Raw genomic sequence first — 57,671 nt, 5'->3', positions numbered from 1 at the left:
GCAAGTACCGATGGAATCGCTGCCAGTCGGTAAGCGACCGCTGCTGATCATGCTCGATGGTAGTTGGCGTGAGGCCATTAAGATGTTCCGTAAGAGTCCATATTTGCAGGATATTCCGATGTTATCCTTCGATCCCGACACACTGGCAACCTATGCACTGCGAAAGGGCAGCCATGATTTTCAACTAGGGACTGCGGAAGTTGCATCTCTGGCACTGGCGGCGATTGGAGAAGAGGCCAACGGTAAAGTGTTAAGTGCATGGTTCGATTTGTTCGTTGAATCGTCATTACTTGGCCGAAACCGCCGTTGTAGCGAAGATATCTTGCCGATTGATACCTTTACCGATGCCTTAGAAGCGGCGTACAGTGAGGCACTGTTAAGTTAACAAACGTGCGGTATGAATGATTAAAAAGGCGAGTATTAGCCATAATACTCGCCTTTTATATGGAATAAAGGCTGCACATTTAGGAGTGCTAATACAAAATAATGACTTTGGGTTTTCAGATATGCTCAGTTTAACATGGGTTCATTTTTCCCCCCAACCGTGCTGCATTTGACTTCTACCGTGTAAATCTTAATCGAGAGTCAGTTTAATTCTTCCGTTAAATTCTATACAAAACGCATATCACAAGCTCAGTGTTATACGAAGGTGAAACAGGCTCTATAGCGTTTTTAATGCGGCCTTTGGAATCTAACTCAGTGAGTTATTTTACTTTGTATACATCACAAATCATTGAGACGATGGATTTTTAGGTTTCAATTTTCTGATACTTTGCCTTACACTGAATTTGCATTGGTTCACAGGATGTTACCTCGAGCCGACTAAAATCCGTTAAAAACCGTTTAACCCCACACGTGTGTTGAGCTGGTTCCATCGTCTTTAGAATGCAGGATATGCATATGCCTCAATCTTGTGTAAGTAGTGATGTTTTTGTTTCACGACGCCTATCCTTCCCACTTTACCTTAGCGGTATTGTGCTCTTATGTCTGTCAATCAGCTCCTGTGGTAAAACCGAGGTTAAAATATCCCCGAAAATGGTGGTGGTCGAAAAGGTTACCACTGCCACGGTTCCACTTTATGGTAACTATATTGGGGTAACGCAGGCCTCCTTAGATGTTGAAGTTCGCGCCCGAGTCGATGGTTTTGTCGAAGAAAAACGTTTCGTCGAGGGGAGTGCCGTTAAGGCAGGTGAGTTACTCTATCAAATCGATAATAAACCCTATGTGGCTGTGGTGAATCGTCTTAAGGCAAAATTGTCGTCCCAGCAGGCGATTGTCGAAAAGGCTGAGCGTGACGTTAAACGACTAAAACCCCTCTATGAACAGGATGCGGCGAGCCAATTAGACTATGACAATGCGTTATCGGCCCTTGCACAGGCCCGCTCTAATTTGACCGCAAGCCGCGCTGAAGTTGAAGAAGCCGAACTCGAATTAAGTTATACCGAAATTAAGGCACCGATTGCAGGTCTAGTCAGCCGTTCTGAGGTGGATATCGGTGCCTTAGTCGGCAGTAAGGGGCAATCCCTATTGACTCGGGTGAAGCAGGTTGACCCGATTTATGTCAGTTTCAATATGTCGGCGCTCGATTACCTTAACGCCCAGCGCCGCCTCACCAGTTATTCGGCCAAAAAGGAAGCGGAAGTCGAAGGTAAGGCCTTAGCAGGGTTTGTGCGGATCACTCTGCCCGATAACAGTGAATATCGCTATTTAGGGGATGTGAGTTTTACTGATCCCCAAGTGAACCCGAATACAGGCACTTTCGAGGTGAGGGCGATTCTGCCTAACCCAGAGAAAGAACTTCTGCCTGGTCAATACACGAATGTGCGGATCAAATTATCCGAAGTCCCCAATGCCATTGTTATCCCACAAAAGGCGACTCAGGTCGATCAGGGCGGGGTCTACGTCATGGTTGTGCTTCCCGATAACACGGTAGAGCGGCGGTTTATTGTGATTGACCATCAAGGGATAGAAGGTGTAGTGGTGAAAAGTGGCTTAAAAGCGGGTGAGATGGTGATAACCGAAGGCATGCACCGTGTTCGCCATGGGCAAATTGCAGAGCCGCTAAGTGCCAAGGAATATGCAGAGAAGCAAGATGAGCTCACCAAAGCCGATGCGCTGAAGAGCCAAGCCTTGGAGCAGAAGAAGCAGGAGCAAAAATAATGGCGCAGTTCTTTATCAGTCGTCCCATTTTTGCCAGCGTGATCTCCATTGTGATTGTTCTACTTGGGGTGATCGCGATGTTTAAATTGCCAGTCGATCAGTACCCCTATATTACACCGCCGCAGGTGACAATCTCAGCTTCCTATCCTGGTGCTAGCTCAACAACGGCGGCCGAATCCGTAGCAACACCGTTAGAACAGGAGGTCAACGGTGTGCCAAATATGATTTATATGAGCTCTAAAAGTACCAACTCGGGTGGCACTAGCGTGACCATCACCTTCGATGTGGGAACGAATGCGGATCTGGCTGCGGTGGATGTACAAAACTCGGCGCAGCAGGCCTCGGGTGGATTACCCATCGATGTGCAAACCGAAGGGGTGACCGTCTCTAAGGATTCATCGGTCGAGCTTCTCAAACTTGCGCTCACCTCGGACGATGAAAGGTTCGATGAAATCTACTTAAGTAACTACGCCACCATCAATATTGAATCGGCATTAAGGCGTATCCCTGGTGTGGGGCGCACCCGTAATACGGGATCGCGTAGCTATGCTATGCGAATTTGGCTAAAACCCGATGCCATGGCGGGCTACAGCCTAACCACATCCGATGTGATAAGTGCCATTAAAGCTCAGAATAAGGAATCCCCCGCGGGCACCATTGGCACTCAGCCCAATAGCGATGACATCAGTTTAACTTTGCCCATCAGCGTGGCTGGGCGTTTAAGTTCGGTGCAGGCATTTAATGAAATTATCGTCAGGGCCAATCCCGACGGTTCGATTATTCGCTTAAGGGATATTGCGGGGGTCGAATTAGGCTCGTCAGCCTACACACTGCAATCCCAACTTAATGGTCAAAATGCCACGATTTTACAGGTCTATTTGTTGCCTGGAGCCAATGCACTAGAGGTGACCCGTAAAGTCAAAGAGACCATGACTGAGCTGTCACAAAAGTTCCCTCAGGGCATAAAGTGGGAGGTATTTTATGATGCGTCGATTTTTATTCAAGAATCCATTGATGAAGTAATCCACACGCTGATAGAAGCACTGGTGCTTGTGGTCTTTGTGGTGTACCTGTTTTTACAGAATGTGCGCGCCACTTTAATCCCCGCCATAGCGGTGCCCGTCTCATTAATTGGCACCTTAGCAGCGATGCTTGCCTTTGGCTTTACCATTAATACCGTTAGTTTACTCGCCTTAGTGTTAGCCATTGGTATTGTGGTCGATGATGCGATTGTGGTGGTCGAGAATGTGGAGCGGCTTATCCATGAAAAGGCAATGTCTGCGATGGAAGCTACACGCCATGCGATGAAGGAACTCTCTGGTGCTTTGGTTGCTACCAGCTTAGTGCTCTGCGCGGTATTTGTGCCTGTATCATTTTTAGCGGGGATCACGGGCATTATGTACCGCGAATTTGCGGTGGCGATTACGGTGGCGGTACTGATTTCAACCCTAGTCGCGCTCACGTTAAGCCCCGCGCTGTGTGCGTTATTACTTAAACCGGGTAAAGCGCCTGAGAAAGGCATCTTCCATTGGCTTAACACTAAACTCGATATAGGCACCAATCAGTATGTCGGCTTGGTTGCTTTGACCAATAAATACGCCAAACGCAGTTATTTAGCGTTTATCATCATGTTTGGTGGCACTTATTTTATTATGTCCCATCTGCCGAGCAGTTTTATGCCGGATGAAGATCAGGGGCGTTTCTTTATCGACATGACCTTGCCTGATGGTTCTACGGTTAATCGGACTGAAGCGATTTTGAAAAAGGCGGAGTACTATGTGCGGGCAAATCCTGCCGTAGCTTACTCCTTTACGCTCGCAGGGGAAAACCGTCGCTCCGGCGCTAACCAAGCAAATGGTCAATTTGAAGTGGTGTTAAAGCCATGGGCCGAGCGCGAAGAGAGCAATGCCACAGTGCAATCGGTGATGAAGGAAATTGACCGCGATCTAAAAAATGTACTCGAGGCGGAATTTAATTTGTATTTACCTTCGGCCGTACCGGGTCTCGGTAATGGTTCTGGGGTGGAAATGCAACTGCAAGACACCTCGGGAACCCATTTTGAAGGATTAATCGAGACGGCCAACGAGTTAGTTGAACAACTAAAACTTCAACCCGAAGTAGCCAATGCAAACGTGTCACTGCAAAGTGCGATTCCACAACTGCATTTATCCGTCGATGAAGCTAAGGCGATGGCGATTGGCGTCAACGTGGGTGATATCTACAGTACGATTAAAACCTTAACGGATTCTTCTACTGTCAATGATTTCAACCTCTTTGGCCGTGTTTATCGGGTAAAAATTCAAGCGGAAGAAAGCTACCGTCAGTTCCCGCATCAAATTAAAGATTATTATGTACGTTCTTCGAGCGGTGCCATGGTGCCCATTGGGGTATTGGCAAAATACGATTATACCGTTGGGCCCTCATCGGTCACCCATTACAATCTGTTTTCCAGTGCTTCTATCAATGTCACTCCGGCCACAGGCTATGCCACGGGTGAGGTGATCGAGGCCATTGAGCGAGTATCGCGTCCTATATTACCCGATGAATTTAAGTATGAGTGGACGGGCATTACCTATCAGGAAGTGCAATCGGCTAATCAAACGGGCATTGCCATCGGGCTTGCGCTGTTATTTGTATTTTTATTCTTAGCCGCGCTTTACGAGAGCTGGAGCATTCCCGTTGCGGTATTGCTTATTGCCCCCATTGCGCTGTTAGGGGCATCGGTCATTACTTTTGTGAGTGGCATGCAGACAAATCTCTTCTTCCAAGTGGCCTTTATAGCCTTGATTGGTATGGCGGCGAAAAATGCGATCTTAATAGTCGAATTTGCCAATCAATTACATCAGCAGGGTAAGACCCGCATCGCTGCAGCCCTTGAGGCCGCGACCATGCGTTTTCGTCCTATCTTAATGACCTCGATGGCATTTATTCTTGGGGTATTACCCTTAGTGTTATCTTCAGGCCCTGGTGCGGTGAGTCGTCAGTCAATTTCACTGCCCATTTTAGGGGGAATGCTACTGGCTACGACCATAGGGATTGTTTTTGTGCCCTTATTTTTTGTGACAATGTCGGGATTCAGTAAGAAGAAACATCTCAGTGAGCAAGCCTCGCAGGTATCACCTTCGATAGAGGAGGTTAGCCGTGGATAAATCTTGGTGCTCATTAATGTGGAATCGTGCCGATTACCATCGCAGCAATAACATTCTATTATCACCTTTGTTTATCGTAATGGTATCTGCCCTTGGCCTCACGTCCTGCGCGATGGGCCCCGACTACGAACGGCCCGAGCTGAATTTGCCAAAGCAGTATCAGCAGCCCATGGCAGGCAATGGCGAAGATCTGGTTGAAAGGGTTGATGCAACTGAAGTGGCGGCATTATCTTGGCGAAAGTTTTATCAAGATCCTGAGCTGATAAAATTAATAGAACATGCACTTAGCCGTAATTTAGACCTCAAAGTCGCTCAATCTCGATTGCTGGCGGCAAGATCGAAAATGACGGTTGTCGACAGTAATCTCTGGCCTGAAATTTCACTTAATTTAGGGTATGAACGCACGTTCGACAGTGCCGCGACCAATACGGATCCGGTGCCAGAAACTACCCTTGATCTTACCGGTGCGTTATCGTGGGAGATTGATCTTTGGGGAGAAAATCGCCGCGCCAGTGAGGCCGCGCAAGCGGACTATCTCTCTGAGGTGGAAAAACTCAGACTGATCTATGTCAGTCTTATTAGTGATATCGCGAGCCGATATTATGAGTGGCTCGATATCGAGCAGCGTTTTAGTATTTCGAGTAATACGGTCGCACTGCGTCAGAAGGAGCTTGAAATCGCGAAGTTAAGACATACCAATGGCGTGATTTCGGGCTTAGATGTGCGCCAAGCAGAAGTAGAATTACAAAGTACCAAAGTAACGCTGCCTAAGTTGGATTATGAAAGACAAAATAAAATCAACCAGTTGTATATTCTTCTTGGCGAATATGATTATCCCTTACCCCTTGCTCAAGGACTACCAGAAAATGTGGGACTGCCCTATGAGCTTAATGCAGGAGTACCGTCTGAACTGCTGAACTTGCGCCCCGATGTGAAAATATCCGAGCAGCAGATGATTGCTGCCAATGCTGAAGTTGGCGTTGCTAAGACGGCATTTTTCCCTAAATTTACAATTTCTGGGGTATATGGCCGCGAGAATAACCATTTGAAGGATATCTTTGACAGTGAAGGAGTGACATGGTCATTACTGGGTGGCGTCACAACTCCGATATTCAATCGTGGTAGGGTTGCAGCCAATTACGATATTGCCAACGAAGCTTCCAAGCAAGCGGTGTTAAATTATCGCAGCACGGTCCTTAATGCCTATTTTGATGTGAATGATTCCATCAATAATCTTAGGCGGGCAGAATTAGCAATCACATCGTTAAAGGAATTACTCATATCCACTCAAGAATATGCTCGATTGGCACGATTAAGGTATCAAAATGGAGTTGCGACTTCACTCGATTTGATGGATTCACAACGGCAGTTATTTAGTGCACAGCTTGCCTATAGTCAGATCTTACGGGATAAACAGTTAGCCAAAATTGCGCTATACCGAGCTTTAGGTGGAGGGCAAATAGAATAGTATCAAAGGAAATTCTAAAAAAGATAACGCATAGGAGAGCTAATCTTCCCTTGGCTTGAGATAATGGCGAAGGGATCTGGGATCGCTATGACCAGTACGCGCCATGATATACAAATGATCTCTATTATTTTCATGTAGTTGGGTAACACAACCACTTCGAAGACTATGGGCACCGTAGAAATGTGCGGGAAGTCCTGCAAGGGTGCAGTACTTTTTGATAATGCGGTAAATATCATCACCGTTCAAAAAACCACTGTTCGTTTGTAGAGTCATTTTGTGGTGCAGTTCCCACTGAGCAACCTTATAGGGTCTCAGGGATTTCCCATCCCGTGAGAGTGAGCGAAACAAATGTCCTTGGTTAATCTGACTTTCACTTAGCCATTCCTTAACCGCTTCATAGGCTGCATAGGGTTCAGTATCCGGTAGACTCTTCCATTCCTTCGCTCCTTGCTGGTTACTTTTTGAGAAGGGTAGTCGCACTTTGAGTTTGTCACGCATAAAACTTAAGTGTTGTACCTTAAGGTTTGCCAGTTCTGAACGTCGAAATCCCCCCTGCATTCCCAATTGAATAATGGCTTTATCCCGTGCTCGTGTTAGCGGATGAGGTTGTCTTTCTATTGCCTCAAGCAACATGGCCATTTCATCATACATGATGGGCTGTTGATCGTAATCCTGCACTAAACGTTGCTGATTTCGGCTGAGCCCCTTCATAACTCGCAGTACCAAAGGATGCTCAGTCGGGGAGGGGAATCCAGCTTGAATGTGATGATATCGAATTGCTGCCAGGCGTGAGGTTAGGGTTTGTTTTGAGAGTTGCACGCCGTTTTTTACTTGGATCAACTCTTTCTGGTAGCCAATAAACGAAATAATACTGCGGGGATCGGCAGGCAGGGCTTGTAGACCATGCGCTGAGCAGTACTGACAAAACTGATTAAAACTACTCTTATAGACACGTCGCGTATTGGCTGAAATTTCATATTGGGTTTCAGCGGCGGCGGTTAAAAAATCCCCCTGAATTGATAAGGGGAGTTTGGCTTCCTCGAAGTAAACATTTTCACCGTGTTGTTTGCTTTGAGTATGGGGATAAAGTGACATTGACTCTGGGTAATCTCGATCTTCTGCTGCAATGAATGCTTGCTGAGGTACTACTGAATTCGGATGTCGATTATGGGATGTCATAGCAGATGTTATTTAATGTACAGAGTAACAGGTAATACCTAAGGCTATCTTTAATCGTCTATATTTTTAAAACGATTATTCCTTGAACTAACCAAACAAAACCCAAGCTTTGGCTAAGTGTTAATTATATGGAAATCATCTACCCTCTACCAGTGATAATCGTTATTATCACTGGTAGATAAGTCATTAGTTTAAATTAAACCCAATAAGGTTGATATTTAATCAATATGTTCAGTGGGAATAGGGATAATAGTTAACGATAAATCACTTTACAGTCGATTTAGCAGTAAATGGATATGCATACTGTTATTGAAATAGTTGAAATAAACTTAAGGGCAAGCAGAGTCTAAAAAATTTATCTTTGGATATTCATTCTTTTTCTGGTTAATCATTCATCGCTGGCACTCGCGATGAATAAATTAGGCTAATTATTGGCTATATTCTGTTCTGCAATTATTTGGATAATTCAAGGAGAAGTATCGATAGAAGGAGGCTGGCAATTCTATGGTTAAACCATTTTATCAGGGTGCGCTCAGTTCTTGTTGTCATGTAGTACAAGTTTATGGTTGTTGAAAGTGACATCGGGCTAAAACTACATCGGATAGACTCTTTGAATTTGAACATATCATGGGTCAATCTACTCAGTTCTGCGTCAGTACATTACTTGCGCCGTGACCCACCATCCAAAAATCCATCGTCCGAATATTAACAAATCTCAGCAAGGAATTAATTGCCGTAGCCATACCGAATCAATCTCAGATGCTATTGCCAAGTTTAAGTTAATTAAATGGTTAAACCATACTATTGTTTTAGGGTTTGTTTAGGTATCATAGGCTAGATAATTAAAATGGATGCAGTGCATTTTATGAGCATAATTTCAGCTTTAAAATATCCCTGAATAGCCAGACTAGAATCGGCGGAAAAATGTTCGTGCATGATTCTGCTTAGCATCTTAAAGATGACTTTTTAAGTACATTAATTCCGACAACAAAAATCCATAACATTATGACCGAAAAAGCTAACGCTGAAAAAACTGCCTCTGTAACACAATGCTGGGTATATCATGGAAGGGCACCATCTTCTGGCAGGCGATTATTATTACTCGATAAATCGGAGTTAATTTTTGCGCTGCCTCTAGTTTACCGATTAATTCACCCCGTCAATACAACATCACGTATCGATTGGTTTAATCAGGATGAGAAATCAAAAACTGACTACAGTTTATTAATTGAACAGCTTAATTTATTAGTGAAGCAGCGTAAGTTAAATACCAATATTGACTCAATACTGCATAAAGTGAATCAATTATTAAATGGTTACTTTAGTGATTTGGGTTGGCGAATACTGCGTAAAGAGCTTTCACAGATTAAAAAAAGGCAGAAGAAATCCCATATCGAACTGAGTAAAGATATTATCCTAAAACTTAAACACTATATGGAGGCAGAACTGCTCGATAGTTTTGATCAAGCAATCGATACGCTGTTATCTGAACATGCATCGCAACGAAATGGATAAAGTTAGAACACTGTCCATATAGTTAGCATATTGATACAAAGATTAAACGCGAGTTTTCATTAAATTGCCTTTTGTTAACTGTACCTCTTTAAGGTTTGCGTCAGCCGATGGTAATTTGATTTTTAGGAAGCCGAAGCCTACCGTCAAATATCTTGAATAACTGCTTAAGAATTAGGTACTAGTGTTACAAAATAACGCTTTTCATGGACAATCGAGCTGCGTGCAAGTAGGCTTCAACACGTGTAGGTGCTTTTGGTAAATGGGGTAGGTATACGCTTCCGTTAAGTACTTATCTTTACAACCTAAGCTCGTTATTTGCATTCCCCCGAATAGGATGCCACCGAATGAAAAATAAATTTACTCCCCTATATACTGCTATTTGCGCATTGGGACTTTTCAGTGCGCCGACCATGGCAAAAAATATACTCGATAAATTGACTGTAGCCGAGGGCTTTGAAGTCAGTTTATTTGCTGATGATGTGGAAAATGCCCGTCAGTTAGCGGTTTCCGACTCAGGTATCGTGTTTGCGGGTTCCATTAAGGCCGGAAATGTGTATGCCTTAATCGATAGTAATAAAGATGGCGTTGCCGATAAAAAGATTGTCATTGCATCGAATTTGCAGTTGCCATCGGGTGTGGCATTTAAGGATGGCGATCTTTATGTCTCTGAAGTCTCGAGAATTATCCGTTTTAAAGACATTGAAAAGCATCTGAATGATGCCAAGTTTGAAGTAGTTTACGACAAATTCCCGAGCGATACTCATCACGGCTGGAAGGTATTAGCTTTCTCACCGACCGGCGAACTGATCATCCCAGTTGGCGTGCCCTGTAACGTCTGCGCTGAGAATGATAACTACGGTCGTATTTTTTCGTTGAATCTTGAGACTAAAAAACTTACAACAATCGCCAAGGGCGTGCGTAATTCGGTGGGCTTTGATTACCAACCGGGTACAAACACTCTGTGGTTTAGCGATAACGGCCGCGACATGATGGGGGATGATATTCCGCCCTGTGAAATCAACAAGGTCAGTTACACTGGCGAGCACTTTGGCTTTCCCTTTGTCCATGCAGGAACAATTGTTGACCCTGAATTTGGTCAAGGTAAAAATCCTGCCAATTACACCGCGCCAGCCTTAGCCCTAGGTGCCCACGTTGCCCCCCTCGGGATCCATTTTTACCGTGGAAATCTGTTCCCCGAAGCTTATCAACAACAGCTGTTTGTGGCCGAGCATGGCTCTTGGAACCGCACTAAAAAAGCGGGCTATAAAGTGGCTGTAGCCACGATTGAAGAGGGCAAGATTGTCAAATATACCCCGTTCTTAACTGGCTTTATGCAAAATGAAGAAACCCTAGGTCGACCCGTTGCCTTTGCCGAATTAAGGGATGGCAGTTTATTGGTATCGGATGACTACGCGGGCTCTATCTATCGGGTAACGGCCAAGCAAGCCAAATAGGCACATTCGGTAGCATAAAAGGGCGCTTGCATACGTAAGTTTGATGCATTGTCTTTAAGGTTTGGGTACTTTTATCACAGGATAAAGCCCAAACCTTTTTTATTGTTCAATATATTGTTTCGTTTTTTTGTTTAATCCCGCGCTAACACTAGAAGCGCTGACACTAGAAGCGCTGACACTAGAAGCGCTGACACTAGAAGCGCTGACACTAGAAGCGCTAACGATAGGGATTAACGAGGATTTTTAGGGATTTAAAGATGTCAGAAAAAGCAAAAATGCTCGCGGGTGAGCCATATAATCCGAGCGATGCTGAGTTGGTCCAAATGCGGCTCACAGCCCGGTTACTGACCGAAGAGCTGAATCTCACCAGCGTTAGCCAAGCCCAAAAGCGCGTAACGTTAATAAAACGTCTTCTTGGTTCCACAGGTCAACAAGTGCATATCGAATCGAGTTTTCAATGTGATTACGGGGTTAATATCCATGTAGGTGAGAACTTCTATGCAAACTTTGGCTGCGTGATCTTAGATGTAGCAGAGGTGCGCATTGGTGATAATTGCATGATAGCGCCGCAGGTCGGCATCTATACCGCGACTCATCCCATAGACCCAATTGAGCGTTGTAGTGGTATTGAATACGCCAAACCCATCACCATAGGCAATAATTGCTGGATTGGCGGACATGCCACCATCAATCCAGGTGTGTCGCTGGGGGATAATGTCGTTGTGGCCTCTGGCGCTGTCGTGACCAAAAGTTTTGGCAGTAACTTGGTGATTGGTGGTAATCCTGCGAAGGTGATAAAGACGATCGAATTGAAAACCAGTGAAAATGAGATGTAATTATTGGCGAGATTGATGGCATTTTTTTTTAGCTTGAACATATGATTCCTTTGAGAACAATTCAATGCATGCATGGAATAATGCGGTTAAGTTAGCGTTTGAACCTTTGGCCAATGCTGACAAAGCACTCCAGATGCAAGCGTATATGCGTAACCGGTTTCAATTCTATGGCATTCAATCAACACCCAGGCGAGCGGTGCTTAAGCCGCTTTTTACCAAAGAGCGACTCCCAGAAGTCGATGATTTACCGATGATTGTCAGAGAATTGTGGTCACTCCCCCAGAGAGAATTTCAAATGGTCGCAGTGGATTTACTGATTCATCGAAAAAAGCAGCTGCCAGACACATTTTTCGATGAGGTGGAGTGGTTAATTACCACTAAATCATGGTGGGATACCGTCGATTTGCTTGCTTCACATATTGTCGGCACCCTTTATCTTCAACACAACGACAGAAGTTTATATTACATAGGGCATTGGCGCAGTTCAGATAATATGTGGCTAAGAAGATGCGCATTACTCTACCAACTTAAATTTAAACAACAAACAGATACAGGCTTATTATTCGAGATTATCAAAGAAAATCAGTCTGATAATGCATTTTTTATTCAAAAAGCAATAGGTTGGTCATTGCGTGAATTATCTAAGACCAACGCCAAAGCCGTCATTTCTTTTATCCACCAACAAAACATGCAAGGGCTCGCAAAGCGCGAAGGGCTAAAGTGGTTGAGTCAGCATGAAATAGGCTAGTGCACTGGCAATTTTGCTTCCTAAATGTGACAAATGACTTTAGCTACTCCTATGGAGTTGAACTGGGTATTCGTAAATTGTCACCTCTTTTCACTCTGAAATAAACACAGTAATTAGGTTTTAATGCCTAAATATTCGTTGCTATTAACTTTGCTTTAGTCTGTGTAATTTTAGTCAAGAACAAGCATTATGAGCTTGGTTGTAGAAGATAACTTATTGAAATCATTTGACTTAAACTGAAATGTCAAATTATCATCAAATTTAATAGAAGTGATTTATTTTTGACATAAATTATTTTATTTGGCTTATTAAATGTAGTTTCTTTAATTTTTTGCATAAAAACTTGATAAATAAAATGCTGTACACTATTCCTATAGGTACCCAATTAATCATTAATATTATTAATGAGTGCCCATAGAGTATTCGATAAATGATGATTTTTACTTAGTAAATAAATATAGCCAATGAATTCATGTAGATTCGTTTGTTTGATATTCATCAATATTAGAGTGGTGAATATTGGCCAGATGGCTTCGAGCTTTAATTTTTTATCATGAGTAAGCGAATTCAATGTCGGTTAAACAGTTAGATTATATCTAATTAATTCTTGGCAATAAATTCAAGGATAGTTTTCGGCTACGGTTTTTTTATAAAAACCGATGCTTTTTATATTGAATTTTTGCATTAAATAGAAATACCTTGATTTAAATAGCAACATGGAGAGTAGCATGAATAACGTTATTTCTAAGGCTTTGATTTTAACACTAATGAGCTTGCTTTTTTCCTGTGGTAGTGATGAAAGCAAAGAGGTTGAACCTGTAGTTGAACCTATCGCAGAAGAATCTACAAATGAAACGACAGCAAAAGACAACAAAATAACCTCTATATCCCCATTAAGTCAGCACTTTATCGAAATTAACTTCGACAATCCCGTTAATGATAAATCGTTTTCACTCGATAATATTTCGATAATATCAGGTGCAGGACAATTACTTGAACCAATAAATTTATCCTTTTATCAAAATGGTGAAGGGGTCATTATTGAAACAGCGCCTCAAGATCCTGTTTTATATACATTAACCATAAGCGACAATGTAACATCACCCGCATCTAAAAAGTCATTAGTCACTTCAAGTTTAAAAGCTGAATTTACAGATGCCGACAATTTTATGGGTAGTACGGGTCCAGAACCTTTTGTGTTGTATGTTACGGCACTCTCAAACACCACAGTACTGGTGACAATGGATCAGGATATGGATCCTGATTTTGCGAACTTAATTTCGGCTTACAGAATTACTGCACCGAATAATGGCACCCCAAATATTGAGGAAGGTAGAATTGAGGTGATTAGCGCAGTAGTTGACATGAAAGATAAACGGTATATCACGCTAACGACTACTCCAATGAGTAATATTGAGTACGTATTAGAAATCACCAATGTAGTAACAAATAATGGTCACCATCTCATTCATCCAGATAGAAATGGAGGCGCATTTTTTGGTATCGCAGCGCAAGATGCGACCGCTCCCTTGCTGTTAAATGCCCAATCAACCTCTAATACTTCAGTGGTGGCCACCTTTAGTGAACCCTTATGGGATACCGCAAGCGATCCTGTACACTATGACATCTGTGCAATTGCTTTTGATGCTCAAGGTAATTGTCCTGTTGACCAGAAATTAGGCATTATTTCAACGGAGCTAACAGGTAAAAACACCCAAATTTCCTTCGTAACTCAACCTCAGGCGAGTGGCATTAATTACTATTTATTGGTCAATGGTATTACTGACCGCGCAACGCCGGCTCCTGGAAACCTGATTGCTGAGAATACCGTGGCACAGTTCATCGGAAGCGGTTTAGATAATCCCTTTATTGCTAACAGCATCGCCATAGACAATACCCATGTGCTTGTGACTTTCTCTGAACGAATGAGTGATGATGCAATTGATTTTACAAAATATAAAATTGAAAACCCTGCATTGGATGTCATCAATGCAGTATTTGGTGATGATAAATGGCATGTTATTTTAACGACCACACCACAGGAGCGGATTGATTATTATCTTACAGTCAGTGATGTGCATAGTGCAGAAGGATTATTAATTAAAAGCCCCACAGAGTCGTCAATGTTTGTCGGGTACAGCAGTAAAGATACCGATAAACCGGCCTTAATTGCCTCCATTGCCGAAACCAGTAATAGAATTCGGTTATATTTCAGTGAACCCATGGCTGAAAATGCCGAGTCACCCAATTTATACCAAATTACTTTCTGCCCTGAGTTTCAAACTTGCAGTGCTAATACCTTAAGCCAACTACCTGTGCTTTCGGCAGAACTGACGGCATCGGATACGCAGGTGATTTTAACCGTTGAAAACATTGCCCCACGAGTACTCCACCAAGTTAAAGTCAGCGAGCAGGTAACAGATCAGGCGATGCCCATTCCGCACAATGGCATGGACCCTAATTTATCAACCGGGAGTTTTGGTTTGCTGCTGGCGGATAAACAATCCCCAAGTGTTGTCGCCTTTACCTATACCAGTACCAATAGCATTACCTTAACCTTTGATGAAGAGGTTAATGCGGGAGCCGCAAATCCGCTGTTTTATCGGATTTGTACTCAAGCCTTTGATGCAAACAACGCCTGCTCGGGGGATACACTTCAAGTATTAGGGGCTGAATTAAACGAGAGTCACACTCAAGTTAAACTCACCACAGAACCCTTTACGGACAATACAACTTACTATGTGTTGATAACAGAAGGGGTAACAGACACCAGTGGCAACATTATTCGCGCAGACGCTAACAGTATTTATAAATTTTATGAAGGCGCGACTAGCGTTGCCGATCCTTCTAAAGCCCCTAAAGTGATTGGTGCAATTTCAACTAGCAATACCACTGTGAGCGTGAGCTTTAGCTCGATCATGGGGGAATCGGCACTTAATCCAAGCAACTATTCCTTTGTACAAGAAAATGTAAACAGTGAGGTGGGCACCGTCTTCAGTATGGCGGTGGCATGGACCGATGCGACCCATACTTCGGTTTATGTCACCACTACCTCACAAAATGAGGTGACCTATCGCGTAATAGTGGTGAATGTGAAAGATCAGCAGGGTAATCCACTGGCTACCCAGGAGTCGACGTTAAATCCTAATTACGATCCTCGCACTGCCGTGTTCGCGGGCTCGCCCGCCGTTGCGCAGCAGTTACTCTTGACCCAAGGTAATTTTGAACTGATTGAGCTTGGGGACAATGATGTGATTGGTGCAGGTGATGCCATCGTTATTGATAGTCAGCAGTTTGTGCTGGTCGATTATGATTTAGACGGGGTTGTTGATAATTGGTCTGACGCTAACGACAATGGGGTCATCGATGCAGGTGATACTATTTCAGGGTTAATTGACAGTGATGCCGATGGCTTAAGTGATAACACTGAGCTGATGGGCACTGTGGTGGTGATTGAACTTGCGAATGGTCAAACGGTTACCCGTGAAGTGACTAGCGATCCCTCCCGCGCCGATACCGACCAGGATGGCATGACCGATCTGGAGGAGTGGGCTTTTGGCATGAATCCGCGATCACCTGATACAGATAACGATGGTTTGTCGGATTATCTTGAATGGAATGTGATTTATAGCGGCCCAATGGATCAAGATACCGACGATGATGACCTTGCTGACGGTGCTGAGCATAATTTCTTCCTAACCTCACCGCTACTTGCCGATACCGACGGCGATCAATTCTCCGACAGCGATGAACTGGTTGATTTAAATCGCGATCCAAAAGTGGCTGATATGCCTGAATTGGCGATAGAAGTGGACGGTATTAATCTTCAAATTGATGAACGTTATACCTACGTCAATAGTGAAGGCGAAACGGTAAGCCAAGAGTCCAGCACCAGTACATCTTTAGGCACATCCCAAAATACTTCATTTGCGAACAGCTATTCCAGTTTTGATGAAGACACCAGTTCTTTTAATTGGAATGTGGGCTTTGGTATTCGGGATGCGCAGGCCGATGGATCTTCCATTAAGACATTCGCAAACATTGGATGGTCGTTCCTTTCTCGATTTTTCTTAGAGGTGGGTCTTGGTGGCACAAGGGAAAATCATTGGGGCAATAGCAGTCAAGTGGATTCTGCGAGCGTTAAAGAATCCCAACAAGCCCTTGAAAAATCTATGGTAAAATTTAATGAGCAGGCTAAGGAGCAGGAAGTGACAAGGGAGCTTGTAGCAGCCAGCATCAGCGCCAATATAAACGTTAAAAACCAAGGTGATATTGCCTTTACCGTGAAAAACTTAGAGGTGTCGGTACAACAAATCGACCCACAAAACACATCAAAACTCATTCCGATTGCGACCCTAGTTGCAGAATCGACCCTGATCACGGGTAATGATTTGGTCATTAACGTAGGGCCATTCGATACCAGTAAGGGGCCCTTTGTCTTCACCAACAAGGACGTGTACCCACAAGTGATTGAAACGTTAATGCGAAACCCTCAAAGCTTAATCTTTAAGGTGGTTAACTATGATATTGAGGATGAGTATGAGCGCAATTTTGCCTACGGTAGTCAAAGCATCCATGACCGAACGGCAGGGATCAGTTTCGATTTTGGTGAGCTTGGCAGCGAAAACCATCAGGTTGCAACCAATGGAGTGCTCGAAAATGGCCGTTATTTAGGTGGCTTTGATGATACAGGTAAACAAAAAGGCTTACCGCTGGGTTACTTATTAGAGAAGGGGCTTGGCATCGCGAAGCAGGATGTGAGTCAAAACTACATCGCGGCAGGCCCCGATGCGGTACTGAGCTCAGTGGCGGAGGGTGATGATGAGCTCGATGCTGTAAACAACATTATTACCGCGGGAGCCGATGGCGTATTAACGACTCCTGTCGCACTTGGCGATCTGTTACTCAATGATAATGTGAAAACAGGCATTATCGCTGGGGTGAATAAACGCGTAGACTCTCGGGCGCAGGGCGATGATGTGCAGTTAGTGCCTTTCGGTGCAACGGGGGTGGCGGCAAGAACCCTAGTTATTGACCCAGGTGCTAACGGTATTTTGGATTCCATTCAAGCCAATGGCGATGAGCAAGAATTTGTCTCCGGTTATGAATTACAACGGACTTGCGCTGTAACAGCCCCTGCAGACAACGGCAATACTCAAGTTGGCCAATTCTGTAGCGTATCTACTGCCGACTGTAGTTGCACAGGACCTGCTGGGTTAGTCCGGGTGAATACCTTCCGTAACGGTGATTACGGGGCGAGCTGGTTTGTTCGCCTTGAAGGTGATTTAGCATCGCCTGTGGATTTTGACCAAATTACCTTAAAAGCAGGGCAATCGATTAATATCGGCTTTAAACAGGATTTGGATAAAGACGGCTTATTTGCCTACGAAGAGTATTTATTCGGCTCGGTCGATAGTGCTGTGGATCATTATGACAATAGTGAATTTACGCCAATCGTCATCAACAATCAGTACTTTAAAAAGACCACTGAGCAATTAAAATACCTTGCTAACGGTGATGGTTTTGCCGATTCGATGGATACCGATCGGGATGGCATCAGCGATTACGTTGAGGCCAAAGTCGGTTGGTTAATTAGCCGCAATGGTGAGTTAAAACGGGTTTATTCTAGCCCTGCAACCCCCGATTCAGATAATGATGGACTGTGGGATATTCAAGAGCAGGACTTAAGGGCGTTTTGTCAACCAAACGATCCCCGCTCAGATGCGCTGTGTACTGGACAAGTCGTCGCGCAGTCACAGGCCAGCGCTATTATCGTGGGGGTGAATGGCAAACTCGACACAACAACATCAGGTGATGATGTCTATGCTTTTGTGGCGCCAACTTCACCGCTAAACCAAGGACTGATGTTTTCACTGGTCGGGATCTTACCCGGTGATGATGGTGTCATCGACTCTGTTCTCGCGGGGGATGATGAATATTCCAACTCAAGTTTAGTGCTACCTGCCACCGATCCTCTCTTAAGTGACACTGATGGCGATAGGATGAGTGATGGCGATGAGCTCTTTGGTTACGCGGCGGGTATGGCGATTATCGAAGGCGCCGAGACCGAATGTTATGACTTTACCCTAACTTTAGGCGTTAAAATCTGTAATGCGGGCGCTAAAACTTGGGGCATTGTCGATACCACAGCCCAAGGCGATGACATTCAGGTTATCTATCCAGGTAGTCGTACTCAAGCTGGCGATATTATTATCACAGCGGGGGCCAACGGTATTTTAGATACCCAGCCACAGGGCAATGATAAAACCGTTGATAAGTGGTTTATTGCCATAGGGCCAGATCGCGAACTCAACACCCAAGCGGTGAGTGGTGATATCGCCATTGACCTTAACTACACCCAGATTAGTCCCTACGCGCCAGCGATTTGGAATGCCAGTGGCACCTTAGTGGGCAATTACCAAAGCTCAATTGTAGAACCCTGGGCTGATGTTGTGAGCGGCAAAGACATTAAAGTCTATGGTCAAGTAGTGACGACCGATCCATTAAGACGGGATACGGACAATGATGCGATTCCAGATGGCTTTGAAGTCGCTATCGGCGCCGACCCTACAGTGGATGACGGCGACCAATTCCGTGACACTGATTTTGATGGCCTATCGGATATGTTAGAGGCGAGGGGCTGGTTGGTTTCAGTGAATAACGCTGCGCCAATATTAGTCAAATCCAGCTCAGTCATTGCGGATTCTGACTTCGATGGCTTGCCCGATTTTGTCGAGCGGGATATCGGCACCAATCCAAATCTCAGTGACACGGATAATGACGGCATAGACGATTACGATGAGTTTAGAAGTCTCACCCGCACTGCTCTAACTGGAAAGCAGTATCAATTTAGCGTGTTTAACTACACCAAAATAGCCAATACCTTTACTGGCTTTAGCTTAACCATCAACCCCGATGCCTATAACACCGACCCAGCCCAAAGTGACAGCGATTTTGATGGTCTATCTGATTATGCGGAGCTGATTACCGGTTATAGGGTGACATTAACCGATGAGCTGTCTCCAAGTGAGCTGATATTTACCGATCCCAATCAAGCAGACTCTGACGGTGATGGGTTAACCGATTTTCAAGAAGCTACAGGGAAGTACGGGGAAGATAGTCATGGTTATATTACTAACGCGAATGAGGCAGATACCGATGGCGATGGAACAAGCGATTTGACTGAAATCCTCAATGACTTAATTAACCCATTACAACGGGATGCCTTAGTCACTGTCACCTATGCATCGCTCCACTTAGGTTCCAGAGATAATTGCAGCAGCGAAACAGGTGAAGCAGATTGCCCTGAGAAAACCAATTATCTTTGGTGGTTATACGGTAATGGTAATGATGGCGTTAACCGAGGCAATCGCATTTTGTCGAGCTCAGATGAGTTTGCCTACACCCCCGATGCCACGGTTAGACCCATAGGTACAGCACTAAAACGCGTCGTATCTGAGTCCATTGTTAAGGATGGTACAGAATCGTACTTGCCTGATTCCTCAACAATTGAAGAAGGATTGAAGATGGAAGTCAGTTACTGTCCAGGTAACCCTGAATTTGATTACCCTGATGGAAAGTGTCCTAATTTTATCACCTTAAAGCAGGGTGATAGAGGTTACAACAATATCGCCAACGTCGATTGGAGTAATAACGGAGGTGTACTCGCGGCGGAAGATCAATTTGTAGTGAAATGGAGCGGGGAAATCTATTTCCCTAAGGGTGGAAAAGTCGTTGATACCGGAGATAAATTACCGAACGGTGATCCTGAAATGGCATTCCGCCCAGCGATCTATAAGATTCACATTAATTCCGATGATGGCTTTAAAATGAAGCTAGGGGATGGAACTGAACTAGGACTTCCTGGAACGGGTAATGAATGGTCTTTAAATTCAAATCAACAAGTTGAGTTTACCGTTCAAATATCTGAGGAGGGTTGGGTACCCATCGAAATTGAATACTTTGAGAATAAAGGTTACGCACATTTATACTTAACATGGCAAAAACCTGATGATGTGAAATTTGACCCTGATGATATTAAATTCACAAGTAGTGCTTCTGTACCTGTAGGAAACTTAAGGCACAATTTAGGTAATGGCGCCTTATCCTGTATTGCCGTTGAGCGTGATACAGCGCAATCCAGCTTTATATCACTCAATCGCTCTGTCGATATAGATAACAGTATTGTTCCTACAACTAAATATGCTTCGGGCTTATCTTACTATGGCAGTATTATTGGCTCAGAAATGAAGATATTCAAAGAAATTGTTAAAAGTGCTGAAGAATGGGGCTATTCAAGATACTACCTTGATCTTCCTCCTGGAGAAGAGCTCTATGTTTATAACATTGAAACAAAACAAATGGATAAAGCACTAACGGGTAAAGACTTAACCTCTGTTGCATTTGATCTTGCAGCATCACGCAATATCATTGATGGTTTAGTTGAACCTATTACCTCTAATACGACCATTATCAACGAAGCTGAAATGAAAAAGGACGAAGACGGCAGGCATTACTTCGAACTTTCTGCCCAAGGAAAAATGTTATATCAACTCTTGTCGCAACCTGATGCTAATTTTGGGCAGCAGCAGTTTGTTGTTAAAGAGGGGGAAAACATCAATCTATCGGGTGTGGTGATGCGGATTGAGGACTTAGATAGCTTAACTTCTTGTCCGGTTGGCAGCGCCGGAGTAGTGAGTCAATTTGCCTCAGGTTGTTTGAAGCGATTCTCACGCGCATTGAGTTATGCCGAAATCACCTCACAGTCCTATATGTCGCTGAACCTAAACGACCTGCAGGCAACCACATCATCGACGGATAGTAATCCGGCGAGTTGTGATATTGATATTAGTCTGCTGATTTCACATTAAGCATTTAGATTCGCAAACTCAAATAAGCCTATTTTTAAAATAGGCTTATTTTTTAGCAAATAGAGTCAGTCAATTTTTAATCAACATATCACTCAACTTCTTAATTAACAAAATAGGGTACAAGAGCGTCCGTAATTATCAATTGAGTCATTAAATGAAAGAATGATTACGTAACTATTGTTATTAAAAGATTGTGTAAGCAAAGGTAATAATGGAACTGAGCAGTATCTGATTTTAAAGCATACCCATACACAATTAATATGATTTCACGGTTGAAGGCGTCGTCATTCGTTCACTCAGACAACACCAACACATCAAGGCCATCGTCGCGCCATCGTTTGAGTATTCACACCTTCGAGGTGGTCTTGATGACTTGCTCTTAGGGCATCCTTCTGCGACCTGGTTCGGCATTGCTCGCGGAGATTCAATGCAGGATGAAGGCATTTTCAATGGTGATGTCATAATTGTTGATAGGAAAACCCTTGCTCAGCAAGGTTCTGTTATCGTCGGGCAGTTTAACGGTGAGTTTGTCTGCAAAATATTTGATAAGAAACGCAGGCTGTTACTGTCATCAAATGAACGTTATCCCGCCATCCCAATTCGAGATTTTGATACCTTCAGTGTGGAAGGTGTGGTGACAAGTTCAGTACGGTTCCACTTCAAATCTTCTTTATTGAGTACATGGCCATGTACGCACTAGTCGATGCCAACTCGTTTTATTGCTCAGCAGAACAAGTCTTTCGTCCTGACTGGCGTGGAAAACCTGTCATCGTCCTCAGCAACAATGATGGATGCATTGTGGCAGCAAACCGTCAGGCAAAGGAGCTCGGTATCCCTAAGTTTGCTGCATATTTTCAAGTCAAGGAACCATGCGAAAAACTGGGCGTTATTGTATGCTCCAGTAATTACGAGCTTTATGCGGATTTGTCAGCCAAAATGATGGACATCATTGGCCAGTTTGCCCCTGAGCAACACATTTATTCCATCGATGAGTCCTTCCTGTCGTTTAAACATTGTCATACTGCCATTCCATGCCTTTTAACCCATGGCCAACTTATTCGTAAAACGGTGTGGAAGGAAGCACGTTTACCTGTGTGTGTTGGACTAGGACCCACATTGACCTTAGCCAAAGCCGCCAATCATGCCGCTAAGAAATTAGCGGGTTACCAAGGTGTTTGTTTGATTGATAATGAACCTGACCGCATTGCTATCCTAAAACAACTTTCAGTCACAGATGTCTGGGGAATAGGGCGCAAAATCACTAAAAAGCTTGAGCTTATGGATATACGTAGCGCCTATCAGTTAGCACAAATGCCGCCAGGACTGGCAAGAAAGCAATTCAGTGTCGACATCGAGCGAACCGTACGCGAACTTAACGGTGTGGCTTGTAAGGAATGGGACCAAACGAAGGCAGATAAACAACAGATATTTTCGACTCGCTCAGTCGGCGAACGCATCACGGATTTTGACTCATTACTGCAAGCACTCAGTAAACACGTCGGCATTGCAGCAGCAAAGGCGAGGGCACAAGGTTCTCGTTGTAAGACCATGCTGATTTTTGCCAATAATTCTCCCTACGATGAGCGTCCACTCGGCTTTAAAACACTTATTCATTTTCCTTGCGCCACGAACTGCACCATAGAAATGACCCAAGCAATGACAGTCGCCGCGCCGCAATTATTTCGACAAGGCATCAGATACTACAAGATTGGTGTCGGTCTAATAGAACTTGAAAGTGCATATTTTCAACAGTTTGATTTATTCAATCGTGCCAAAGCCAATCCCGCGCTGATGACCGCGTTTGATAGTATTAATCAACAATTTGGACGTGACACCGTGTTTTTGGCCGCACAAGGCATTGAACAGAAATGGGCAATGCGAAGGGAGTTTTTAACACCGCAATATTCGACAAGATGGGACTGCATACCGAGCATCAAATGCTGAACTCAAATACAGGTGACGCTACGTGAATTCTGGAACGTTTAGCAAGGCTATCTATCGAAAGATTCACGTAGCGTTACATTTATAAACCGTAAAACGTCATCAAAAACCAGTCAGCATTTCCATTTAGAACGTTTCATACCACAAAGTTAATCCTCAATTACCGATTTCAGACCTTAATTAATAATAGGCCTAGGCGCAACAGCGCAAAAACTGAGGATCAACCATCACGAAAAAGATAAAGCATGCACGTAGGAACGCGTTCATCAATACGAATTTCAGTATTTTGGTTGGGAATATAAGTCAGTATTTTTGGAAATTAAATCGGCTTTTTGGACGTGATAACAAAGGGGGAATTCACATGTTTGATTTAAATTTCAATAAGTAAGGCTATTCTCATCTGATCAAGGATTTTCATCGGGAAGATCAATTACCACAAATTTGGTAATTGACGTTCCCGATGAGATTCTCAGATCATAGCAAATTAAACAAATCATGAACTTAAAAATTTAAGCATTTAAAAAATTGATCTTCCCAATGAGAATAGTTTACAAAATTGATCTTCCCGATGAGAATAATTTCCAAAAGATTGTTGTTTGACTCAAATAACTGAGATGAAAAAGTGTAGATTATCCAAACTTATCTCAATTTAATTATGAGTTCAATGATAACTATGCTGAATAGATGGTGACAGGTGAGGATTACGAAGGTAATGACAGTGCAGTATCCCGAATCCAGGAGTGATTCGGGACTGAGGGTTAAGAAAGTGAGGGGGATTTAGTTAATAATTTTCTAATGCCAGACTCAGTTGTCCGACTCTGTTCATATCACGAATTTTGATAGCGTCACTACAATAACAAAATTCATCATCACTATATGGATTACGTCGAGGGCTTTGTATAACCCCTTGTTTCTTTATGCTTTTCAAGACGGAATTACTCAGGGAAGTAATTTTTACAGCTTCTCCCAAGTCTATGATTAAATTCATTTTATCTTTAAGTTGTTCTTGGCAAAACTCCCTAAATTCACTCATGTCTACATATAATGAAGAACTTATATCTGACGATGGCAAATATCTTGTGTTTAATCTTTTATTTTTGATCCCTATCAATATATCAGCAAGAGATGTTAAATTTTGATGCATTAATAAGCTTGCTGAATAAATACTAGTATCGAGATTACTATCAGTCTTTGAATGAACCGCTAACATTCTGAAAATTGGTGAAATATCTATGACGGAATTCAATGTTAGACGAGTATTTCCACGAATAAAAATTAATCCAAATTCTTTTAATAACATAATGTCCGGTCTGCTCATTTTTAAGATATTAGTCGCAGTGTTATAATTGAGCCAAAGTGATTTTTCTGACTTCGATTCTATTTGCTTAGTTATTTTAGGGGGATTTATTATTGAATGAATTGGCCAATTGCTACGAAGAATTTTTTTCACTAGCCATGAGGAAACAAAATTTAAATCTGATGGATATTCATCTGCAGAGCTGAAAGCTTGACGGCACTCCCATTCTACGAAAATATCCTTTTGAGTTAATACCTTATAACCATTTTCTAAGGCTAATGCATAATCATCAATTTCAACAAACTTTTTTTGAGTGATGTAAGTAGAGCAGGGAGCTGATATGAAATGCGACATCGTCAAGCAATCTAAGACTTGTTCACGTGTTAAATTTTCGGGAACAGTCGTGTCGATCTGAATTAATTTCTTGCCACATTCTTCATTTGTACAAAGTCCATTCGTTAACGCTATGTCCCAACGTAAACTTTTTCTACAATGAAAACATTGATTTACTAAGTTTAAGTCATGCTTTGTACAACGGTAAACTGTAGCATCGAGATGTGTTTGATGAATGAGTCCAGCAGACTTGATGCATGCTAAACAAATCCTCGGGTTGATTGAACAAGTAAACTTCCACAGCTCATGACTGCTGTATTCGTAGGCTTTGACATTCGCTAACTGTGAAAATGTTGAGAGAGATTTTGGATCAACGTTGGGCACATTTGCTCTGATGACAGACTGATTCACAAGATCTTGAATAGATAAATAGCCATTGCGCTGCGCGAGTCGTAGCAAGAAACCAATCGATGACTCTTTATCTAGCAGCTTGGGAGTCACAGTCAACTTCATTATTCTGTCTCCATTTTTCTACGTATTAAAGTCAGTAAATCAAGCACATCTTGCTCATCCACTTTTGATTCATCGAACGGATTTACTCCGAAATTATTGAGATTTTTGTCGTAACTCCTCTTTAGCTCCAAAAGGAGCTCATCAGAATTAGAGATGTTCATAAATTGATGTTCTTCGAAAAGCATCGCTAAATGACTAAACGTCTTATATTGCTGAGCGAGAAATAACCGATTGCGGATGCTTTCATTAGCATAATCAGTCGAAATATGATGTTTGTTTAAAAAATGCTGCATGCATTTTACCCATTGACTTGTCCTGGGTTTGAGCGGTTCCAGTTCGACAGGTGGAAACATTCGACGAGAGAGTTGTTCATCATCAATGGGTTTTAGATCATGTTGGCCGAAGGACTGGATTCGTTTTGCTTTGTGCGTGCCGAATAACACGAAGGGGATCTTAAATTGGTCTATCATTTCTGTGAAAAACTTCACCATGCGGAGGCCTTGTGCACCCTCCTTCTCTGGCAATAAATGCTGAGCTTCATCGAACAACATCAGTTCAACTCTATGTTCTTTTAACAAATGTAAACATTGATGACGTATTTTACTGCCACGAGTGTCTTTAACCGGAGTAGCTCCAATTGCTTCGATTATCTGTTCCATGAGTCCGATGGGTGTCAGAGTATGTTCTCGCACGTCGATTGAAAGCACGCGTTTAATTGTCGACTCAAAGCTTGGGATTTCTGGAAAACAACTGGCATAAGATTTTTTTAACTCACTTATACCCGAACCCGAATTTCCGAAAATCAGCAATCCGTACTGTTTATTTTTACTAAAAAAAAAGTTTTGTGAGTTCTGTGCATTTCACTCCAAGCTTTTAACACAGATGAGTAAGCGAAAATGTCACTCGGTAGTGCAGGTTCAATGAGTTGTTGCTGAGTTTGTGTACACGTCATCATATTAAATCGTTTTCTTCATCGTCAGTATTAATAGTAAAGTTATCTACAAGCACATCTTGGTTTGTTAATGATTTTTTGTCGTAAGTGCTCTTGTTATAAGGCGAAAATTTGCGGTGTGAATTTGCAATAACATCGTCAGCTGAGAGATTATTTTCTAAATTTGTTTCGAATGAATCAGATTGAACGCTACGTTTATTTTTTCGCTTTTTCGATGGCGTAGGTAGTCGTTCGATTTCGTAGACACATACACCACGTCGTGTAAATTTTGGTGTCTCAAGTTCTTCAAAAGAAATAGGATTTGGCATAGAACTAATATTGCGGTTTGGCACAAGAATTGTTGTAGCCACTTTTTCGCTAGGTTTTATCACACTGATGCTGACATGACGCGCATCATCAATACTGTATTTCACTTCAACATCGATGCTTTCTGTGAGTTTCTTCCCGACACAACATGCTAAATACAATTCAAGTGCTTCTTTACTATAGAATCTTTGCCCGCGCACTTGCACCCAACCGCGGGATTGCAATTTCTGAACTTTTTGCTGTTGATTTACGTGAAATGCTTGAATTTGTGTGTTGAGTGAACAGGGCAAAATAGGTTTATATTGCATTGATTCTTCCCATTTTTGCCGCGGAGTCATCTTCAATGACGGATGTATGTCTTCGTTATGATATTGATCAATCCATTGGGTTAATGCTTTCATAAAATGAGACACTTGCAAGCAAGCGATATCTTGAAGCTTAACTTTTATGTAATTTTCATCTTGTTGACGTTGCTTTTCGAGAAACCCTGGTATCCCGATTCGTGAATTCCCATCTACGTCTACAAAACGCACTTTTTTAAAGAATTCATCAACAATTAAATTATTGAATGATTCTATGAATGGCTTCCTCCAAGGCTGTTCTGGCGGTGCGTAATAGATATCAGTGATTTTTAAATTGCTCAAAACCTGTTGTAAATTAACACTTTTCATGCCGGGGCCGTTATCAAAAACGATTTTCTTCGGGACACCCGCAAAAGGTGATTTTTCTGAAAGTGGCACAAGCATTTGACGCATTAACGCGATGACGCCGTTCGATGTCTCGGGCGCGTCAAATTCAACAACGATTCCGAGCAAGACACGCGTGCAACAATCAATCGCAATATACATGCTAATCGGGCCAGTGTAAGAGCTGTCAGAATCATGTATTAATCCCAAATTCATTTGAACTCTGTCTACTTCGACTCTGTCAAGCGCAAAAGGCGGGGCGGTGTTATATCCTAGTCCACGTAATATTTTTGCTCTCGTATTTGAATTCGCTTTAGCAAGCTCTATGTCTGCATTATTGATTTTTTGACGCATTCTGTAGAAATGTCGCTCTTCAATAATGTCAGTGAGTTTTCCCATTTCGACTAAGCGAACTGATTCTTCTCGATAACTCGCATAAATTGCACTTATCGAGGGATTCGCATTCGAGCGAATAATCGCGTCAAATAAGTAGGCTTTTGCGTGTTCGATAACTGCAAAATCTTTTCTTTTAGCAGGGAGAATGAGGGACGGAGCGACAGCAGTGTCTACCTTGCCGCCTTCGATCCACATTTTTTTCCATCGCGCGAATGTTGACAATGAGGGAATGTCATCAGCAAATTTCGTGAAATTGTCTTTGATATGTTGTCTAAAAGCGGCATAGCATTTTTTTGACAATCCATTTCAGATATTTCACCAATTTCAAGCAACTTATTGTGAGTATTGATAAAAAATAATCGACGTTTCATCTCGCGAGTCTGAGATTCATTCAATATCACTGTAGTAGTATGCTGAAACTGAATGACTGTTTCACGCATGAGTGCATCATTAAATTCATGCAAAGTCATCGACAATGCAGTTGAATTTTCAGTATCTTCAAAGAAGATATTCGCAGCAGTCACTGCTTTTACTGTAAGCAGTTGACCACTGGTGTTGTGCAAAAATTGCATGTTTGATCGCAATGCATTAAACGGCAAATGCATAGTCAGTTCCTTTTTAGCAATGTCGAATGACTTAAAATTTCTTTCATATCAAAAGCATAAATGGCATCAGCAATCGTTGAAAGTGCTGCAGCATGTGCATTGTTGCGTGACATACTCGATTCTTCAAAATAATGAATAAGCATTGCTAGCGATAATTCTTCGGGTAAGTTTGAAAGCTCATAACTGAAGCCTAGGCTTTTGTATTCGTACAGAAAATCTAGGTTTTTTGAGGCCACTTTATTCATATCTTCATCAGTCACTAATAAAAACGTACGTCTTGATTTTGCGTAGATATAATCATTGAAATACTTCATTCGAGCTCTGTACTCGTCATCAACTCTGCTTGCTAAATGCACTTCAATGTATTCAAAGCGTTCGTTGCTGCGTTTGACTAAAAAATCGGGAGTGCGTTGCCCGCGGTCAGTGTGGCAAGTCTCGGGTTGGCAGCAGTAGCTGATGACATCATCATCAAATTCAAGTCGAAGTGCGTAGTCACGTTCCAAATAACTTTCTAAACGCAGTAAGACTTGATTCTTTTTGCTGAAGAATAGGTGCTTACCCTTACCGCGGTGTAACTTCACAAGCGCTCTAGTCATCGAGTCCTCCACTAATTCTGGGCAAAAAATATCCGCCCGCATTGTTGCAGTTTAGTAAATAAAGAGGTAAATTTAAAAGTTATGCCCGCTGTAAACTGGCTTTGTTTGAGACTTAATCTGAACGGTAGGTGGTCGGCATTTAAGTGCTTTTAGTGAGTATCGTTAGAAATTGAGCTCATGTTGAACAGTATTTTTGAAATGATCAACACCCTCATTTGCGCGAATTGTTCTGACGTAAGCATCTAAAAAGTAAAGTTATAGATTAAACGGTTGCCAACACTGTTTTAGCGAGCGTATTAAAAATAGATAGTTAGAATTTTTATAATTGCGATTTTTGACTATTCTCGTGAAAAATGTGCTCAACAAAATTAACACTATCCCCCGCATAGAATATTTTATTCTAACTTTTGGATTTTTTATAGCCAAATCTAAATTTTCATACGATTGTTTAAAATTAGGTGTTAGAAGTCAATAGGGTAGAACGCACGTCAGATTTGAAGCTTTATTTCGTAAGAAAAGGGTCTTTGTCAAAAGACCCTTGGGGGCAGTACGTTAATTAAACTAAATCTCTAAGCAATTTCATTCGTGCTAAAAATTCCTCAGGGTAGAGGTGCTTGCAGTTTCCGTTTCCAACAAGGATGTAGAAAGTATTCCCTGTTTCAAAGATGGCGTCATGGTGAATATTCATACACCATGATGTTCTTACCCAACCTCCTGGCGGGAAACGACCTTTTTCATCTTCGATAACGTTCGTCGCCAGTACGAGTTTATCAAGGGGGGTATCTTCTGTACCTGATTGCTCGACGTGTTTAACTAAAATGATCCAGTCTTTCACTACGCACAGCGCTTTTGAGGGATTGATTGAACGACAATGTAATTTCATCTGTTCAATGTCCTCCATTTGACAACCATACGGCGTCAAGCTGCCCGCAAGAGAGAACAGTTCTTTATGCATTATGTTTTGAAGGATTAATATTTCTGGCATGAGTTGCTCCTGAATTCACATGTTTGAATTGCATAAAAGCAGTTGTTTTACTCTTCATAATCAACTGTTTTTACGCGGTATATAGCAACCCAATTTTAGTTTAGTAGAGCTTATCCATTCTGCAAGTGTGTTTAATATAAATACCACGAAATAGCACTATCCACTTGTCTCTGGATGGCAACGATCATTCGGTTTGAAGTAATATCTAAATGATGCAGGGGGATTTATGGCAGATTTAAATAGCAAAACCCCCTCTGGGAATAAGGCAAGATTTACGCCCAACATGGAGAATTTTAAGGTAAGTCTTGGCTACGAAGGACTTTCACTAAAAAAGAGCAGCGAAAGCAAGTCAATTGCAGATTTAAAACGCAAATTAACAGTCCAGGCCTTCACCATATCCCATCCATTACGATGGGCGTTGGGCTACTATGCCATCTGCTGACTTCTGCTTAATCACATGCCAAGTTGCCCCGTCATGCGCTATCGGTTTTCATCTGATTCGCTCTTTCCAGTCGATGAAATTGAAAAGCCAAGGCATTTGTAGACCAGAGCCTTACTGGTTAATAACCGATCGCATGTTAAACAGATCTCCCCAGATAAGAACATGAACTTTCTTTGCACTGCTGCATCATTTAAGGTGGCCATTAGATCACGTGGTTTCGTCGTCTTGTGCCAACTCACCTCTAGCCTACGCCTCATATGATGTTCTTGTTCATCAGCTCGCAAATTTGCTAGCGGCTTCCTTCAGACCCATCTTCGCGGATAAGCCCTTGCCATTCGCTAGTAGTTAACGTTTAATAACAGCATGTTATCGAACGGTGACCTTCCTACAGAGGACTTTCACCTCATTAGTTCATGCCCATGCTGGGCGTACACAATCACAAGCAAGGTGCCAAACTACGCTCCGCCAATTTGCGGTTCGCTGCGCTCATTTTACCGAAAATTGGCTGCACTCCGTTTGGCCCCTGTTGTGGGCGTTAAATTGCCTGTTTAGAAAGTATGTGCCAACTGAAATATCCAAAAAAATCATGGAGTAAATTGAATGCCTCCAATGGCTGAAACAATTGCAATTATTTCTGCTTTAGTTGCAGGCTTATCTGCACTTTATGCTCGTTGGTCTGCCAGAGAAGCTCGCAAGGCAAACGATATTGGAAGGCTAAATTCTCTACTTGCTTTTCGTCAGCATTATCTTGAGCTTATGGCTCATCAAGAAAAGCTTGCTCAACTAATGCCGTCTTCCTCTAGCGGTATGGAGGCATGTCGTAATGCTTACGCAGACTTAGACTCTAAGCTGCGGGAAATAAATCAAGAAATTAGTGACTATCATATAAAAGTAGTTGAAAACAAAATTTAACAAGCCGCCGCTGCACTTAGCGTTGGTATGTAAGCGTGGAAGCAATGAACCAATGGAAATTCCAGGAAAAATTAAAGATTTAGTTTTTCAATTAGCCAATGACTCAAGCATTATGGAAATTTGGCTTATAGGCTCGCGTGCTTCTGGTAATACTCACGCAGCATCAGATTGGGATCTTCTTGTATTCTCAACAAGCGAACCACAAGCTACTACCTCAAGAGTTGAGGGAATTGATGTGCTATGGAAAGGCCCATCTGGAAACGTCTTACTTGAAGGGCAACCAACTTCTTTTCAATTCGAATTCTCAGATTTCAATTGGCTCGCTGTAGATGAAGGTCAGGCTACATATCGTGGTAGAAAATTAAATGAGGTTCCTGAAGGTATTCGCGACGCATCAATACTTTTACATTCATTTATTGAAGGCAAGGCGGTATGTCTTTGGCAGCGCCATTAAATTAAGTGCCCCAAAGTGAGTTAAGAAGTCTTTAGCACACATTTTTAAGCCAGCTGATTTGACCTAGTTTTTCTAATCAAATTATTATGCTATTAGTGATTTTCTCATGTTTAAAAAATTGAGATAGCCTTATGTTACTAAGGATAAAAAATGAATGATCTACATCAGGCTCGACAAGTCCTTTTTGAGCTGGCTGAGAAGTATGGAAAGGCAGATATTAAGAATGAAGCACAAACTCGATTTCATATAATAGATAGAGTTTTGGAAGATTGCTTTAACTGGCGAGACGATATTGAAGTTGAGAAGCATGAGTCAAAAAATGGCTTTACTGACTATGAATTAGGAAAACCAAGAATACTTGTTGTTGAAGCTAAACGAGAAGGTACCCCATTTGAGATACCTGCGGGGCTATCACTAAAGTTGACTATACCGATTCAATCTCTTTTCGAAGCTAATACAGCTCTTAAGGAAGCTATTGAACAAGTGCAGACTTATTGTGCTAGACGAGGTGTTCCCTTGGCGCTTGTTACCAATGGTCACCAATATGTAGCATTTTTGGCTTCGCGAACCGATGGTGTCGATGTTTTTGATGGAGATGCACTAGTTTTTACTTCACTTGAACATATGCATCATCACTTCACGCAAGCTTGGAACTATTTATCAAAAGCTGGTATTGAAGAGAATAGGCTTTTTAGATTACTGACTACTGGTGATAAAAGGCTTCCAAATAAGCTTTCGAGCCAATTGGTCGATTATCCAAAGATTAGGTATCCAAGTGAAGTACAAGCTTCACTTAAACAGCTTTCTGAGTTGTTCATACAAGATGTAATGGATAACCCTGAGCTAGAGAGTAATTTCTACAAAGACTGTTACTGCGAAAGTGGAGCGTTAAATAAATATGCTTTACTCAGCAAGAATGTACTTGAGGCAAGGTACGCTGCAATCTTTAGTGCATCAGAAGAGCAACCATCAGTTCAACCTGTAAAATCTCAAAAAGGCTCAAATTTCTCGCCTGATATCGTGGCGGAAGCATTATCTAGGCGTCCTATAGTTCTAATAGGGGATGTGGGAGTCGGAAAAACATCTTTCGTAAAGAATTTAAGGCATAACAGCGCACACGAAGAGTTTAATAAGGCTATTTATGTCTACATTGACTTAGGTGCAAATGCCTCTCTAAATACAGACATAAACTCATTTATTTTAGATCAGATTGAGCATCAATTACTTACACAATATGAAGTTGACACCTACGATAACAATTTTATTCATGGGGTATATGATAGTGAAATTCGAAGGTTTGCCAAAGGCTTATGGGGAGCGTACAAAGATTCAAACCCAGAAAAATACCAAGAAAAGCTTATAGAAGAACTAGCAAACCTTGTAGAAAACAAAAGCAACCATATGAAGCGCTCGGTAGAACATATTGCGAAGGGGCGGAAAAAACAAGTCATAATTTGTATTGATAATGCTGACCAACGAGACTTCGACATTCAACAGGAAGCTTTTATTATTTCCCAAGAGCTAGCCAAAGAATGGAAAGCTACTGTATTTCTGTCTGTGCGACCACAAACGTTTTATAAATCTAAACGTTCAGGTGCGTTAACAGCTTATCCACACAAAATCTTTACCATCTCTCCACCACGTGTAGACCAAGTTGTGGAAAAAAGGCTACGGTTCGCAGCTAAATTAGCTAGAGGAGAGCATGCGATCGATTTACCTTCTGTTCGATCTGAAAATTTAGCCTTATTCTTGGAAGCATTAGTTCGATCACTACAAAATAACAAAGAGCTAAACGAGTTTTTAACGAACATTACTGGTGGCAATATTCGTGCGGTAATAGAGTTCGTTACTGGTTTCATCGGATCTCCGAACGTAGAGGCACAAAAGATAATTGATATAATGGAGACGGAAGGAGACTATCGAATTCCTGTACATGAATTTTCTAAACAGGCCCTTTTAGGTGATTACTCTCACTACAGTCCAGATACATCAATTTCAATGAACGTGCTCGATATATGTAATGCAGATCCAAATGAACACTTCTTAGTCCCAGTTGTTATTTCGTATCTTGATACGAAAGGGGGGCATTTGGACAAAGATGGGTTTTGTAGGACAGAAACTTTGATAGAGGAATGTCAAAACGCTGGCTTTACAATAAATCAGATAGAATCCGCATTGAGGAGAGCCACGAACAAAAAGCTGATAGAAACCTCGCTAAGAGTTACGTTTGAAGAAGACGAAGATAGTAATCTTATTGGAGACATGCCAGATAGTTTTAGGATAACTACTATCGGTGCGTATCATATTAAGAGGTGGCTTGGTGAATTTGCATATCTTGATGCGATGCTGTTTGATACACCAATCATGGACGAACTTTCCAGAAGCGAACTAATAGTAGACATATCATGTCTAACTATTGCGAGCAGATATGCAAGAACAACCATTTTTAGAGAGTATTTGAGAAGTTGCTGGCGAGCTTATAGTAGTGCTCCCTCATACTTCGACCTTGAGGAGGCATTTTCATTGGGAGATGATAGTTTCCAAAGGGTTCATAAAGCAATCAAAAAAAACCAAATGGATGAGAATAAGTAATCTGTACTATTTTTGTACTAGAACTGAAGAAATAAGTTGGAGATGTTTTCCAACTTATTTCTGTCCCTGGCAGGGAAGGAGTAGATTCTAATTCTAATTCTAATTCGACGATGCCCCATTGCGAGTCAGCATCATAAATTTAGGCTAGGTGTGATACACACTTATTGACCTAATTTTAGTAATGTCGCAATGTGGTATGTTGTTAAATCAGCATCTTCATTAACCAATCAAAAGGTGATTTTAATATCTCAATGATAGTAATAAGATTTACAATTTTAATGTTTATATTCAACGTATTGAATGGATTCGTTTTTGGACTTAATGCGTTCGAAAATGAAGGTTCCCCCAGTACACTCAATGTGGTAGCGACGGACGGCATAGCAATCCTGATCGATATTGTCCTTTTTGCATTGCTGTACATAAAATCTGCGAATAATTATGTATTGAATTGTCTGTTGGTGTACCTGATTAGCGAAGTTTTTGGCTATTCCATTACTTATTTGATAGCGGGTGAATTATCTTTGTCTCCGACACTCCTGATTGACATAGTGGAGTTGTCGTTAGCGATATATGTAGCCTCATTGATAGGAGAAAAGATCATCAAATACCGCAGATATAAAACCATTTAGCTATCGATTGCCCCTTTCTTTGTTTACAGAGTGTTGCCATTAGCAATGCTTTCATGGTTTTTCCATAAAAATTTACGACTCGGTTGCACATATACAGAAAAGCCAGCGACATCAAGTTGCTGGCTTTATAACCCATCACAATATTCCGAGTCTTAGCAATGTTTAGACGTAAATTTAAGTATAAGTTGGTTAATTTCTTCAGGTTTATCGAGTTGTACCCAGTGAGTTACATCATTCACACGCGCGAATTCAAAGCTGGCATTTTCACCGATGAAATGGACAGAGTCTTTCATCTGCTTCTCACCTAAATAATGGTCATGTTCAGACCAGATACCTAAGCAAGGTGCTTGTACGACACCAAGATCTTCAGGTTTCATCGGGCGTTCTAAATTTAACGCATTGCGATACCAGTTAAGCCCTGGAACAATGTCTTTACCTTCTTTAAAGACTTCTTTCCAGTGCTCCTATTCAGAGTGATTACGAATCCATTCTTTAAACAGTTTCCAATCTTCAGCAGCTAGAAGATCTTGTGCCATTGGCAGTTGGAAGAAGAGAAATACCACGACATTTCACGTTGTTGGATATTCGGCATGCTCAGCTTGCCTATAGCCAAATGCTATGGGATAAACAATTAGCGAAAATTGCCCTCTACCGCGCCCTAGGTGGCGGCCAGATTAACCCGCCTTAGGATGGGAATAATTGGTGGCTGTATAAATATACAGTTATTGGTTTTTTTTGATACTCATTCGCTCGTTGCCAGAGTGAATTGAGTGGTGTACGAGCGTATATCTGCTTGAGTCTCAAAAGTTTAACCATAGTGACTGACGCAGGAACTGGGTTTATATGCTAAACCTGTAGTTTAATCTTTAACCGCTTGCCGTTGGCTCAACTACACCCTTTTAGGCTAATGCCTTATAGGGAATTCCTTATAGGGGATTAGCAGGCTAGCTGCTTATTATTTGATGATTAAACATAGGCCATCAAAACCTTATCTGAGTGCACTTTATTGCACGGGATATTCGTTAAGGTATTTGACAAACGTTTGTTATTAAAAGGGATTAAAGTGGAGGTTCAACATGTATTTGCATTGGAATAAACCGCGCAGTTTGTTAACAAAACCAAGTCTTATCAGTTCGTCCATTTCACTTTGCTGCGCCCTGATGGCGCTGAATGCATATGCCGAAGAAAGCGTCACTACAGACGCCGGCACCATCAATCCAAAACAAATTGCCCAATTTTTCAAACAACCCGGTTATTCACCCTACGCGGGTCGTAGTTACCCCACACGTCCCCTATGGGGCGAGTTGCATTTGCACACCTCTTGGTCGGCGGATGCGATTGCCGCGGGTACCCGTGTTGGGCCCGATGAAGCCTTAAAATATGCCGAGGGCCAAGAAATTACCTCGAGTACGGGGCAACAGGTGAAACTTTCTAGGCCCTACGATTGGATGATGGTCGCCGACCACTCCGATGCTATGGGGGTCATGAGTGCGGTGTTAGATGGTAAGAGTTCCTTAATGACGGATCCGACCCTTAAGCGCTGGCACGAGGGGATGGTGAAGGGCGGAGAGGAAGCCACTAAAGTCGTGATGGAAATGATCACGCTGCAGGGGCAAGGTAAAATCCCCAAACCTATGACAGATAAAAATGTGCAAATGGACATTTGGCATGAGATGACCGCCATCGTTGAAGGTCATAACAAGCCTGGCACTTTTACTGCGCTGATTGGTTATGAATGGACCTCAAACTACGGCGGCGGTAACAACCTTCACCGTAACGTGGTGTACCGTGACGGTAAAGCTTTAGCGGATCAAGTCCGCCCGTTAACGACCTTCGATACCGAAATCCCAAATAAATTATGGGATTGGATGCAGGCCTTCGAGGATAAAACCGGAGGTCAAGTGCTTGCCGTTCCCCATAACGGTAACCTATCAAACGGATTAATGTTCTCCACCGAAACGCCAGATGGTAAACCCATCGATGCCAAATGGGCCGAGACCCGCGCTCGCTGGGAACCTTTATACGAAATCACCCAAAGTAAAGGTACTTCGGAGCAGCATCCTACACTTGCCCCTAATGACGAGTTCGCCAATTTCGAAATTTGGGACAAAGGTAACCTAAACGTAGTGCCTAAAAAGCCTGGGATGATCGAGCGGGAATATGCAAGGGAAGCCCTAAAACAGGGGTTGAAGCTGGAGGGTAAATACGGCACTAACCCCTTCAAATTTGGACTTGTCGGTTCTTCCGATGATCACACGGGGATTTCATCCACCGAGGAAAATAACTACTTCGGTAAATTCCCCGCAAGTGAACCTAGCGCCGAGCGCTCCGTCGGTAACGCCTTCGACTTTGAAGGCCGCACCGTAAAAGATTGGCAACTCGGGGCGTCGGGTTTGACTGCGGTCTGGTCAGATGAAAACACCCGTGCATCGATTTGGGATGCGATGAAGCGTAAGGAAGTCTACGCCACAACGGGTACCCGAATATTCCTGCGTTTCTTTGGCGGTTGGACCTTTGAAGAAAAAGATGCCCTTGGTCGTAATCCAGGGGCGATTGGTTACAGTAAGGGCGTGCCTATGGGGGGCGATCTCACGACACCAACCAATGGCGCCAAAGCGCCAAGCTTCTTAGTTGCTGCGGCTAAGGATCCCTATTCGGGTAACTTAGATAGGATCCAAATCGTTAAGGGCTGGCTCGATAAGAAAGGTGTACCGCAGGAGCAAATCTATAACGTGGTCTGGGCAGGGGATCGTAAGCTCGATGACAAGGGTAAACTGCCCCCCGTGGGTAACACTGTGGATGTGGCCAATGTGACTTGGTCCAACACCATAGGCGCGCCCGAACTTATCACTGTGTGGAAGGATCCAGACTTTGATCCCTCACTCAAGGCGTTTTACTACGCCCGCGTCATTGAAATTCCAACCCCACGTTGGACGGCCTACGACAAAGCTTATTTTGCAGAAGCTAAGTTTACCGAAGACGTGCCAATGACTGTCAACGAGCGTGCCTATTCATCACCCATTTGGTATGCCCCTAAAAAATAGTGGATGAGTGCTTCACTTGTTACCTTAACTTACTGATATAGTAAGTTTAAGGTACAAGTGAAGCGTTTCACTGAATAACAATAATGGCGGTTTATGAGAACATTTTTGCGCGAACCTTTATTGCATTTCTTATTGATAGGAGCCTCGTTGTTTTTGGTGTTTGACTATCGAAACTCCACCCCAGAAGTCACCTCTCAAAAAAGCATCCACGTGACCCAAGCCGATATCGACAATATGCGTCACAACTTCGCCAATACCTGGCAGCGTTTACCCACAGAGCAAGAGTTATCCCGGTTGATTGAGGAAAAGGTGCGGGATGAAATTACCTACCAGGAGGCGCTGAATCTTGGGCTCGATAATGATGATCTCTATATCAAACGAAGGTTAAGGATGAAATTAGAATCCATCTATATCGACCTCGCCGCAAACGATGCCCCCAGCATTCAGGCGCAGCAGGATTACCTAAAACGCCATCAGAAAGCGTTCTATATCGAAGGGCAACTGAGTTTCTCCCAGGTGTTCTTTAGCCCTAGTCATAACATTGAGGCGCTAAATCAATTATCTTCTACCGTACTCACAACGCTCAATCAGGCTGGGTCGGAGCTCAATATTGACGAACTCGGGGATGCAACCCTGCTGGATAGACGCCAATCGATGATGTCGCTTGTCACCCTAAGGAACCAATTTGGTCAGGCCTTTGCCGATGAAGTTGATCGCCTTGAGCCCGGTAAATGGTTTGGCCCTGTACGCTCACTCTACGGTTACCACTTAGTCAGAGTGGAACAAAAAATTCCCGGTTATCTGCCAACGCTTGAGGAAGTTAAAGTCAGCGTCGAGCAGGGACTAATAAGTGAGCGCAGACAACAATTGTTAGATGCCGAGTACCAATTGCTGCGGGACCAATATTCCGTGGTGATTGATAGCCCCGCGCCGGCCCCATCGACTTCCCAGGGGGCGGCACGATGAAGCACTGCTGCCGTTTTGTTGTGCTGTTGAGTTTGCTGTTAACCATCCTTGGATTTCAGGCGCTGGCCCATGAGAGTCAGCCCGGGGTTGTTGAAATAAAACAGCTCGATAACCTGCGTTATCAAGTAGTGTGGAAGGCACCTATCTATTACGGTAAACCCCATCCAGCCTCATTAGTGCTGCCAGAAAGCTGGAAATTAGTGGCGCCAGTTACCCAGTTTGCGACTAAAGATGCCAATATCACCACCAAGATTGTAGCAATCGAAGCGGGGCAATTTAATGGAGCCACGCTTTCTTTCCCCAAGCTTGAGCAGACTATCACCGATGTGATGATTCGCACTGAGCTAAAGGATGGCAGTCAATTTACCTACCTTGCGAGCCCGACTAAAGCTTCAATCACGCTAAGGGGGGAGAGGAGTCATGCCCAAACCGCCCTTGAGTATACCGAGCTGGGTATTCACCATATTTTATTAGGTGTTGATCATCTGTTGTTTGTGCTTGGCTTAATGCTGATTGTCCAATCTAAACTGGCGTTATTTAAAACCATTACCTCCTTTACCCTTGCACATTCACTCACCCTAGGTTTAGCGACCTTGGGGCTTGCGATAATGCCACTGCCGCCACTCAACGCTGCCATTGCGCTTTCGATCCTCTTTCTTGGGCCAGAAATTGTCAGGGCAAGGCGAGGGCAGCGCAGCCTGACCATAGATTATCCGTGGTTGATTGCCTTTGGTTTCGGTCTTTTGCACGGCTTTGGGTTCGCCAGCGGCTTAAGCACTACGGGCATGCCGAAATCTGAACTCCCGCTGGCGTTGCTGTCCTTTAATATCGGGGTCGAGCTCGGACAAATTGGCTTTGTTATCTTAGCCCTCTGTCTTGTGGCTGCCTTTAGGGTATTACAGCTGCAATGGCCTCGCTGGGTGACTTGGCTACCGGGTTATACCGTGGGTGGACTTGGGGCCTACTGGACAATCCAAAGGACATTAATGCTGTAGTCGCAGGCGAGGGTAATAAGACCTGTGTTGTAATTGACCTTATATAAGTGAGTTAAAGGGAAAAGAATGCATTTAAAAATAAGTCACTATTCGTATCGACTGCTTCTTATTATCGCCCTGTTGCCATTTTGGGCAGAGGCCCATGTCGACAGTCACCAAGCCTTAGGCTTTACCACAGGGCTTGGTCATCCCTGGTCGGGGTTAGATCATATTCTGGCAATGGTGGCCATTGGGATCTGGGGCGCGCAGCTTGGTCGTCCCGCAGTGTGGCTGTTACCCGTCGTTTTTCCGATGATGATGGCCTTTGGTGGCATGTTAGGTTTGCTCGGGGTGCCATTCCCAAGTGTGGAGGCCGGCATTGCGATATCGGCTATCGTGCTCGGGCTTATGGTGCTGTTCGAAGTTAAAGGCAATATGCAGCTCATTGTCGCCCTAGTGGGCTTCTTTGCACTGTTTCACGGTTATGCCCATGGCACTGAACTTCCCGAGGGGCAGAGCGGTTTACTCTATTCGATGGGCTTTGTGGTCGGGACTGGGCTATTACATGGTATTGGGATTGGTTTAGGGCTACTGCATCGATTCCAGTACGGACGATTAGCCCTTCGCGCTGCAGGCTCCATCGTGATGCTGATGGGCGGAGTCTTTTTATGGCAGGCCATGGCATAGACTATTAGTTCTGAGGCCTAGACCATAGACCTAGTCAATAGCCCAATAGGCACAGGTTTAAGCCAATCTTTTATAGGATATTTTTAGGACACTCAATTGAGACAAACTAGCGCCCCTAGGTTGGCGAGTACGTTAACCAATCCATTTCATTTCACTAAGCTACTTTTGATTAAGTTACTTATTCTGCTTGGGTTAATGCTGCCAAGCACCGCCCATGCCCATCTGGTGAACACAGGTTTAGGGCCAGTCTACGATGGGATAAGCCATTTATTTATTACTCCAGAAGATTTGCTGACTACTATCACCCTCGCGCTTTACTGCGGCTTAATGGGCGCAAAAACGGGGAGATTGGGCATGTTTGTTTTTCCTATCGCTTGGGCTATCGGTGGGTTCATTGGACTGCAAGTGACGATTGATACGACTTGGCCGATTGCCGCCTTCTCCTTTGTTTTTTTAGGCCTGATTTTGGCGGCGGACTTGTTGCTACCTAAAGGGATACTCATTTTCGTGATGGCGTTAATTGGCGTATGTCATGGGGCGATTAATGGCGAAGCCCTGCAAAATGAAACAATTCAAAGTGGATTTATGCACACGGGGTCAGGACTCTTGGGGCTCATTGGCACTGTCATCACATTGTTTATCCTGATGACACTCTTTAGTGCCTTAGTTGTGACCTTAAAAGCGGCTTGGTCAAAGATTGCCGTGCGGGTATTTGGCAGTTGGGTATGTGCCAGTGGCATCTTGATGTTTGGCTGGTATCTTAAAGGACTAGGTTTATAAGTTTGCGGTTTTAGATACCTAATATGTGCTTAAATGTATGTGTAATTTAATTGACGGATGAAATTATTTATACGATTTAAGTGATTGTTATTTATTAGTAAATATCTTGATCTTCTGCTTTTGCTTATTCATTTATCCTTCCTATACTCGAATAGTTAGGTTCCTTGATCTGATCCAATTATTTTGGATGTCTCGCTAAATTAGTAAACTCGCTTATTGATACCCCCAAAACATTCACACTCCAGAATTTAAAACTGAAGCACTGAAGCTCGTTCAGGAAATTATTGTAGCTGCATCTGCCTGTGATTTAGGAAATTCCTTCCTCAGTTTCTTTAGCGCTAAATGCGGGTTGCAATACTTATGATAATCCGAGAAATCGAGATTAGAGCAAAAACGTTAACAAGGAATTGTCCCTGGCAGGGAAGGGGGAGATTCTAATACGACGAAGCCCCAAAACTTGTTTCAGATGACTGAACTAGCACTACTTGGTACTGGTTTATTGACCTAAATTTAGTAATGATAGAAAGTGTCTACGGCATCAGTAGTGATTCACTGGCCTGACGGGCTTAACGCTCAGCGTACGAATAACATTTTGAAATCATGGATAGGACGATGAGCAAAAATCAGAAAACTGCATTTTGGTCGATTTTTATAGCTTTCTGTGTTGTTGCAACTGCAACCATATATTCGCAGGGAGCATTTGAAAATCTACAGTTTGGTGGTGCTTTAATATTAACCATATTGTATTTGATCTGTGAGTTCTTTATTCATTTTTATATAAAGAAGAACCCCACCGAAGTAGAAAAATGGTTTCAAAAGTAATGTCATTACATCACGGTGCTATTTTTTGCCCCCAAAGAGAGTTATGGGCAGTTGTATTGAGTTCGAAGGTTTTTAGTCGATGACCAAATTTTAGTAATGTTACACATTGCATTTTGACCGAGAATCACTTTCAAATACCTAAATTGACATAAAATACATTATGTTACAAAATTGTATCCTCGACTTAAGGATGTAGTCGTCGTAGCAAAAATCTTGATTTTTTTACATTTATACAGAAAGGATTTTGAACAATGAAAAAGCATTTATTAATTGCCTTATTAGCAGGTTGCAGCTTGACAGCTTATGCTGAGACTTACGATATATCCGCAAAATATATGGTAGGAGCAGAATACGAAGGGAATTTGACTTTTAAAGCTGATGAAGGAAAGCTGGCATCATATTCTGATGACCAACTTAAAACATTTGGGGTCATTGTTCATAAAAAATCAGACGAACAAGTTATTATGAACTTAGATTTTGTAATGGGTGAATATTCAAGCAAAACAGATGTAGTTTTAGATCTCAATCGTGAAGCTGAACTAAATTTTGGTGATCAGAAATTCATTGTCACGGTAAAAAAACACTCAATATGAGTCTCAACATTCTATTCAAGGCATTCCCTATTTAGGGAGCGCCTTTTATCTTAAGTAATAAATTTATAAAACAGATAAATGACTAGACGACTAGAGGTCGAGTCTTTACCTTATCATTGTGGTTTTGCTGCCCCATTCGGAGTTACGGAAATCAATGCCTGTCCAATTTAAGTAATCAAGTTGAGCGAATTTTAGTAATGATTAAAAGTGTCTACTATTACTGGATCAGTTCACTTAGCGAGATGTCCAAATGTAGCGGTTCAGAGTGATATCATTCATTACTAATTCAGTTTTCAAGTTTCTGTCCTTTTAGCTTCAGCTTTAGCTTGGTACATCTGTGTATCTGCCTGTTGAAGCAGTTCGTTAATAGAGGTTTGGGTTCCATCATATACAGCAAACCCGATACTGAGAGAGGCCCTAAGGGGCTGTTGTTGCCAAATGAGTGGATGAGATTTAACCGCAGTTTGAATTTTGTCTACCATGGCTTGTATATGTTTAGGGGAATCAAGATTTCGCAAAATTACGATGAATTCATCACCACCAATACGAGCAACAGTGTCACTATTGCGTACATTGTCTACTAGCAGATTGGCAACATGTTTTAATAATTCGTCTCCTGCAGCATGTCCTAACTCATCATTTACACCTTTAAAGCCATTTAAATCAATGTTTAGCAGTGCGAACATGGGCTTATCTGCTCTTTGCAAGAGTTCTTGTAGCTGATTCATTAAACAACGACGATTTGAAAGTTGGGTTAATTCATCTCGTAGTGATGCTTTGTGAGCTAAATGATAGTTACGATAGAGTAATACGATTAAAAAATAGGTAAAAATCGCGGAAAACCCGCCAATACTGTAAATTATTACTTTGGCAAGGGTGATAAGTTGATCATCTTTTAAGTGATATTTGGCTGCAAGTGTCCATTGGCCATTTGGTACATTAATTGGTAATTCAATATCTGGCTCTTCAAAAACGGAATCTGAACCGTAGACGATTGAATCGCCAATGCCATCCTTATTGACCTTTCTGATACTGATGTTGGCATCTTGCACATGAGTGATACCTGAATTCATCAGCAACTTGTTGGAGTCTATAACAATACTCACACTGCCCCAATATACCTGATTTAAGGGGTAATCACTGTAGATGGGGTAGCGGGCGATGAGCCCAAGACCACCTTGTACGAGAGTTAATGGGCCAGCGATATAGACGCCTCCAAGTTGTTTAGCAAGTTCAATCGAACGCCTCTGCACTGGGTTAGTTTTGACATCAAATCCAACGGCTTTCTCGTTGCCTTGTAGTGGATATACATGACTGATGACATCATTGGGAGCAATACCTACATTACGGACATAGTGGGCTTTATCGACTAATTTTGTTGCGATCATTTCCCAATTTTCAATGGCAAAATCAGGATTAATGGTTACAACAGTCGCTAGACTATCTGCAAGGTAGGTATCGATGAAAATTGATGCTTCAATTTCTGATCTAATGAGTGCGATTTGATTACGCATAATATCAGTTGCTATAGCACGATGGCGCTCTGAATAGAGACTTGTCATTAGTCCAAGAATTAACATGCTAACGACAAGGTACACCATGGTTAAAAACCAAAAACCGATACGAGGGCGGAAAATTGAGCCGAGATGAGACGATTTCATTAATTCTCAGATTTTAAGGATTTATTTGTTTCAATAATCATAGCAAACAAGGAACAGCAGAATAATTGACAGAGTCAAAAAATCTGTTTTGAACTAAACGTCAGAATTTTATTGACCACTAAGAGAGGTTTGCCCCTGGCCCCCTCTGGCAGGGAGGGGGGAGTTTCTAATACGACGATGCCCCAAAGCTTGATGGGAACATCGAATATGACTTTGGTTCCCCTAAGCAGTAGACCTAATTTTTGTAATGTTACAAAGTGTTTTTACCTAATTACAATGTATGATTAAGGCCAAACAAATCCGACTGAAGATTCTGGTTAGATTCTAAAATTTTGGTCAAATTTAGTTGGTAAACACAGTATTTTTGATAGATATGCAACCACAATGTGAAAAATGTAAATTTGTGTTATTAGTTTGTTGACGCTAAAGTGGAATTAATCAATTATATATTTGGAGAAATTACCACCTTCATCAACACTGATAAATTAAAGGGATTTATTCATGAAAAAATCAATCGTTTCACTATTCTTGTTTATGACTTCTTTTTACGTTTTGGCTGGCACTGTAACAACATGTACAAATAGCTGCGTAATAACGCAGTCATCAAATGGGACTATTAACATTGTTAATTGTTGTGGGGGAAGGGTCATAACAACTATAACTACAGATGAAAAATAATCATGACCGCACTAGATAAAAATTCAGCAATTCTAACTCTGGCGATTATTGTTGCAGGAATGACTGCTTATTATGTTTTTAGTAAAAATGGCAAAGTAGAGCCAAATAATTCTCTGGAATCTGTTGCTAGTATTAAAGTAGTAGGTGGTACAGAGATGTATACAGAAAATACTAATCCTGAATTAAAAGCTACTAAGCTGGCAGATAAAACAGCGGTCAGTATCACTCCGATTGAAGAGGTTGTGGATAGAGGTGAATTTAATGATCTTCAGCTAGTTAACAAAGGTAATGCGGTTGATGGAGCTAGATTAGTAGCCCTTATGTCAGGGACAGGCTTTGATGCAGCGGTAAGTAAACTGGAGTACGTTCCAAATAAAACTCTCGAAACAGTAAAGTTTGAAAACGGTCTAAGTGAATATATTCATAGTTATAAGTTAAACTCACATTTCACTGATTACAAAGTTGGATGTGATAACAAAATTTGTTTAGCTTATTTCGTCTCACCCACTAAGGAGGATTTGGATTTATTTGCAGCCGACTTTACAAATGGCAATGAAAGTCCGATGCACAAATCAGGATTTGTTAATTTTGTGATTAATGAAGTTGATAACGGATTTGAATATCGCGTTTCGTTTAACTCTGATCCTAGTGTGAATTCAATAACATTTCCCAACTAAATTTTTTTGGAATTTTTCTCTCCAATTCAGAGATTTTTTCTAAAATGAGATTGTTTGTTATTTTGGTAAGAACCTAAGTTAAATCAAGAACAATAATTGATCTAACTTAGGTTATTTGTATAAATTCTACTTACTTATTATTGATGTTCCTGAAGTTCCATTTGATTTTTTGGGGAATGATTATTGGCTGAACTCATGACGAAAATAGCGACAGATTTTATCTTCGCTTTTTTCAAGTTCAGTAAAATCGGGGCAAATCTTTTCATCTTAACTCGCCGTCGTTTGGGGTGTGACTCTGGCGCAGTTGCATCTACTAATTTGAACAGCAGACCTTGATTGGCGAATAAACCATTGCCACACTTCTGCTAATCTGAAATGTCATGATTAGAGCAAAAGTCCTAACACGCTTTTGTCCCATTTTTTCTATCCTGAGTTAAATTAAATACTCTCAGGTGTTTCCATTCAGGCTTAAGGTAGTTCTGTTTTTTGGATGAGGATTCTACATGTGTGGTCGCTTAAGTATTGATGGACTGGCAATAGCCGATAGGGTTTCTGCCCAAATAGGGAGCCGATATAGTCCCCAGACTAATCTTGACTTAAGACCGACGGAGCAAATCTCAGCCATTGTGACCGATGATACGCAATTTAAAGTGCTAACATGCGCCTGGGGCATCAAGCCTTTATGGTCAAAGACGTTACTTATCAACGCTCAATCAGAATCTGTTCGTGAAAAGAAGACCTTCGCTAAAGCATTTAGCGACAATCGTTGCTTAATCCCTTGTAGTGGTTGGTATGAATGGCGAGCTGAAGGGGGCAAAAAGAAACAAAAATACCTGTTCAGCGAGCAGAATGATGCGCCTTTATACATGGCAGGTATCCTTTATGAGTTTACTGACGTATTCCAAGTCGTGACCTTAACAACGAAGCCAACCGAGCAGTGTGCTCAATATCATTCACGCATGCCATTGTTAATACCGCCCAATGATATGGATTTTTGGCTTCGCTCTTCCATTAATGAGCTCGAGCCTTTGCTCATGCCTCCAGTAACCATTCCCATTAAAATACAGCCTTGTAGTTAAAGCCACCGACAAAGTTGTTCTACACTTTGTGAGAACGACAAGACAAGGAGGTTGTATGTTAATCGTGACTCGCAAAGCAGGGCAGTGTGTTTATTTATCAAATATCTATGATGCAGAAGGCAACAGATTGCCAGATATCAAAGTCGTCACATTAGGTGATGATAAAGTCGGTATCGACGCTGATTTGAGCGTCTGCATTTTACGTGATGAACTTTATGACCCCCATTTAAATTATCGTTAAGCCACTGAATATAAGTGAATTATGAATACCATTTGCTAACGGAGTTTCTCTCGCTATAATAACTGTATATCCATACAGTGGTGATTAAAGTGAGAGTCTATCCCTTAATTCCTTGGCCTGCACACGCAGGTATCAGTGGCTTTGAAAGTCCAGCAGCAGAATACGCACAGCGCCGATTAAGTATCGATAACTTGTTGATACTACATCCCAGCGCAACATTTTTTCATGCTGCACCGGATGATTCGATGAAACGGGTGGGCATATTCGACAATGATTTGTTGGTTGTTGACCGCCATGTCACCCCTAGAACGGGTTGCATTATCGTCGGTAAATACAACGGGGAGAGGATTTGTAAAATCTTCGACCAGCAAAACAAGCAGCTGATGTCTTCAGATGAAAACCTACAAACAATACCGATACATGATTATGATGACTTCACGGTTGAAGGCGTCGTCATTCGTTCACTCAGACAACACCAGCACATCAAGGGCATCGTCGCGCCATCGTTTGAGTATTCACACCTGCGAGGTGGTCTTGATGACTTGCTCTTAGGCCATCCTTCTGCGACCTGGTTCGGCATTGCTCGCGGAGATTCAATGCAGGATGAAGGCATTTTCAATGGTGATGTCATCATAGTTGATAGGAAAACCCTTGCTCAGCAAGGCTCCGTTATCGTCGGACAGTTTAACGGTGAGTTTGTTTGCAAAATATTTGATAAGAAACGCAGGCTGTTGCTGTCATCAAATGAACGTTATCCTGCCATCCCAATTCGAGATTTCGATACCTTCAGTGTGGAAGGTGTGGTGACAAGTTCAGTACGTTTCCATTTCAAATCGTCATTATTGAGTACATGGCCATGTACGCACTAGTCGATGCCAACTCGTTTTATTGCTCGGCAGAACAAGTCTTTCGTCCTGACTGGCGTGGAAAACCTGTCATCGTCCTCAGCAATAATGATGGGTGTATTGTGGCAGCAAACCGCCAGGCAAAAGAGCTCGGTATCCCTAAGTTTGCCGCCTATTTTCAAGTCAAGGCCCAATGCGAAAAGCTCGGTGTGATTGCATGCTCTAGTAACTACGAGCTTTATGCGGATTTATCCGCAAAAATGATGGACATCATTGGCCAGTTTGCGCCAGAACAGCACATCTATTCCATCGATGAATCCTTCCTGTCGTTTAAACATTGCCACACTGCCATTCCATGCCTTTTAACCCATGGTCAACTCATCCGCAAAACCGTGTGGAAAGAAGCACGTTTACCTGTGTGTGTTGGACTAGGACCCACATTGACCTTAGCCAAAGCCGCCAATCATGCCGCCAAGAAATTAGCGGGTTATCAAGGAGTTTGTCTAATTGATAATGAACCTGACCGCATTGCCATCCTCAAGCAGCTCTTAGTCTCAGATGTCTGGGGAATAGGGCGCAGAATCAGTAAAAAGCTTGAGCTCATGGAAATTCGTAGCGCCTATCAGTTGGCACAAATGCCGCCAGGACTGGCACGAAAGCAGTTTAATGTCGAAATCGAGCGAACGGTTCGTGAACTTAACGGTGTGGCTTGTAAGCAATGGGACCAAACGAAGGCCGATAAACAACAGATATTTTCGACTCGCTCAGTCGGTGAACGCATAACGGATTTCGATTCATTACTGCAAGCACTCAGTAAACACGTCGGCATTGCAGCTGCAAAGGCGAGGGCACAAGGTTCTCGTTGTAAGACCATGCTGATTTTTGCCAATAATTCTCCCTACGATGAGCGTCCACTCGGCTTTAAAACGCTGATTCATTTTCCATGCGCCACGAACTGCACCATAGAAATGACCCAAGCAATAACGGTCGCGGCGCCGCAATTATTTCGACAAGGTATCAGATACTACAAGATTGGTGTCGGTCTAATAGAACTTGAAAGTGAGTATTTTCAACAGTTTGATTTATTCAATCGTGCTAAAGCCAATCCCGCGCTGATGACTGCGTTTGATAGTATTAATCAACAATTTGGACGTGACACCGTGTTTTTGGCCGCACAAGGCATTGAACAGAAATGGGCAATGCGAAGGGAGTTTTTAACACCGCAATATTCGACAAGATGGGACTGCATACCAAGCATCAAATGCTGAACTCAAATAGTGGTGACGCTACGTGAATTCTGGAACACTTAGCAAGGCTATCTAACGAAAGATTCACGTAGCGTAACATTTATAAACCGTAAAACGTCATCAAAACCAGTCAGTATTTTCCTTTAAAGCGTTTCATACCACAAAGTTAATCATCAATTACCGATTTCAGACCTTAATTAATAATAGGTCTAGACGCCACAGGCGTAAAAACTGACGGCAAACCCTCACGAAAAAGATAAAGCATGCACGTAGGAACGCGTTCATCAATACGAAATTAGGTAATTTTGTTGGGAATCGTAGTCAGTATTTTTGGAAATTAAATCGGCATTTTTGACGTGATTACAAAGGTTGAAATCACATGTTTAATTTAAATTTCAATAAGTAGGGCTATTCTCATCTGATCAAGGATTTTCATCGGGAAGATCAATTACCAAATTGCATATGTACAAGATCACAAACACAATGAATTTAACATAATATACATTGTGCGCAGTTTTGTGTAGGAGGGATTTGGGGGGCCGATTTAGCCATTTCACAATTATCAGCACTAACTCTTGTGATTCTGTCAATATCAGTCAAGTACATGCAAATGATCTAAAGGCTTATTGAACGCACTTTCATGTCGCTCGACTTGTGTAGTGTGTAAATACTTTGAAGTCGTGTCGATACTTTCATGTCCCGCGTCGGCTTGCACATGGGATAATGGACGACCATTAATATTGATGTCATGAGTTATTCCTGTATGGCGAATATTATGGGCCGTAAGTTTGCGCATTTGCTGGGCGTCGAAATCAAAACCGTCAGCTTGGGCATTATCTGCAGCAGTATCAATAATGAACTGAATATCATCACGGATTTGGCGAATGCCTAGGTTTGCATTGATGACACCGACTTCACGGCCACGTCCTGCTGCACGGTGACGAACGAACAATGGATGACCATCATTTTGGCTTGGTAAATCAGATAAGCCTAAAAACTGCCGATAGTTAACTAAACCCGCCAACAACGCTTTTGAAATCGCAACACTGCGTTTTTTGCCACCTTTACTTTGCGGAATATGAAAACTCCAAATTCCGGACTGCAGATTTTGTCTAAATTGTCCCATAACAGGCGAATAACCAACCCTTGCCGAAACGTCAGAAATACGCAAATAGCAGGAATAAATTAATGAAATTAAGAATAAACTGCGCTCGTGAACTTCTGGTGTATCCTGAGCAAGTTTTGTCACAGTGCTCATTACATAGGACCATTGTAATTGTGTGAAAGCTAATGTGTTTTCATCATCATCGGATTGACGTACAAACTGTTTATTGACGGAGAATCGACTGTGATTAAGCCAGATTTGTGCCGGGTTTCGCTCACAAAACTCCTCACTCATAAGATAACTATAAAATGAAGATAGGATGGCTATTTTAGTCTTAAGCGCATTGTCACTTAAGGTGTATGGCTGAATTTGCCCGAGTTTTTTCTTGCCCACAAATGGACGCCACAACTCATTAGGTACCCGCTCACCCCGCAGTTTATCGAGCTTAAATTGGGGTACATTGAAATAGCCAATAAGTGCCTGTGGTGGGTTTAAACAGTAATCAACATAACGGCTCATGTCTTTACGAAGTACCTGCGTTGGTGAAATACAGGCTTCATCAAAGCACCAATGCAGGAATGTGGTAACCTCACTACGGTAGGCTTTGTAGTTGTTTTCGCTGTGCTTTTGCTCGAATAACCAATCACTTGCGTGCTCTAATACCAAGCCAGCATCGGGAATATCCCCAAGACTTAACGCTGTGATGTATTGATTAACGACGCTATTACCTTGTTGAATGAATTCAATTGAATCAAAAAGCGGTAAAGCCGGAGGGTTTTTCATATTATTCATAATTTTTAGATAGTTAGACTATGATAATACTTTAACGCAAATGCCGATAACGTTATTTATCGGCATTTGCGTTAATACTAATTTTCCGACAATTGAAATGTGTACATTGCGCACAGCTTAATCCATTTTGGCAACAGCTAAGACACAGCTTCCAAACTTGACGTTTTGATTGGGTATCTAAACAGGTAAAATCCGCCGCACATAAGCTACCATTTCGAATAAGTTGCGCTAATTTATCCACACTTATTGAAAGGTGTATCCTTTCCTGCATCGCTCACCCCTACTATTTGCAAAGAGACTTCAAAATACCACTCGCAAATAGGAATTGTTATCATTAAATACTGATTATGGTCACTCACCTTCCTCTTAGGATGATTAGTAATGACATTATCTTAAAGCCTGTATTTAAGTTTTATCACTATGGAGTGAGCAGCAAACACAATGGATCTTATTCCTTAAAATTGAAGCGCCCTACTCTTTACAAAGATGGCATGTCCTTTGTTGATTAAAGCAAGTTCCCTTCCTTCTCAGACTTAGCAACAACATGTCATTTTTTCAGCAGATGTAACCCCAACTAAATAAGCATGAGTGTTAGGCGCGATGTATTTATCGAAAACGTCACAAAGAATGGATAAGCATTTACGGCGTTGAACACAGAAGTTAACCGCCTAAAAAGCGCTCTTAAAACCGAGTCTATTAGTCCATCATTGACTATATTGACCTTGGTACTTTTTTGAGAGGATTGTTATTATTACGTTAATTAAGTAATTGCTTATTTGGGGCTATCAGCTAAAAAGTCAAAGATAGCAGTATACTTTTCTCCGTTTTTATTGAAATCGATAAATCCACGCCACACCATATAACCACTACTACATGAGCCATAGATAAACTGCCCTTGATAATGATTTTTATCCATTTGATGAATATTTACAGGGATAACCCCCATAAACATATCTCTTCCCTCTAAACGTACACTTAAAACATCAACATTTTCAGAGAATAGCATATTCAATTTTATCGGCTTTTCAGAGGGTGCATCATCGGGGTCCATGCTTAATTCAATATTAATATTCCCGATCGATTTAAGGCATTTCCCGCGACTAAACTCGCACAATGAAGCATCATTTCCAATGGATTTTGATGGTATTTCAACGTTTTTATCGGAAGCAGTCAGAATTACCAACAATATTAGCGGCAACAGGAGAAGATAGTACTGTTTTTGCACAAATTTTAACCTTCCATTGCAAGATGTTAACATTCTATTGCAGAGGTTGATCTGGATCAACTTTCTAAGGCTATCTTCGGTTTCTTTTTCGACTATGCTCAAGTATCATCGTCTAGCCTTACTTTTGAGCATTAATGTGAGGTTAACGCATTGACACGGAGTGAAAACCCGAATAGGGAAAGCCGCTCTGTGCCACTATAAACAGGTAAAGTTCGCTTTACTAAAAGAAAAGTAATAAGCAGTGGAAGCATTATGATGAACCATTCCCAGCCAACCGGCGCTGATTACAATTACACCATTGTCCGCCAATTTGCCTTAACCACTGTATTGTGGGGTATTGTTGGTATGTCAGTCGGTGTATTGATTGCGGCTCAGTTAATCTGGCCACATCTGAACTTCGATACCCCTTGGTTAACGTATAGTCGCTTGCGACCATTACACACCAATGCGGTGATTTTCGCGTTCGGAACATCAGCCCTTTTCGCAACATCCTATTATGTCGTACAACGCACCTGTCAAACCCGTTTATTTGCGCCTAAATTAGCCGCATTTACCTTCTGGGGTTGGCAAGCCATCATTCTATCAGCCGTCATTACCCTGCCATTGGGTTACACCAGTGGTAAAGAATATGCTGAATTAGAATGGCCAATCGATATCGCTATTGCGATCGTTTGGGTTTCCTATGCAGTAGTGTTCTTCGGCACTATTATCAAACGAACAACATCGCATATTTATGTCGCGAACTGGTTCTTTGGTGCATTTATCATTACCGTTGCCGTACTTCACATTGTTAACTCAATGGCTGTGCCAGTAAGCTTATTTAAGTCTTACTCAATGTACAGTGGCGCCGTCGATGCAATGGTGCAATGGTGGTATGGTCATAATGCGGTAGGTTTCTTACTTACAGCTGGCTTCTTGGGGATGATGTATTACTTCGTTCCTAAGCAAGCAGGTCGTCCTGTTTATTCTTACCGTCTGTCTATCGTCCACTTCTGGGCGTTGATTGCACTTTATATTTGGGCTGGCCCTCACCATTTACATTACACTGCGCTGCCTGACTGGACCCAGTCATTAGGTATGGTAATGTCGCTGATCCTATTCGCGCCTTCATGGGGTGGTATGATCAACGGTATCATGACCTTATCTGGTGCCTGGCACAAACTGCGTACCGATCCTGTATTGCGTTTCCTAGTTGTTTCATTGTCATTCTACGGTATGTCTACCTTTGAAGGCCCAATGATGGCAATCAAGACGGTTAACGCCCTCTCCCACTACACAGACTGGACCGTAGGTCACGTTCACTCAGGCGCGCTAGGCTGGGTAGCGATGGTGTCTATTGGTTCACTTTACCACTTAGTGCCAGTACTTTATGGCCATGGCCGCATGTATAGCACTCAGTTAGTCAACGTCCATTTCTGGTTAGCGACTATCGGTACTGTACTGTATATCGTTGCAATGTGGATTTCGGGTGTAATGCAAGGTCTAATGTGGCGTGCAGTAAACGCTGACGGTACCTTGACCTATAGCTTTGTTGAAGGTCTAGAAGCGTCTTATCCATTCTACTTTGTCCGTTTCCTCGGTGGCTGTTTCTTCGTGACCGGTATGTTGTTAATGGCATATAACGTTTTCCGCACCGTGAAAGCCCCTAAAGATTCATTGCCAGCACTGGCTGAAGCAAACGCAGCTTAAGGAGCAATTACGATGAAATTTAATCATGAAATAGTTGAGAAAAACATCGGATTGCTCGCGATCTTTACCGTGATTGCTATCAGCTTTGGTAGCTTGGTTGAGATCACGCCGCTGATTTTCCAAAAGGACACCACTGAACCCGTTGAAGGTTTAAAGCCTTATACAGCGCTGCAGCTTGAAGGTCGCGATATTTATGTGCGTGAAGGTTGTTACAACTGCCACAGCCAAATGATCCGCCCTCTTCGTGCTGAAACTGAGCGCTACGGTCACTACTCTGTGGCCGGTGAATCCGTTTGGGATCACCCTTTCCAATGGGGGTCTAAACGTACAGGCCCAGATTTGGCCCGTGTGGGTGGTCGCTACAGCGACAAATGGCATGAAGTTCACATGATTGACCCACGTGCAGTGGTACCCCAATCGAATATGCCAGGCTTCCCTTGGCTTGCCGAGAATAAGCTAGACGGCAAATTGACCGGTGACAAGATGACTATTCTACGTAACATGCATAAAGGCGGTTACAAGGGTAACGATCTATACACCGACGAAGAAATTGCAGGTGCTCAGAAGGCGGTAGAAGGTAAAACCGAACTCGAAGCCTTGATTGCATATCTTCAGTCTTTGGGTCACGCACTCAAATAAGGAGGCAATATATGGATTACGGCACATTACAAGGAATATTAACCCTCATTGTGATGCTGACCTTCGTCGGTATATTTGCTTGGGCATATAGCTCGCGTCGTCAAAAAGCCTTTGATGAAGCAGCTAACCTAGTGTTTTCCGATGAGGAACTCACAAAGGTATCGAAGGACTCAGGAGAGAATAAGTAATGAGTAGCTTCTGGAGTATTTGGATTAGCGTACTCTCGTTAATTGTGATTGCTGGATGTATCTTCCTGCTGCGCGCCTGTTCTAAGAACAATACGCACGTAGAAGAAGGTGAATCTATGGGGCACAGTTTCGATGGTATCGAAGAACTCAATAACCCACTGCCAAAATGGTGGAGTTATATGTTCTATATCACAATCGTGTTTGGTTTAATTTACCTAGCCTTGTTCCCTGGCTTAGGTAACTACCAAGGCCTACTTAATTGGACTAGCTCTAACCAAAGCATCGGTACAGAAAAAGGCATTAAGGCCGATTCTGCTGCTGCGATTGAATTAGCAGCCAAAGAAGGCCGTTATGTGCAGTACGATCAGGAAGTCAAACACGCTAACGATAAATATGGCCCAATTTTCGCGGCTTACTTGGCAACACCACTCGAGGAGCTGGTGAAAAACCAAGAGGCACTAAAAGTGGGTGGTCGTTTGTTCTTGCAAAACTGTGCTCAGTGCCATGGTTCTGATGCACGCGGTAGCAAGGGCTTCCCGAACCTGACAGACAGTGATTGGTTATATGGTGGCGATTTGGCAACCATCAAAACCACTATCATGAACGGACGCCATGGTATGATGCCCCCTAAAGGTGGTCTGCCAATTGATGATAGCGAAATTGCCGGTCTTGCCGAATATGTCGTTAAGTTATCAGGCCGTGAACACGATGCAACTTTGGCTGCACAGGGCCAAGGTTCATTCATGAAAGGCTGTTTTGCCTGCCATGGTATGGACGCGAAAGGTAACAAGCTAATGGGTGCTCCTGACTTAACCGACGATGTTTGGTTATACGGTGGCAGTCGTGGCATGATCGAAGAGACCCTCAAGCATGGCCGTGCTGGTGTCATGCCTGCTTGGAAGGATGTTCTCGGTGAAGAGAAAGTTCACGTTATATCAGCTTATGTTTATAGCTTGTCGAACAAGTAGTTAACATAAGCTGGAATAAGGCCTCGACCCTATCGAGGCCTTTTTTTTAAGGTGCTAATGCCCTGTTTTAACGGTAAAATGGCACAAAATTCATAATGGAATTAGACATGATCGAACAACAACCCTGGTATAAGCAGTTTTGGCCTTGGTTTCTCATTATTCTGCCTTTATGCGCTGTCATTGCGAGTTTCGCCACCCTAAAAATTGCCATCACAAACTCAGATTCCCTTGTGGCGACCGATTATTACAAGGATGGTAAAGCCATCAATATGGATCTCAGCAAAGTTAAATATGCCAAGCAAATTGGCATGCAGTGGCAACTAGAGCAGCATCAACAACTACTGTTGACCCAGCACGGAGGTCCAGAGTATCAAGCTGCATTGAAAGTTGAATTTTACCACCCAACAATTGCAGACAAAGACATTAAACTGACAGTCACTGCCGATGCCAACCGTGTATATCGTATCACCCTACCCGAAGTGCTGACAGGGGCTTGGGAGGTACGCCTTGAAGGGTTTGATGGGAAGTGGCGCATTCATCAACGCGTAGAACTAAAAGATAACGTCCAAGTGTGGTTGAACTAATTCAGCTTTCATTATCGGTGATGAACTAGAAGTATTCCTATGACAGTCTTAAGTTGTTTTCACTGTAATGAGCCTGTATTGACAGGCAATCAATTTGTCACCCATATCAACGGTAATGATGAACTCATGTGTTGTCCGGGTTGCCAAGCTGTCTCCCAAGCGATTGTCGATGCGGGTCTTTTAAGTTATTACAAATTTCGCACTGAGCCGGGTAGCAAACAAACCGCACTAGTGCCCGACGCGCTTAATGCTTTTAGTGCCTACGACTTACCCGAAGTACAGCAGGATTTTGTTCACTCAAAGGACAGCATTGATTCGGTGTCGCTTTCAATTGATGGCATCACCTGCGCCGCCTGTGCTTGGTTAATTGAACATAAGGTAAAACAGCTTAGTGGCATCCAACAAGTGATGGTCAATTCCACTACACAGCGGGCGATGATCACTTGGGATAACACCCAAATCAAACTCAGTGATATTTTGGGGCAAATTAGCCGTATTGGATATCAGGCTGCGCCCTATCAGGTAGATGAGCAGGAACAATTGGCAAAGCACAATAGCCGCAAATTTTTGCTGCGTTTAGGCTTAGCGGGTTTTGCCACTATGCAGGTAATGATGTTCGCCTTGGCGCTCTATACGGGCTATTTTACCGATCTTGACGTGCAGTACCGTGATTATTTCCGCTGGGTCAGTATGATATTCGCGACCCCCGTTGTACTCTATTCCGCTCAACCATTTTATTTCAGTGCCATTCGTACCTTACTAAGCGGCAAGCTCAATATGGATGTGTCAGTATCCATCGCCATCGGCGGCGCCTATGTCGCCAGCTGTTTTGCCACCGTAAAAGGCACTGGCGAGGTGTATTTCGAATCGGTTTCTATGTTTACCTTCTTCCTGCTGCTTGGACGTTATTTCGAGCAAAAGGCGCGGCAAAAGGCATCGGTAAGCTCCAGTAATTTGCATAAGTTAGTACCGTTAACGGCGCATCTGGTCACGGATAACAATATTGAAGAAATCCCAGCAAAGAAATTGCGATTAAACGATATTATTTTAGTGAAACCCGGTGAGATGGTTGCCGCCGATGGAATGGTGGTTGAAGGTCACAGTAGCATTAATGAGGCGATGCTGACCGGTGAGCAAATGCCAATTGATAAGCAAGCCAATAGTGAAGT

Annotated in this window: 45 protein-coding genes (2 of these 45 running past the window's edge); 34 read left to right on the top strand and 11 right to left on the bottom strand. The window is 42.6% G+C overall.

From position 1 onward, the window contains the following. The 4 genes from K0H61_RS09095 to K0H61_RS09080 form a co-directional block, all read left to right on the top strand. A protein-coding gene (locus tag K0H61_RS09095) for a tRNA-uridine aminocarboxypropyltransferase (RefSeq protein ID WP_220048779.1) crosses the window boundary here: on the top strand, window positions 1-385 show its 3' portion. It extends 374 nt beyond the left edge of the window; the window shows 385 of its 759 coding nt (coding positions 375-759); its start codon lies off the left edge, out of view; it ends in the stop codon at window positions 383-385. Between the two features lie 515 nt (window positions 386-900). Beyond that, on the top strand, window positions 901-2,160 hold the full coding sequence (locus tag K0H61_RS09090; RefSeq protein WP_220048777.1) for an efflux RND transporter periplasmic adaptor subunit: 1,260 nt from the start codon (window positions 901-903) through the stop codon (window positions 2,158-2,160). Further along, on the top strand, window positions 2,160-5,309 hold the full coding sequence (locus K0H61_RS09085; protein WP_220048776.1) for an efflux RND transporter permease subunit: 3,150 nt from the start codon (window positions 2,160-2,162) through the stop codon (window positions 5,307-5,309). Before K0H61_RS09090 ends, K0H61_RS09085 begins: the two co-directional genes overlap by 1 nt. 79 nt (window positions 5,310-5,388) lie before the next feature. Beyond that, the gene (locus K0H61_RS09080) at window positions 5,389-6,777 is read left to right on the top strand and encodes an efflux transporter outer membrane subunit (RefSeq protein WP_258406049.1); all 1,389 of its coding nucleotides are present in this window, start codon (window positions 5,389-5,391) and stop codon (window positions 6,775-6,777) included. Between the two features lie 39 nt (window positions 6,778-6,816). Here the strand turns inward: K0H61_RS09080 and K0H61_RS09075 are convergent, their stop codons facing one another. Next, window positions 6,817-7,872, bottom strand: coding sequence for a tyrosine-type recombinase/integrase (locus K0H61_RS09075; protein WP_220052602.1), 1,056 nt, complete (start codon window positions 7,870-7,872; stop codon window positions 6,817-6,819). Between the two features lie 1,089 nt (window positions 7,873-8,961). Between K0H61_RS09075 and K0H61_RS09070 the strand changes: the two genes are divergently transcribed. The 7 genes from K0H61_RS09070 (at window position 8,962) to K0H61_RS09040 (ending at window position 23,323) form a co-directional block, all read left to right on the top strand. Further along, complete coding sequence (locus tag K0H61_RS09070) at window positions 8,962-9,471, top strand: hypothetical protein (protein ID WP_220052364.1); 510 nt, start codon at window positions 8,962-8,964, stop codon at window positions 9,469-9,471. A gap of 344 nt (window positions 9,472-9,815) precedes the next feature. Further along, window positions 9,816-10,925 (top strand): PQQ-dependent sugar dehydrogenase, encoded by a 1,110-nt coding sequence (locus K0H61_RS09065; protein WP_220052362.1) that lies wholly within the window; start codon window positions 9,816-9,818, stop codon window positions 10,923-10,925. A 257-nt stretch (window positions 10,926-11,182) separates the two neighbouring features. Next, on the top strand, window positions 11,183-11,761 hold the full coding sequence (locus K0H61_RS09060; protein WP_220052361.1) for a sugar O-acetyltransferase: 579 nt from the start codon (window positions 11,183-11,185) through the stop codon (window positions 11,759-11,761). A 64-nt stretch (window positions 11,762-11,825) separates the two neighbouring features. Beyond that, the gene (locus K0H61_RS09055) at window positions 11,826-12,509 is read left to right on the top strand and encodes a DNA alkylation repair protein (protein ID WP_220052359.1); all 684 of its coding nucleotides are present in this window, start codon (window positions 11,826-11,828) and stop codon (window positions 12,507-12,509) included. A 728-nt stretch (window positions 12,510-13,237) separates the two neighbouring features. Beyond that, on the top strand, window positions 13,238-21,379 hold the full coding sequence (locus tag K0H61_RS09050) for a binary toxin-like calcium binding domain-containing protein (protein WP_220052357.1): 8,142 nt from the start codon (window positions 13,238-13,240) through the stop codon (window positions 21,377-21,379). Between the two features lie 373 nt (window positions 21,380-21,752). Beyond that, window positions 21,753-22,079 carry a LexA family protein gene (locus K0H61_RS09045; RefSeq protein WP_350355041.1) on the top strand — a complete coding sequence of 109 codons (327 nt, stop codon included), beginning with the start codon at window positions 21,753-21,755 and terminating at the stop codon, window positions 22,077-22,079. Next, window positions 22,067-23,323, top strand: a complete 1,257-nt coding sequence (locus K0H61_RS09040; protein WP_220052356.1) for a Y-family DNA polymerase — start codon at window positions 22,067-22,069, stop codon at window positions 23,321-23,323. The genes K0H61_RS09045 and K0H61_RS09040 overlap by 13 nt, the downstream gene beginning before the upstream one ends. Window positions 23,324-24,101: 778 nt before the next feature. On the opposite strand, the gene K0H61_RS09035 is transcribed toward K0H61_RS09040, so the two are convergent. The 6 genes from K0H61_RS09035 to K0H61_RS09010 all read right to left on the bottom strand — a co-directional run bounded on the left by K0H61_RS09035 (window position 24,102) and on the right by K0H61_RS09010 (window position 29,989). Beyond that, complete coding sequence (locus tag K0H61_RS09035) at window positions 24,102-25,463, bottom strand: hypothetical protein (protein WP_220052354.1); 1,362 nt, start codon at window positions 25,461-25,463, stop codon at window positions 24,102-24,104. After that, window positions 25,463-26,272: a TniB family NTP-binding protein gene (locus K0H61_RS09030; RefSeq protein ID WP_220052352.1), complete on the bottom strand. Its 810-nt coding sequence runs from the start codon at window positions 26,270-26,272 to the stop codon at window positions 25,463-25,465. Before K0H61_RS09030 ends, K0H61_RS09035 begins: the two co-directional genes overlap by 1 nt. A 142-nt stretch (window positions 26,273-26,414) precedes the next feature. Then, window positions 26,415-27,998 carry a TnsB C-terminal domain-containing protein gene (locus tag K0H61_RS09025; protein ID WP_220052350.1) on the bottom strand — a complete coding sequence of 528 codons (1,584 nt, stop codon included), beginning with the start codon at window positions 27,996-27,998 and terminating at the stop codon, window positions 26,415-26,417. After that, window positions 27,974-28,408 carry a hypothetical protein gene (locus tag K0H61_RS09020; RefSeq protein ID WP_220052349.1) on the bottom strand — a complete coding sequence of 145 codons (435 nt, stop codon included), beginning with the start codon at window positions 28,406-28,408 and terminating at the stop codon, window positions 27,974-27,976. The genes K0H61_RS09025 and K0H61_RS09020 overlap by 25 nt, the downstream gene beginning before the upstream one ends. Window positions 28,409-28,410: 2 nt before the next feature. Then, window positions 28,411-29,004, bottom strand: coding sequence for a PDDEXK family nuclease (locus K0H61_RS09015; protein ID WP_220052348.1), 594 nt, complete (start codon window positions 29,002-29,004; stop codon window positions 28,411-28,413). 556 nt (window positions 29,005-29,560) lie between these two features. Beyond that, window positions 29,561-29,989, bottom strand: coding sequence for a DUF6957 family protein (locus tag K0H61_RS09010; RefSeq protein ID WP_220052346.1), 429 nt, complete (start codon window positions 29,987-29,989; stop codon window positions 29,561-29,563). A gap of 226 nt (window positions 29,990-30,215) precedes the next feature. Here K0H61_RS09010 and K0H61_RS09005 point away from each other — a divergent pair, with 226 nt between their 5' ends. From K0H61_RS09005 to K0H61_RS08990, 4 genes are all read left to right on the top strand, one after another. Continuing rightward, window positions 30,216-30,431, top strand: a complete 216-nt coding sequence (locus K0H61_RS09005) for a hypothetical protein (RefSeq protein ID WP_220052811.1) — start codon at window positions 30,216-30,218, stop codon at window positions 30,429-30,431. Between the two features lie 600 nt (window positions 30,432-31,031). Next, a complete protein-coding gene (locus tag K0H61_RS09000) occupies window positions 31,032-31,343 on the top strand; it encodes a hypothetical protein (protein WP_220052345.1) in 312 nt (103 codons plus the stop codon). A gap of 52 nt (window positions 31,344-31,395) precedes the next feature. Next, window positions 31,396-31,797, top strand: a complete 402-nt coding sequence (locus K0H61_RS08995; protein WP_220052344.1) for a nucleotidyltransferase domain-containing protein — start codon at window positions 31,396-31,398, stop codon at window positions 31,795-31,797. Window positions 31,798-31,947: 150 nt separating this feature from the next. Next, window positions 31,948-34,389, top strand: coding sequence for a hypothetical protein (locus K0H61_RS08990; RefSeq protein ID WP_220052343.1), 2,442 nt, complete (start codon window positions 31,948-31,950; stop codon window positions 34,387-34,389). A 781-nt stretch (window positions 34,390-35,170) separates the two neighbouring features. Here K0H61_RS08990 and K0H61_RS08985 read toward each other — a convergent pair. After that, a complete protein-coding gene (locus K0H61_RS08985; protein ID WP_220052342.1) occupies window positions 35,171-35,395 on the bottom strand; it encodes an alpha/beta fold hydrolase in 225 nt (74 codons plus the stop codon). A 152-nt stretch (window positions 35,396-35,547) separates the two neighbouring features. Here K0H61_RS08985 and K0H61_RS08980 point away from each other — a divergent pair, with 152 nt between their 5' ends. From K0H61_RS08980 to K0H61_RS08945, 8 genes are all read left to right on the top strand, one after another. Next, window positions 35,548-35,706 (top strand): hypothetical protein, encoded by a 159-nt coding sequence (locus K0H61_RS08980; RefSeq protein ID WP_220052341.1) that lies wholly within the window; start codon window positions 35,548-35,550, stop codon window positions 35,704-35,706. Window positions 35,707-36,094: 388 nt separating this feature from the next. Beyond that, window positions 36,095-38,062 (top strand): DUF3604 domain-containing protein, encoded by a 1,968-nt coding sequence (locus tag K0H61_RS08975; protein ID WP_258406037.1) that lies wholly within the window; start codon window positions 36,095-36,097, stop codon window positions 38,060-38,062. Window positions 38,063-38,218: 156 nt separating this feature from the next. Further along, complete coding sequence (locus K0H61_RS08970; RefSeq protein ID WP_258406048.1) at window positions 38,219-39,028, top strand: peptidylprolyl isomerase; 810 nt, start codon at window positions 38,219-38,221, stop codon at window positions 39,026-39,028. Beyond that, on the top strand, window positions 39,025-40,023 hold the full coding sequence (locus tag K0H61_RS08965) for a HupE/UreJ family protein (protein ID WP_220052339.1): 999 nt from the start codon (window positions 39,025-39,027) through the stop codon (window positions 40,021-40,023). The genes K0H61_RS08970 and K0H61_RS08965 overlap by 4 nt, the downstream gene beginning before the upstream one ends. 66 nt (window positions 40,024-40,089) lie before the next feature. After that, window positions 40,090-40,689 (top strand): HupE/UreJ family protein, encoded by a 600-nt coding sequence (locus K0H61_RS08960; RefSeq protein ID WP_220052337.1) that lies wholly within the window; start codon window positions 40,090-40,092, stop codon window positions 40,687-40,689. A 96-nt stretch (window positions 40,690-40,785) separates the two neighbouring features. Further along, window positions 40,786-41,469 carry a HupE/UreJ family protein gene (locus tag K0H61_RS08955; RefSeq protein WP_220052336.1) on the top strand — a complete coding sequence of 228 codons (684 nt, stop codon included), beginning with the start codon at window positions 40,786-40,788 and terminating at the stop codon, window positions 41,467-41,469. 612 nt (window positions 41,470-42,081) lie between these two features. Next, window positions 42,082-42,291: a hypothetical protein gene (locus tag K0H61_RS08950; protein WP_220052334.1), complete on the top strand. Its 210-nt coding sequence runs from the start codon at window positions 42,082-42,084 to the stop codon at window positions 42,289-42,291. A 251-nt stretch (window positions 42,292-42,542) separates the two neighbouring features. Further along, window positions 42,543-42,884 carry a hypothetical protein gene (locus tag K0H61_RS08945; RefSeq protein WP_220052330.1) on the top strand — a complete coding sequence of 114 codons (342 nt, stop codon included), beginning with the start codon at window positions 42,543-42,545 and terminating at the stop codon, window positions 42,882-42,884. A gap of 293 nt (window positions 42,885-43,177) precedes the next feature. Here the strand turns inward: K0H61_RS08945 and K0H61_RS08940 are convergent, their stop codons facing one another. Further along, window positions 43,178-44,545 carry a diguanylate cyclase domain-containing protein gene (locus K0H61_RS08940; RefSeq protein ID WP_220052329.1) on the bottom strand — a complete coding sequence of 456 codons (1,368 nt, stop codon included), beginning with the start codon at window positions 44,543-44,545 and terminating at the stop codon, window positions 43,178-43,180. 680 nt (window positions 44,546-45,225) lie between these two features. Between K0H61_RS08940 and K0H61_RS08935 the strand changes: the two genes are divergently transcribed. From K0H61_RS08935 to K0H61_RS08915, 5 genes are all read left to right on the top strand, one after another. Beyond that, window positions 45,226-45,900, top strand: coding sequence for a hypothetical protein (locus K0H61_RS08935; RefSeq protein WP_220052328.1), 675 nt, complete (start codon window positions 45,226-45,228; stop codon window positions 45,898-45,900). Between the two features lie 503 nt (window positions 45,901-46,403). Continuing rightward, window positions 46,404-46,979, top strand: a complete 576-nt coding sequence (locus tag K0H61_RS08930; protein WP_220052326.1) for an SOS response-associated peptidase — start codon at window positions 46,404-46,406, stop codon at window positions 46,977-46,979. 55 nt (window positions 46,980-47,034) lie between these two features. Beyond that, window positions 47,035-47,220 carry a carbon storage regulator gene (locus K0H61_RS08925; protein ID WP_220052323.1) on the top strand — a complete coding sequence of 62 codons (186 nt, stop codon included), beginning with the start codon at window positions 47,035-47,037 and terminating at the stop codon, window positions 47,218-47,220. Between the two features lie 89 nt (window positions 47,221-47,309). After that, window positions 47,310-48,089, top strand: a complete 780-nt coding sequence (locus K0H61_RS08920) for a LexA family protein (RefSeq protein WP_220052322.1) — start codon at window positions 47,310-47,312, stop codon at window positions 48,087-48,089. Continuing rightward, on the top strand, window positions 48,077-49,333 hold the full coding sequence (locus K0H61_RS08915; RefSeq protein ID WP_220052321.1) for a Y-family DNA polymerase: 1,257 nt from the start codon (window positions 48,077-48,079) through the stop codon (window positions 49,331-49,333). Before K0H61_RS08920 ends, K0H61_RS08915 begins: the two co-directional genes overlap by 13 nt. A 571-nt stretch (window positions 49,334-49,904) precedes the next feature. Here K0H61_RS08915 and K0H61_RS08910 read toward each other — a convergent pair. After that, window positions 49,905-51,200, bottom strand: coding sequence for a tyrosine-type recombinase/integrase (locus tag K0H61_RS08910; protein ID WP_220052320.1), 1,296 nt, complete (start codon window positions 51,198-51,200; stop codon window positions 49,905-49,907). 781 nt (window positions 51,201-51,981) lie between these two features. Continuing rightward, window positions 51,982-52,467 (bottom strand): hypothetical protein, encoded by a 486-nt coding sequence (locus K0H61_RS08905; RefSeq protein WP_220052599.1) that lies wholly within the window; start codon window positions 52,465-52,467, stop codon window positions 51,982-51,984. 219 nt (window positions 52,468-52,686) lie between these two features. Here K0H61_RS08905 and ccoN point away from each other — a divergent pair, with 219 nt between their 5' ends. From ccoN to K0H61_RS08875, 6 genes are all read left to right on the top strand, one after another. Then, window positions 52,687-54,123 (top strand): cytochrome-c oxidase, cbb3-type subunit I, encoded by a 1,437-nt coding sequence (ccoN, locus tag K0H61_RS08900; RefSeq protein ID WP_220052319.1) that lies wholly within the window; start codon window positions 52,687-52,689, stop codon window positions 54,121-54,123. A 12-nt stretch (window positions 54,124-54,135) separates the two neighbouring features. Continuing rightward, window positions 54,136-54,762, top strand: coding sequence for a cytochrome-c oxidase, cbb3-type subunit II (gene ccoO, locus K0H61_RS08895; RefSeq protein ID WP_220052315.1), 627 nt, complete (start codon window positions 54,136-54,138; stop codon window positions 54,760-54,762). An 11-nt stretch (window positions 54,763-54,773) separates the two neighbouring features. Beyond that, window positions 54,774-54,950, top strand: coding sequence for a cbb3-type cytochrome oxidase subunit 3 (locus K0H61_RS08890; protein WP_220052312.1), 177 nt, complete (start codon window positions 54,774-54,776; stop codon window positions 54,948-54,950). Further along, a complete protein-coding gene (gene ccoP, locus K0H61_RS08885) occupies window positions 54,950-55,918 on the top strand; it encodes a cytochrome-c oxidase, cbb3-type subunit III (RefSeq protein ID WP_220052310.1) in 969 nt (322 codons plus the stop codon). Before K0H61_RS08890 ends, ccoP begins: the two co-directional genes overlap by 1 nt. A gap of 107 nt (window positions 55,919-56,025) precedes the next feature. Next, on the top strand, window positions 56,026-56,502 hold the full coding sequence (locus tag K0H61_RS08880) for a FixH family protein (RefSeq protein WP_220052309.1): 477 nt from the start codon (window positions 56,026-56,028) through the stop codon (window positions 56,500-56,502). Between the two features lie 39 nt (window positions 56,503-56,541). Continuing rightward, window positions 56,542-57,671 carry the 5' portion of a heavy metal translocating P-type ATPase gene (locus K0H61_RS08875; RefSeq protein ID WP_220052308.1) on the top strand. It continues 1,264 nt past the right edge of the window, so the window shows 1,130 of its 2,394 coding nt (coding positions 1-1,130); it begins with the start codon at window positions 56,542-56,544; the stop codon falls past the right edge of the window.

The sequence above is a fragment of the Shewanella acanthi genome, from assembly GCF_019457475.1.
GTDB classification, from domain to species: Bacteria; Pseudomonadota; Gammaproteobacteria; order Enterobacterales; family Shewanellaceae; genus Shewanella; species Shewanella acanthi.
This window is presented reverse-complemented; position numbering and strand designations above follow the sequence as displayed.

Bases quoted from the DNA above. Each gene is read 5' to 3' on its own strand.
- K0H61_RS08910 (WP_220052320.1), bottom strand. From the start codon at position 51,200: ATGAAAAACCCTCCGGCTTTACCGCTTTTTGATTCAATTGAATTCATT.
- K0H61_RS09035 (WP_220052354.1), bottom strand. From the start codon at position 25,463: ATGAAGTTGACTGTGACTCCCAAGCTGCTAGATAAAGAGTCATCGATT.
- K0H61_RS09065 (WP_220052362.1), top strand. From the start codon at position 9,816: ATGAAAAATAAATTTACTCCCCTATATACTGCTATTTGCGCATTGGGA.
- K0H61_RS08945 (WP_220052330.1), top strand. From the start codon at position 42,543: ATGAAAAAGCATTTATTAATTGCCTTATTAGCAGGTTGCAGCTTGACA.
- K0H61_RS08990 (WP_220052343.1), top strand. From the start codon at position 31,948: ATGAATGATCTACATCAGGCTCGACAAGTCCTTTTTGAGCTGGCTGAG.
- K0H61_RS09020 (WP_220052349.1), bottom strand. From the start codon at position 28,408: ATGCATTTGCCGTTTAATGCATTGCGATCAAACATGCAATTTTTGCAC.
- K0H61_RS09055 (WP_220052359.1), top strand. From the start codon at position 11,826: ATGCATGCATGGAATAATGCGGTTAAGTTAGCGTTTGAACCTTTGGCC.
- K0H61_RS08905 (WP_220052599.1), bottom strand. From the start codon at position 52,467: ATGTTAACATCTTGCAATGGAAGGTTAAAATTTGTGCAAAAACAGTAC.
- K0H61_RS09040 (WP_220052356.1), top strand. From the start codon at position 22,067: ATGTACGCACTAGTCGATGCCAACTCGTTTTATTGCTCAGCAGAACAA.
- K0H61_RS08880 (WP_220052309.1), top strand. From the start codon at position 56,026: ATGATCGAACAACAACCCTGGTATAAGCAGTTTTGGCCTTGGTTTCTC.
- K0H61_RS08915 (WP_220052321.1), top strand. From the start codon at position 48,077: ATGTACGCACTAGTCGATGCCAACTCGTTTTATTGCTCGGCAGAACAA.
- K0H61_RS08960 (WP_220052337.1), top strand. From the start codon at position 40,090: ATGCATTTAAAAATAAGTCACTATTCGTATCGACTGCTTCTTATTATC.
- K0H61_RS09050 (WP_220052357.1), top strand. From the start codon at position 13,238: ATGAATAACGTTATTTCTAAGGCTTTGATTTTAACACTAATGAGCTTG.
- K0H61_RS09060 (WP_220052361.1), top strand. From the start codon at position 11,183: ATGTCAGAAAAAGCAAAAATGCTCGCGGGTGAGCCATATAATCCGAGC.
- K0H61_RS09070 (WP_220052364.1), top strand. From the start codon at position 8,962: ATGACCGAAAAAGCTAACGCTGAAAAAACTGCCTCTGTAACACAATGC.
- K0H61_RS08975 (WP_258406037.1), top strand. From the start codon at position 36,095: ATGTATTTGCATTGGAATAAACCGCGCAGTTTGTTAACAAAACCAAGT.
- K0H61_RS08940 (WP_220052329.1), bottom strand. From the start codon at position 44,545: ATGAAATCGTCTCATCTCGGCTCAATTTTCCGCCCTCGTATCGGTTTT.
- K0H61_RS08925 (WP_220052323.1), top strand. From the start codon at position 47,035: ATGTTAATCGTGACTCGCAAAGCAGGGCAGTGTGTTTATTTATCAAAT.
- K0H61_RS09075 (WP_220052602.1), bottom strand. From the start codon at position 7,872: ATGTCACTTTATCCCCATACTCAAAGCAAACAACACGGTGAAAATGTT.
- K0H61_RS09090 (WP_220048777.1), top strand. From the start codon at position 901: ATGCCTCAATCTTGTGTAAGTAGTGATGTTTTTGTTTCACGACGCCTA.
- K0H61_RS08935 (WP_220052328.1), top strand. From the start codon at position 45,226: ATGACCGCACTAGATAAAAATTCAGCAATTCTAACTCTGGCGATTATT.
- K0H61_RS09015 (WP_220052348.1), bottom strand. From the start codon at position 29,004: ATGACTAGAGCGCTTGTGAAGTTACACCGCGGTAAGGGTAAGCACCTA.
- K0H61_RS09005 (WP_220052811.1), top strand. From the start codon at position 30,216: ATGGCAGATTTAAATAGCAAAACCCCCTCTGGGAATAAGGCAAGATTT.
- ccoO (WP_220052315.1), top strand. From the start codon at position 54,136: ATGAAATTTAATCATGAAATAGTTGAGAAAAACATCGGATTGCTCGCG.
- K0H61_RS08995 (WP_220052344.1), top strand. From the start codon at position 31,396: ATGGAAATTCCAGGAAAAATTAAAGATTTAGTTTTTCAATTAGCCAAT.
- K0H61_RS08890 (WP_220052312.1), top strand. From the start codon at position 54,774: ATGGATTACGGCACATTACAAGGAATATTAACCCTCATTGTGATGCTG.
- K0H61_RS09010 (WP_220052346.1), bottom strand. From the start codon at position 29,989: ATGCCAGAAATATTAATCCTTCAAAACATAATGCATAAAGAACTGTTC.
- K0H61_RS09085 (WP_220048776.1), top strand. From the start codon at position 2,160: ATGGCGCAGTTCTTTATCAGTCGTCCCATTTTTGCCAGCGTGATCTCC.
- ccoP (WP_220052310.1), top strand. From the start codon at position 54,950: ATGAGTAGCTTCTGGAGTATTTGGATTAGCGTACTCTCGTTAATTGTG.
- K0H61_RS08950 (WP_220052334.1), top strand. From the start codon at position 42,082: ATGAGCAAAAATCAGAAAACTGCATTTTGGTCGATTTTTATAGCTTTC.
- K0H61_RS08985 (WP_220052342.1), bottom strand. From the start codon at position 35,395: ATGAAACCTGAAGATCTTGGTGTCGTACAAGCACCTTGCTTAGGTATC.
- K0H61_RS09000 (WP_220052345.1), top strand. From the start codon at position 31,032: ATGCCTCCAATGGCTGAAACAATTGCAATTATTTCTGCTTTAGTTGCA.
- K0H61_RS08930 (WP_220052326.1), top strand. From the start codon at position 46,404: ATGTGTGGTCGCTTAAGTATTGATGGACTGGCAATAGCCGATAGGGTT.
- ccoN (WP_220052319.1), top strand. From the start codon at position 52,687: ATGATGAACCATTCCCAGCCAACCGGCGCTGATTACAATTACACCATT.
- K0H61_RS09080 (WP_258406049.1), top strand. From the start codon at position 5,389: ATGGTATCTGCCCTTGGCCTCACGTCCTGCGCGATGGGCCCCGACTAC.
- K0H61_RS09025 (WP_220052350.1), bottom strand. From the start codon at position 27,998: ATGTGGATCGAAGGCGGCAAGGTAGACACTGCTGTCGCTCCGTCCCTC.
- K0H61_RS08965 (WP_220052339.1), top strand. From the start codon at position 39,025: ATGAAGCACTGCTGCCGTTTTGTTGTGCTGTTGAGTTTGCTGTTAACC.